This window comes from Jiella soli, assembly GCF_020615385.1.
Taxonomy (GTDB): Bacteria; Pseudomonadota; Alphaproteobacteria; order Rhizobiales; family Rhizobiaceae; genus VKMB-3413.
Genome location: NZ_JAJAVB010000015.1, coordinates 186,938 through 227,344 on the forward strand (window position 1 = coordinate 186,938; position 40,407 = coordinate 227,344).

The 40,407-nt window shown below is 65.5% G+C and carries 31 protein-coding genes, 2 tRNA genes and 3 pseudogenes (1 of these 36 running past the window's edge); 25 read left to right on the forward strand and 11 right to left on the reverse strand.

Annotated elements, in window-relative coordinates; translation table 11 throughout:
• From urtB to LH400_RS09340, 5 genes are all read right to left on the reverse strand, one after another.
• A protein-coding gene (gene urtB / locus LH400_RS09320; RefSeq protein WP_229152396.1) for an urea ABC transporter permease subunit UrtB crosses the window boundary here: on the reverse strand, positions 1–1,438 show its 5' portion. It extends 182 nt beyond the left edge of the window; the window shows 1,438 of its 1,620 coding nt (coding positions 1–1,438); it begins with the start codon at positions 1,436–1,438; the stop codon falls past the left edge of the window.
• Positions 1,439–1,523: 85 nt separating this feature from the next.
• Positions 1,524–2,813 (reverse strand): urea ABC transporter substrate-binding protein, encoded by a 1,290-nt coding sequence (urtA, locus tag LH400_RS09325; protein ID WP_229152397.1) that lies wholly within the window; start codon positions 2,811–2,813, stop codon positions 1,524–1,526.
• A gap of 287 nt (positions 2,814–3,100) precedes the next feature.
• Positions 3,101–4,141, reverse strand: coding sequence for a phosphotransferase family protein (locus LH400_RS09330; RefSeq protein WP_229152398.1), 1,041 nt, complete (start codon positions 4,139–4,141; stop codon positions 3,101–3,103).
• 79 nt (positions 4,142–4,220) lie between these two features.
• Entirely contained in the window at positions 4,221–4,730 is a 510-nt protein-coding gene (locus LH400_RS09335) for a MaoC family dehydratase (protein ID WP_229152436.1), read from the reverse strand.
• Entirely contained in the window at positions 4,730–5,554 is an 825-nt protein-coding gene (locus LH400_RS09340) for an SDR family oxidoreductase (protein ID WP_229152399.1), read from the reverse strand. Before LH400_RS09340 ends, LH400_RS09335 begins: the two co-directional genes overlap by 1 nt.
• A gap of 111 nt (positions 5,555–5,665) precedes the next feature.
• Here LH400_RS09340 and LH400_RS09345 point away from each other — a divergent pair, with 111 nt between their 5' ends.
• From LH400_RS09345 to LH400_RS09385, 9 genes are all read left to right on the forward strand, one after another.
• Positions 5,666–6,466, forward strand: coding sequence for a TetR/AcrR family transcriptional regulator (locus LH400_RS09345; protein WP_229152400.1), 801 nt, complete (start codon positions 5,666–5,668; stop codon positions 6,464–6,466).
• Positions 6,463–7,701, forward strand: a complete 1,239-nt coding sequence (locus LH400_RS09350; RefSeq protein ID WP_229152401.1) for an acyl-CoA dehydrogenase family protein — start codon at positions 6,463–6,465, stop codon at positions 7,699–7,701. Before LH400_RS09345 ends, LH400_RS09350 begins: the two co-directional genes overlap by 4 nt.
• 3 nt (positions 7,702–7,704) lie before the next feature.
• Positions 7,705–8,301, forward strand: coding sequence for a DUF1349 domain-containing protein (locus tag LH400_RS09355; RefSeq protein WP_229152402.1), 597 nt, complete (start codon positions 7,705–7,707; stop codon positions 8,299–8,301).
• A gap of 34 nt (positions 8,302–8,335) precedes the next feature.
• Entirely contained in the window at positions 8,336–9,304 is a 969-nt protein-coding gene (locus LH400_RS09360) for an NADPH:quinone oxidoreductase family protein (protein ID WP_229152403.1), read from the forward strand.
• Between the two features lie 123 nt (positions 9,305–9,427).
• Positions 9,428–9,847 carry an acyl-CoA thioesterase gene (locus LH400_RS09365; RefSeq protein ID WP_229152404.1) on the forward strand — a complete coding sequence of 140 codons (420 nt, stop codon included), beginning with the start codon at positions 9,428–9,430 and terminating at the stop codon, positions 9,845–9,847.
• A gap of 279 nt (positions 9,848–10,126) precedes the next feature.
• Positions 10,127–11,902 carry an N-acetylglutaminylglutamine amidotransferase gene (locus LH400_RS09370; protein ID WP_229152405.1) on the forward strand — a complete coding sequence of 592 codons (1,776 nt, stop codon included), beginning with the start codon at positions 10,127–10,129 and terminating at the stop codon, positions 11,900–11,902.
• Between the two features lie 6 nt (positions 11,903–11,908).
• On the forward strand, positions 11,909–13,717 hold the full coding sequence (gene ngg / locus LH400_RS09375; protein WP_229152406.1) for an N-acetylglutaminylglutamine synthetase: 1,809 nt from the start codon (positions 11,909–11,911) through the stop codon (positions 13,715–13,717).
• The gene (locus LH400_RS09380) at positions 13,717–14,871 is read left to right on the forward strand and encodes an osmoprotectant NAGGN system M42 family peptidase (RefSeq protein WP_229152407.1); all 1,155 of its coding nucleotides are present in this window, start codon (positions 13,717–13,719) and stop codon (positions 14,869–14,871) included. The genes ngg and LH400_RS09380 overlap by 1 nt, the downstream gene beginning before the upstream one ends.
• A gap of 126 nt (positions 14,872–14,997) precedes the next feature.
• Positions 14,998–15,468, forward strand: coding sequence for a hypothetical protein (locus LH400_RS09385; protein ID WP_229152408.1), 471 nt, complete (start codon positions 14,998–15,000; stop codon positions 15,466–15,468).
• A gap of 152 nt (positions 15,469–15,620) precedes the next feature.
• Here the strand turns inward: LH400_RS09385 and LH400_RS09390 are convergent, their stop codons facing one another.
• A complete protein-coding gene (locus LH400_RS09390; protein ID WP_229152409.1) occupies positions 15,621–16,943 on the reverse strand; it encodes an MFS transporter in 1,323 nt (440 codons plus the stop codon).
• 177 nt (positions 16,944–17,120) lie between these two features.
• On the opposite strand from LH400_RS09390, the gene cyoA reads away from it, so the two are divergent.
• The 8 genes and pseudogenes from cyoA to LH400_RS09430 all read left to right on the forward strand — a co-directional run bounded on the left by cyoA (position 17,121) and on the right by LH400_RS09430 (position 24,761).
• On the forward strand, positions 17,121–18,230 hold the full coding sequence (gene cyoA / locus LH400_RS09395; RefSeq protein WP_229152410.1) for a ubiquinol oxidase subunit II: 1,110 nt from the start codon (positions 17,121–17,123) through the stop codon (positions 18,228–18,230).
• Positions 18,231–18,306: 76 nt separating this feature from the next.
• Positions 18,307–20,316 (forward strand): cytochrome o ubiquinol oxidase subunit I, encoded by a 2,010-nt coding sequence (gene cyoB / locus LH400_RS09400; protein WP_229152411.1) that lies wholly within the window; start codon positions 18,307–18,309, stop codon positions 20,314–20,316.
• 4 nt (positions 20,317–20,320) lie between these two features.
• Entirely contained in the window at positions 20,321–20,953 is a 633-nt protein-coding gene (gene cyoC, locus LH400_RS09405) for a cytochrome o ubiquinol oxidase subunit III (RefSeq protein WP_229152412.1), read from the forward strand.
• A pseudogene (gene cyoD, locus LH400_RS09410) lies at positions 20,950–21,342 on the forward strand (cytochrome o ubiquinol oxidase subunit IV); the annotation flags it as partial. The gene cyoC and the pseudogene cyoD, both read left to right, overlap by 4 nt.
• A gap of 284 nt (positions 21,343–21,626) precedes the next feature.
• On the forward strand, positions 21,627–22,463 hold the full coding sequence (locus LH400_RS09415; RefSeq protein WP_255616971.1) for an SURF1 family protein: 837 nt from the start codon (positions 21,627–21,629) through the stop codon (positions 22,461–22,463).
• A gap of 145 nt (positions 22,464–22,608) precedes the next feature.
• Positions 22,609–23,916, forward strand: a complete 1,308-nt coding sequence (locus LH400_RS09420) for an ATP-binding protein (RefSeq protein ID WP_229152414.1) — start codon at positions 22,609–22,611, stop codon at positions 23,914–23,916.
• Positions 23,906–24,439, forward strand: a complete 534-nt coding sequence (locus LH400_RS09425) for a response regulator transcription factor (protein ID WP_229152415.1) — start codon at positions 23,906–23,908, stop codon at positions 24,437–24,439. The genes LH400_RS09420 and LH400_RS09425 overlap by 11 nt, the downstream gene beginning before the upstream one ends.
• Before the next feature lie 247 nt (positions 24,440–24,686).
• Positions 24,687–24,761 (forward strand) — tRNA-Thr (locus LH400_RS09430).
• Positions 24,762–25,700: 939 nt separating this feature from the next.
• Here LH400_RS09430 and LH400_RS09435 read toward each other — a convergent pair.
• Positions 25,701–26,093, reverse strand: coding sequence for a DoxX family protein (locus LH400_RS09435; protein ID WP_229152416.1), 393 nt, complete (start codon positions 26,091–26,093; stop codon positions 25,701–25,703).
• A 193-nt stretch (positions 26,094–26,286) separates the two neighbouring features.
• On the opposite strand from LH400_RS09435, the gene gpt reads away from it, so the two are divergent.
• On the forward strand, positions 26,287–26,784 hold the full coding sequence (gene gpt / locus LH400_RS09440) for a xanthine phosphoribosyltransferase (protein WP_229152417.1): 498 nt from the start codon (positions 26,287–26,289) through the stop codon (positions 26,782–26,784).
• A 55-nt stretch (positions 26,785–26,839) separates the two neighbouring features.
• Here the strand turns inward: gpt and LH400_RS09445 are convergent, their stop codons facing one another.
• Positions 26,840–27,964, reverse strand: a complete 1,125-nt coding sequence (locus tag LH400_RS09445; RefSeq protein WP_229152418.1) for a sensor histidine kinase — start codon at positions 27,962–27,964, stop codon at positions 26,840–26,842.
• A gap of 519 nt (positions 27,965–28,483) precedes the next feature.
• Between LH400_RS09445 and LH400_RS09450 the strand changes: the two genes are divergently transcribed.
• The 4 genes and pseudogenes from LH400_RS09450 (at position 28,484) to LH400_RS26340 (ending at position 34,840) form a co-directional block, all read left to right on the forward strand.
• The gene (locus tag LH400_RS09450; RefSeq protein WP_229152437.1) at positions 28,484–32,383 is read left to right on the forward strand and encodes a vitamin B12-dependent ribonucleotide reductase; all 3,900 of its coding nucleotides are present in this window, start codon (positions 28,484–28,486) and stop codon (positions 32,381–32,383) included.
• Positions 32,384–32,501: 118 nt separating this feature from the next.
• A pseudogene (locus tag LH400_RS09455) lies at positions 32,502–32,903 on the forward strand (IS5 family transposase); the annotation flags it as partial.
• Between the two features lie 153 nt (positions 32,904–33,056).
• Positions 33,057–33,596 (forward strand): annotated as a pseudogene (locus LH400_RS09460) (IS110 family RNA-guided transposase); the annotation flags it as partial.
• 422 nt (positions 33,597–34,018) lie between these two features.
• A complete protein-coding gene (locus tag LH400_RS26340) occupies positions 34,019–34,840 on the forward strand; it encodes a DNA cytosine methyltransferase (RefSeq protein ID WP_370638363.1) in 822 nt (273 codons plus the stop codon).
• Between the two features lie 344 nt (positions 34,841–35,184).
• Here the strand turns inward: LH400_RS26340 and LH400_RS09465 are convergent.
• Both LH400_RS09465 and LH400_RS09470 read right to left on the reverse strand, forming a co-directional pair.
• Positions 35,185–35,260, reverse strand: a tRNA-Lys gene (locus LH400_RS09465).
• Between the two features lie 266 nt (positions 35,261–35,526).
• Positions 35,527–35,673, reverse strand: coding sequence for an entericidin domain-containing protein (locus LH400_RS09470; RefSeq protein WP_229152419.1), 147 nt, complete (start codon positions 35,671–35,673; stop codon positions 35,527–35,529).
• 289 nt (positions 35,674–35,962) lie between these two features.
• On the opposite strand from LH400_RS09470, the gene LH400_RS09475 reads away from it, so the two are divergent.
• Both LH400_RS09475 and LH400_RS09480 read left to right on the forward strand, forming a co-directional pair.
• Positions 35,963–37,114: a patatin-like phospholipase family protein gene (locus LH400_RS09475; protein WP_229152420.1), complete on the forward strand. Its 1,152-nt coding sequence runs from the start codon at positions 35,963–35,965 to the stop codon at positions 37,112–37,114.
• 248 nt (positions 37,115–37,362) lie between these two features.
• Entirely contained in the window at positions 37,363–38,007 is a 645-nt protein-coding gene (locus LH400_RS09480) for an exopolysaccharide biosynthesis protein (protein ID WP_229152421.1), read from the forward strand.
• An 18-nt stretch (positions 38,008–38,025) separates the two neighbouring features.
• Here the strand turns inward: LH400_RS09480 and LH400_RS09485 are convergent, their stop codons facing one another.
• Positions 38,026–38,424, reverse strand: coding sequence for a hypothetical protein (locus LH400_RS09485; RefSeq protein ID WP_229152422.1), 399 nt, complete (start codon positions 38,422–38,424; stop codon positions 38,026–38,028).
• Positions 38,425–38,743: 319 nt separating this feature from the next.
• On the opposite strand from LH400_RS09485, the gene LH400_RS09490 reads away from it, so the two are divergent.
• Positions 38,744–40,207 carry a pilus assembly protein TadG-related protein gene (locus LH400_RS09490; RefSeq protein ID WP_255616947.1) on the forward strand — a complete coding sequence of 488 codons (1,464 nt, stop codon included), beginning with the start codon at positions 38,744–38,746 and terminating at the stop codon, positions 40,205–40,207.
• The last annotated feature ends 200 nt before the right edge of the window (positions 40,208–40,407 follow it).

The following is a 40,407-nucleotide window of genomic DNA, read 5'->3' on the forward strand; positions in this document are numbered from 1 at the left end:
CGCCGAAGACGACGACCATGAAGCTATCGATGATGTAGCCCTGGCCGAGATTGGGCGAGACATTGTCGATCTGGCTGAGCGCGACGCCGGCGATCCCGGCGATGCCGGAGCCCAGCGCGAAGGTCATCGCGTCGACCCAGGGCGTGCGGATGCCCATGGCCGAAGCCATCTTGCGGTTCTGCGTGACGGCGCGCATCTGCAGGCCGAGCGGCGTCTTGTTGAGGACGAGGAGGAGCGCCGCGAAGACGATCAGCGCGAAGACGATGATCCACATCCGGTTCCAGGTGACCGACATCAGCCCGATGTCGAAGGCGCCGGACATCCAGTCGGGATTGCCGACCTGGCGGTTGGATGGCCCGAAGATCGTGCGCACCGCCTGCTGCAGGATCAGCGACACGCCGAAGGTGGCGAGCAGGGTCTCCAGCGGCCGGCCGTAGAGGAAGCGGATGATGCCGCGCTCCATGATCAGCCCGACGAGGGCCGAGACGAGGAAGGCGAGCGGCAGGGCGATCGCCAGCGACCAGCCGAACAGGCCCGGCACATTGTTGCGGATCGTCTCCTGGACGAAGAAGGTCGTATAGGCGCCGAGCATCACCATTTCGCCATGCGCCATGTTGATGACGCCCATCACGCCGAAGGTGATGGCGAGGCCGATCGCGGCGAGAAGCAGGACAGAGCCGAGCGAGAGCCCGTACCAGACGTTCTGGAAGACGTCCCACATCGCGATCGTGTTCTCGATGGAGACCACGGCGGCTTGCGCCGCCTGGCGCGTCGCCGGATCCTCGGTCGCGGCGGCGAGCCCGCGTACCATCGACAGGGTTTCGCGATCGGCCTTGGCGGACAGTGTCTTCACCGCCTCGCTCTTCTCGGCGGCCGGCCGGCCGGACTTCAGGACCGCCGCGGCCCGCGCCTGTTCGAGCCGTGCCTTGATCGACGGGGCGGTCTCGTCGGCGACCGCCTGGTCGAGGATCTCGATCTGCTCGGAAGTCGCGTTCGAGAACATCGTGTTCGCGGCGGCCATGCGCTTGGCAGGGTCGGGAGACCTGAGGGTGAGCGTGCCGAGCGCGTCGGTGACCGCGCGGCGGATCGAGTTCTTGACGCGGACCTTGGCATAGTTGCCGGAGGCGCCTTCGGCGACCTTCTCGCCGGTGATCGGGTCGAAGAGCTCGATCGTGCCGCGGCCCTTGCCGATGAAGACCCGGTTGTTCGACTTGGCGTAGACGAGGTCGCCGTCGGAGAGCGCGTTCAGCGCCCGGGCTACCTTGGGATCGCCGGTCGCCGCGAGTTCCTTCACTGTGGCCTCGACGTCGTCGAACGAGGCCTTGCCACCGAATTTCTGGATGATCGCCGCGGGATCTTGATCCTGCGCAGCGGCCGCGAGCGGGATCACGAGAAGGATCAGGAAGCAGCAGACAAGCCTGCGCGCCAGTCGGATCATGCGAGGAACTTACCCGTTCGAGGAGCAGGGTCGCGGGGCGGCAGACGCCGCCCCGCTCGGGATCGTCTTGGGAGGAAGACGAGCCTTAGTTGGCGGCCGCGGCCGTTTCGCCCGCGCCACCGCATTTGCCGGTATCGGTGTTGAAATTGCCGCAGGACATGGGTGCCCGCCAGTCCGAGATGAGCGGCTTCGATTCCGGCAGATAGTCGGACCAGGCGTCGCCGGGGACGAGGCCGGGGGTCTGCCAGACGACCTGGAACTGGCCGTCGTCCTGGATTTCGCCGATGAACACCGGCTTGGTGATGTGGTGGTTCGGCATCATGGCGGAATAGCCGCCCGTGAGGTTCGGCACGGCGACGCCGACCATGGCGTCGATGACCTTGTCGGGGTCGGTGGTGCCGGCCTTCTCGACCGCCTTCACCCACATGTTGAAGCCGATATAGTGGGCTTCCATCGGGTCGTTGGTGACGCGCTTGTCGTCGCCGATGAACGTCTTCCACTTCGAGATGAAGTCGTTGTTCTCAGACGTGTCGATCGATTCGAAATAGTTCCAGGCGGCGAGATGGCCGACCAGCGGGCCGGTGTCGATGCCGGCGAGTTCCTCCTCGCCGACCGAGAAGGCGACGACCGGGATATCCTCGGCGGCGACGCCCTGATTGGCGAGTTCCTTGTAGAACGGCACGTTTGCGTCGCCGTTGACGGTCGAGACGACCGCCGTCTTCTTGCCGGCGGACCCGAAGTCCTTGATCGCCGAGACCTCGGTCTGCCAGTCAGAGAAGCCGAACGGGGTGTAGTTGATCTTGATGTCCTCGGCGGCGACGCCCTTCGCCTTCAGATATGCTTCCAGGATCTTGTTGGTCGTGCGCGGATAGACGTAGTCGGTGCCTTCCAGCACCCAGCGCTCGACGCCCTCGTTCATCAGATAGTCGACCGCCGGAATCGCCTGCTGGTTCGGCGCAGCACCGGTATAGAAGACGTTGCGCTCGGATTCCTCGCCCTCGTACTGGACCGGATAGAAGAGGATCGAGTCGAGTTCCTTGAAGACCGGCAGGACCGACTTGCGCGAGACCGAGGTCCAGCAGCCGAACACGGCGGCGACCTTGTCCTGGCTGATCAGTTCGCGGGCCTTTTCGGCGAAGAGCGGCCAGTCGGAGGCAGGATCGACCACGACCGGCTCGAGCTTGCGGCCGAGCAGGCCACCCTTTTTGTTCTGCTCGTCGATGAGCATCAGCATGGCGTCCTTGAGGGTCGTCTCGGAGATCGCCATGGTGCCGGACAACGAATGCAGGATGCCGACCTTGATCGGGTCGCCGCTGAACTGCTGCGCATCGGCGGCTCCGACGCCTGTCGCTGCGAGCACGGCCGCAGCCGTCATGCCTTGCAACCACTTCACGGGTGATCTCATGCGCTCTCTCCAGTCGTTGCGTCCCGCTCTCGGGGCGGGCCCGCAGCTACCGGAGCAAACCGTGTGCCAGAGCGGCTCCCGCTTCGCAATTCCGTTGCGTCAAGGAGAGAAGTGCCGAAACTGTGGGCGATTGCGGCAGTGCTGGAGCGAAAGTTCGGATGCACAAGCCGCAGGCAGCTGGGCCGGAATAGGACCGTACCTGCCTAAACATCATGCAGTCGCTCAATCGAAAGGCAGCACGCGCCCCCGATAAGGCGTCAATCCGCCTCGCGGATGACCTCCACCGCCATCTTGGCGAGGAGCGGCACGCTTCGAGCGTAGAGCTTGGCCTGGTCCGGGTTGGACGCGTTGCCCTCGACATAGCGCATGAAGACGCCCTGCAGGATCGCGGCGAGCCGGAAGAAGGAGAACGCAAGATAGAAGGGCCAGTCGTCGATGCCCTTCAGCCCGCGCCGGTCGCAGTAGCGCGCGACATATTGCGCCTCGGTCGGGATGCCGAGCGCCGTTCGGTCGAGCCCGCCGAGCCCCTTGAAGGCGCCGCGATGCGGCAGCCGCCACTGCATGCACTGATAGGCGAGATCTGCCAGGGGATGGCCGAGGGTCGACAGCTCCCAGTCGAGAACCGCGACAATCTCGGGCTGGTCGCGGCCGAAGATGAGGTTGTCCATCCGGAAGTCGCCATGGACGATGGCGGTCTCTCCGTCGCCGGAGGGCAGGTTGTGCTCCAGCCAGTCGGCCAGGAAGTCCATGTCCTCGAGCGGCTCCGGCCGCGACTGGCGGTACTGCTCGGCCCAGCGCAGGACCTGGCGGGCGAAATAGCTGCCCGGCCGGCCGAAGTCGCCGAGGCCGACCGCGCCGAAGTCGACCGAGTGGAGGTCCGCGAGGACCGTGTTCATCGCGTCGTAGATCGACGTGCGGACGGCGTTCTCGGCGGCATCCGGCAGCGCCGGGTCCCAGAAGATCCGGCCGTCCACATGCTCCATCACGAAGAACATCCGCCCGATCGGCGAATCCGTCTCGGGTGCGAGATGGAGAACCCGCGGCACGGGAACCGGCGTTCCGGCAAGGGCCCGCATGACGCGGAATTCGCGGTCGACCTGATGGGCGGACTTAAGAAGCTTGCCGGACGGCTTGGCCCGCAGGACATAGGTGCCGCTTTCGGCATCGAGGCGATAGGTCGGGTTCGACTGGCCGGCCTCGAACTTGACGATCTGCTTCAGCCCGTGGAAGCCCTGGATCGCGCCTTCGAGATAGGATCCGAGGGTCGCTGGGTCGATCGGATCGGCCGCCTCGCTCATGCCCGTGCCGCCCCATGCCTGTCGCCGGGCCGGAGCGCTCCGAAGGCGCCGATAAGCCGATAAGGCCCCGACGACCGGCTCATGCCGGCGGCTCCATGAGCGTGAGCGTGATCCACTCGGCGGTCAGAGCAGGCTTGGCGGCATCCTTGATCTCGACGGCGGCGTCCCAAGAGGTCTGGACGCTGACAGCCCGCTCGGTGAGCCCGATCATGCGGAAGCGTCCGCGAACCATCGCCCCCGAGCGGACCGGACTGAGGAAGCGGACCCGCTCGAAACCGTAATTGATGCCCATCCGCGCGCCCTCGATCCCCGGCAGGGCATCGTAGGCGAGCGTCGACAGGAGCGACAGCGTCAGGAAGCCGTGTGCGATCGTCCCGCCATAGGGCGTCTCGGCCCTCGCCCGCTCGGGATCGACATGGATGAACTGGTGGTCATGGGTGGCGACCGCGAACCGGTCGATCATCGTCTGGTCGACCGTCAGCCATTCGGAGAGGAAGGCCTCGCCGTCCCGGTGGGCGCGATATTCCTCGATCGGAATCAGCCGCTCGCGCAGCAGCGCCTCCGTCTCGGCCACCGATGTCAGCCCCATCATCCCTCTCCGAAGAGTTCAGGTCCCGTCTCCACAGAGATCCCGCCGTCGATCGGCAGGACCGCTCCGGTGATATATGCGCCGCCACGGCCGCAAAGAAACAGGGTGGCTCCCGCAATGTCGTCCGGTGCGCCGATCCGGCCGAGCGGGACGCGCCGGCCCACCGCCTCCGCCTGCGTTTCGCTGGCAGTGGCAAAGGCCGTCATCTTCGACTGGAAGGGACCCGGCGCGAAGGCGTTGACGGTGATGTGCCGGGGCGCGAGTTCCTTGGCGAGGGCGCGCGTCAGATGGTGTACGGCCGCCTTGGAAGCGGCGTAGGAATAGACCCGTTCGGCCATCGGGACCGCCCCCATGACGGATCCGAGATTGAGGATCCGCCCGGGATTGTCGGCGGTGGCGCTTGCCTCGATCAGCGGCAGGAGCTGCTGGGTCAGCGCGAAGAGGCCGGTGACGTTGACGGAGAGGACGCGGTCCCAAGCCTGATACGGGAACTCCTCCAGCGGCGCGCCCCAGGAGACGCCGGCATTGTTGACGAGGATGTCGAGCCGGTCGGTACGCTCGTCTACGGCCGAGCCGAGCGCCGCGATTCCCGCTTCGGATGCGACGTCGCCGGAAAAGCCCTCCACCCGGCCGGGAAGACCCTCGGCATTGATTTCCGCGGCAGCCGCCTCGCAGGCCTCGCCCTTGCGCGATGCGATCAGCACGCGGGCCCCCGCCCCGGCCAACGCAGCGGCGATCATCCGGCCGATGCCGGATGCGCCGCCGGTGACGAGCGCCGTCTTGCCGTTCAGGGCGAACAGGCGATCGATGATGGTATCGGTCATGCGAAACCTCCCGAGGCGACGAAGCGCCATAGTGCGGTGCCGCATGTGGCCCGTGGCGACGCAGCGGCAAAACGCGTTGACACTTTCCTGCCATGTATGGGCAACTGTGTCATGAGCACGCGGACCCGTGACGGCAGCAGGAAACCCCCGGCCGGTCGCCCTTCGAGGGAGCGGGCGGCCAATCAGGCGGGCGCGACTACGGCAGCCGGCCGCAAGCCGCGCAGCGAACGGGACTTCGCCGGGATCCGGGCGAGCCGCTCGGACGCAGACGCCTCGCGTCCGCGCATCCTTTCCGCAGCCGCTGCGCTGTTTGCCGAATGCGGCTTCGCCGCCGCCTCGATCGATCAGGTCGGCAGCCGGCTCGGAACCACCAAGGGCTTCGTCTACCATCACTACCGCTCCAAGGGCGAACTCTACCTCGACGTCTGCGGCGAGGCGCTGCGCGAGCTGGAGGCAGTCGTCCTGCCGGCGCTTCGCGCGCCGGAACGGGCGATCACGCGACTGCGCCGCATGGCCGTGAGCCATGCCGGGGACGTCTTCGCCCGCCTCTCCTTTCACAAGGTCCTGGCAGAGGCCGTCTCCGGCCGCATGGACGGGGTCGTCTCGGACGTCGAGCTCGGCGCAGGGGAGGAGCCGCTCGCCGCGATGGTCCTCCAACGGGAAGCCTACGACGCGCGGTTTGCCACGGTGATCGCGGAGGCGGCCGGCGAGCGCGACCTGCCGGCGGGCCGGGACACGACCATGCTCGGCAGAGCCTTCGTGTCGGTGCTGGACGGCCCCGTGCGATGGCCGCACAAGACGCGGTCGGAGATCGCCGGCCGGCACGCATTGATCGCGCGCCAGCTTGCCTATTTCGCGATGAGGGGCGCGGGGGCCTCCGACTACACGCTATCGGAGGAGTTCGCGCAGTGACCGGCATGGATCTCGGAATGACGGAGCGGCTGAAGCCGATCCACGCGGCCGTTCGCGACATGGTGCAGAGCGAGATCGCGCCGGCGAGCGAGGAATTCCTGGCCGAAGTGCCGAAGGAAGGCCGCTGGCGCTATACCGCACGGCAGACGGAGATCCTAGACGGCCTGAAGGCGAAGGCGCGCGAACGCGGGCTGTGGAACTTCTGGCTGACCGATTCGGCGCGCGGCTGCGGCCTTTCCACCGTCGAATACGCCTATCTGGCCGAGGAGATGGGCAAGGCGCATCTCGGCGCCGAGACCTTCAACTGCTCGGCGCCCGACACCGGCAACATGGAGGTGCTGGAACGCTTCTGCACGCCGGAGCAGCAGGCGCCCTGGCTGCCGCGCCTGCTGGCCGGCGAGATCCGCTCCGCCTATCTGATGACCGAGCCGGACGTCGCCTCCTCGGATGCCGGCAACATCGCGATGCGCTGTGTCGCCGATGGCGACGACTATGTCCTCGACGGCGAGAAGTGGTGGTCGTCCGGCGCCGGCGACCCGCGCTGCGAGATCTACATCGTCATGGCGAAGACCGCCGGCGACGACGCGCCCAAGCACCAGCGCCATTCGATGCTTCTCGTTCCGGCGGCAACGCCCGGCATCGAGGTTCTCCGGGCGATGACCGTCTTCGGGGACGACGACGCGCCGCACGGCCACATGCATATCCGCTTCACCGACGTGCGGGTGCCGAAATCGGCGATGATCCTCGGCGAGGGCCGCGGCTTCGAGATCGCGCAGGGACGGCTCGGCCCCGGCCGCATCCACCACTGCATGCGCGCCATAGGCCAGGCGGAGGCCGCGCTCGAACTGATGTGCCGCCGGGCGCTCGGCCGCGAGGCCTTCGGCAGGAAGCTCGCCGAACTCGGCGCCAATTACGACATCATCGCCGACTGCCGCGCCGAGATCGAGATGGCCCGGCTCCTGTGCCTGAAGGCGGCCTTCATGATGGACCAGGGCGACATGCGCGCCGCCGCGCCCTGGATCAGCCAGATCAAGGTGGTGGCCCCCAAGGTGGCGCTGAAGGTCTGCGACGAGGCGATCCAGATGCATGGCGCCGGCGGCATCAGCCAGGACCAGCCCCTCGCCCGGCTCTGGACGCATCTGAGAACACTGCGCCTCGTCGACGGGCCGGACGCGGTGCATCGTCGCCAGGTGGCCCGCTGGGAATTGCGCAAATACACCAATGAGCGGGTCTGACCGGTGGCAGAGGACGGCAGACGAGGGTTCGAGGCGGGCAAATGGCTGAACGAGCCCGCGGAATGGTCGCTGGCGGACGAGACGCTAAACGTCGTCACCGACCACGGCTCGGACTTCTGGCGCGAGACCCATTACGGCTTCGTACGCGACAGCGGCCATTTTTTCGGCGTTGACGTGCCGGGCGACTTCACCGCGCAGGTGCGGGTTCGCGGCGCGTTCGAGGCGCTCTACGACCAGGCCGGCCTGATGGTCCGGCTGGATCCGGAGCGCTGGCTGAAAGCGGGGATCGAATGGACCGACGGCGCCCCCAATATCGGCAGCGTCCTCACCCTCGGCCGGTCGGACTGGGCGGCGAGCCCGTTTTCCGGCGATTCCGGCGACTTCCGGCTCCGGCTGACCGTTTCGGCCGGCGTGTTGCGACTGCAGGTGTCGGAGGATGGCGCCCGCTGGCCGCTCCTGCGGCTCTGTCCGTTTCCGGCGGCAGCAAGCTATCGCGTCGGACCGATGTGCTGTACCCCCGAACGCGCCGGGCTCAAGCTGCGTTTTTCCGAATTTTCGGTCGGACCGCCGCTCGGCAAGGATCTGCACGATCTCGGCTGAGGCCGGCGGGCGCCAAGCAGGAGACCCGATATCCATGAAAGCCGTCCTCTGCGAGGCCTACGGCCCGATCGCCGATCTCGCCCTGCGCGAAATGCCGGACCCTGAAGCGACCGGCGATGCGGTGGTGATCCGAACGGAAGCGATCGGCGTCAACTATCCCGACGGCCTCCTCGTCCAGGGTCTTTACCAGGCGAAGCCCAACCTGCCCTTCGTCCCCGGCATGGAGGCGGCCGGCGAAGTGACCGCCGTCGGGCCTGAGGTCACGCGCTTTTCTCCGGGCGATCGGGTCGTCGCCCTTCTCGACCACGGCGGCTATGCCGAACGCGTCGCGGCGCCGGAGCGTGCCGTGATGGCGCTGCCGGAAGGGCTCGATGCCGGCGAGGCCTGCGCCCTCCTCTGCGCCTACGGCACGGCCCATTATGCGCTGAAGCAGCGCGCTGAGCTCAAGCCCGGAGAGACGGTGCTGGTGCTCGGCGCCGCCGGCTCGACCGGGCTTGCCGCCTGCCAGATCGCCAACGCGATGGGCGCAAGGGTTATCGGCGTCGCCTCGAGCGAGGAGAAGCAGGGGCTTGCCGTCGCCCAAGGCGCTGACGTTGCGATCGGCTACGAGGACCTGCGCGAGGACATCAGGCGCCTCACCGACGGCAAGGGCATCGATGTCGCATTCGACCCGGTCGGCGGCGAGGCCTTCGATGCGGTGTCGCGAGGCATGGCCTGGGGCGGGCGCCTGCTCGTGATCGGCTTTGCGTCCGGCACGATCCCCAAGCTCGCGGCAAACCTTGCCCTGGTGAAGGGATACAGCCTCGTCGGCGTCTTCTGGGGCGCCTTCACGCGGCGCGAACCCGAAGTCTTCGCCGCGAACATGGAGGAGTTGTTCGCTTGGGCAGGCGAAGGTGTCGTCACGCCCGAGATCAGCGAGCGCGTGCCTCTGGCCGAGGCGGCGGACGTCCTCGCCCGCATCCACGCTCGCACAACCACGGGCAAGATCGTGCTCGTGCCGTAAGGGAGCCGGTTCCGGCTTCGCCCGTCGGCCAGAGGCTTGCCCGGCAATCGTCGCAGCCTCTAACTGTTCGGCATGCCCACGACGCCGGCATATGCGACGAATCGAGCGAAACGGAGCTGAGACATGTCCGACGAACCGGCGCTCGCGGATTTCCCGAAGCGATCGACCGACAAGCTGCGCTTTTCGGACACGGACCGGCAGGGACATGTCAACAATGCCGTCTTCGCGACCTTTCTGGAGACCGGGCGGGTCGAGATCCTCTACGATTCTGGCAGTCCGATCGCCGCGGAAGCCGGCGAGTTCGTAATCGCGCGGCTCGGGCTCGAATTTCGCGCCGAGATCCGCTGGCCGGGCAGCGTGACGATCGGAACGCGGGTCGCCGCCGTCGGGCGCTCCTCGGTGACGCTCAGCCAGGCGATCTTCCAGGACGGCCGCTGCGCAGCTCTTGCCGAAACCGTCATCGTCCAGATCGACCGGCAGAGCCGCCGCGCACTCGCGCTGTCGCCGCAGGCCGCCGAACGGCTGCGGGGCCTGATGGGCTGAGCGTGGATCGGACCAGCGGCGATGAGCCCGATCTCCCCCAGGCTGAAGGACTTTCTCCGTCGCAACAAGGAGCGCCGCCGCCGCGAGAGCGAGCTCTAAAGAGTGCCCGGCGAAGGGTGATCCGACATCCCTCAGTGAGGCCAAAGGAGAGCGCCGCCGCTCTCGCAGCGCAAAAACTGCGCCTCCGGCGGTTTCTGTTTCGGACCGGCTTCTATATCCAAGGACAGGATTTTCCGACGGGAAACGAATTTCAATCCTTTATTCGAACGAGGAGGACATATGTGCGGAATATGCGGTGAAATCCGTTTCGACGGGCGCGGGGCCTCGCCAGAGCGGCTTCAACGCATGGGCGACTGCCTCGCCCGCCGCGGACCGGACGGGGCTGGCCAGATCGTGCGCGGGCGGGTCGGCCTCGGCCACCGCCGGCTGAAGATCATCGACCTCTCGGAGAAGGCTGCGCAGCCCATGGAGGACCCGGAACTAGGTCTCACCATCGCCTTCAACGGCTGCATCTACAATTACCCGGAGCTGCGCAAGGAGCTGGAGGGCAAGGGCTACCGCTTCTTCTCGACCGGCGACACCGAGGTCATCCTCAAGGCCTATCACGCCTTCGGCCGCGACTGCGTCAAGCGCTTCCACGGCATGTTCGCCTTCGCGATCCACGAGCGCGATTCCGGCCGCGTTATGCTGGCGCGCGACCGGTTCGGCATCAAGCCGCTCTATCTCTCGCTAAATACCGAGCGCCTCTATGTCGCGTCGTCGCTGCCGGCGATCCTGTCGACCGGCGATGTCGACCGCACGATCGATCGCGAAGCGCTGCACCACTACATGACCTTCCACGCGGTCGTCCCGCCGCCGCTGACGATCATCAAGGGCGTGCGGAAGCTGCCGCCCGCGACCACGAGGATGATCGAGCCGGACGGCTCCTTCGACGATCAGGTCTATTGGGCGCCGGACTTCTCGCCGCGTCCCGGCGACGAAAAACTCTCGCCCGACGACTGGCGCGACAAGGTGCTGGAGGCGCTGAAGCTCGCCGTCGACCGGCGCATGGTCGCCGACGTCCCGGTCGGAGTGCTCCTTTCCGGCGGTGTCGATTCCTCGCTGATCGTCGGCCTTCTCGCCGAGGCCGGACAGAAGGACCTCAACACCTTCTCGATCGGCTTCGAGGACGCCAATGGCGAGGTCGGCAACGAGTTCGAGTTCTCCGATCTCATCGCCAAGCACTACGGCACCGAGCACCACAAGATCTTCGTCCCCGGCTCGGAACTTATGGAGCATCTGCCGGGCACGATCGCGGCGATGTCGGAGCCGATGGTCTCCTATGACAATGTCGGCTTCTACCTGTTGTCGCGCGAGGTCTCCAAGCACATCAAGGTGGTGCAGTCAGGCCAGGGTGCCGACGAGATCTTCGGCGGCTATCACTGGTATCCGAAGATGGCCGGCGCCAACGATCCCCTCGCCGCCTACAGCCGGGCCTTCTTCGACCGTAGCCACGAGACGCTGAAGGGCCAGATCTCGCCGGAATGGATGAGCGAGGAGGATGTCAGCCGGAACTTCGTCGCGAACCACTTCGCCATGGCGGGCGCGACCGATCCTGTCGACAAGGCGCTGCGCGTCGATGCGCATGTCATGCTGGTCGACGATCCGGTGAAGCGCGTCGACAACATGACGATGGCCTGGGGCCTCGAAGCCCGGGTGCCCTTCCTCGACCACGAGCTGGTCGAGCTCGCGGCCCGCGTACCGGCGGCGGAGAAGCTGAAGCAGGAGGGCAAGGGCGTCCTCAAGGAGGTCGCCCGGCAGGTGGTTCCCTCGGAGGTGATCGACCGCAAGAAGGGTTACTTCCCCGTCCCGCAGCTGAAATACATCTCCGGTCCCTATCTCGACATGGTGAAGGACACGCTCGGCTCGCAGGCCGCGAGGGAAAGGCAGCTGTTCCAGCAGTCCTATCTGGACGAGCTCTTCGCCAATCCCGCCGAGCACATCACGCCCCTGCGCGGCTCCGAGCTCTGGCAGGTCGCGCTTCTGGAGATGTGGCTGCAGGAACAGGGAGTCTGAGCCGATATGGCCGACAACCGGAACCAGAAGCAGGGCGGGGCGGGCTACCGCCTCGAGCGGATGCGCACGAACGGGCTCAAGGGCGGGACGAATCGCGAGCGCACGGACATCGAGGGGCCGAAGAAGAACGCCATCCTCGACTGCGGCTGGGGACGGCTGGTCTTCGCGCAGACCTTCTCCGACCAGCGGGAACTCGCCAACTCCCTGCGCGAGGAGGGTCCGGACCGGCGTGACATCGCCTTCTACGTCTCCGATCCGCACGTCCTCCTCAGCCACGCGCCGCAGGAGCTGTTCCTCGACCCCTCGCACACCTACAGGCTGGACCTTTCGACCTACCGGCCCGGCACGCGCCGGCCGCGCGGTTATTTCATCCGCCGCCTCTCCTCCGAACAGGACGCGACCGAGGTCAACCGGATCTACCAGACGCGCCACATGGTGCAGGTCCATCCGGCCTTCTTCTGGTCGAACCGTGACAACCGGGCGCTGACCTATTTCGTCGCCGAGGACGAAACGACGGGCGCGATCCTCGGCACGGTGACCGGCGTCCATTCCCGCCGCGCCTTCAACGATCCCGACAACGGCTCCTCGCTCTGGTGCCTTGCGGTCGATCCGCAGGCGACCCATCCGGGCATTGGCGAAAGCCTGGTCCGCCGCCTCTCCGAACATTTCCAGGCGCGAGGCTGCGCCTTCATGGATCTGTCGGTCATGCACGACAACGACAAGGCCATCGCGCTCTACGAGAAGCTCGGCTTCGTGCGGGTGCCGTTCTTCACGGTAAAGCGCAAGAACGAGATCAACGAGAAGCTGTTCACCGGCTCCGATCTCGGTTTCGAGGGGCTGAACCCCTATGCCAGGATCATCGTCGACGAGGCGAGGCGCCGCGGCATCCACTGCGAGGTGGTGGACGCCCCCGGTGGCTTCTTCCGCCTGACGCAGGGCGGACGCACCGTGCTCTGCCGCGAAAGCCTGTCGGAACTCACCTCGGCGGTCGCGATGTCGATCTGCGACGACAAGTCGGTGACGCGCCGCATTGTCCAGGCCGCCGGCGTCGCCGTCCCCGAGCAGATCGACGCCAGCGCCGACGACGAGGCCATCGCCGCCTTCATCGAGACGCACGGCCAGATCGTGGTGAAGCCGGCGAGAGGCGAGCAGGGCCGCGGTATCTCGGTCGGGATCGACAATCTGGAAGACGCGACGATCGCGATCAACCTGGCGCGGGAACAGTCCGAACGCGTGCTCCTGGAAGCGATGTTCGAGGGCGAGGATCTCCGGCTGATCGTCATAGATTACCGCCTTGTCGCCGCGGCGGTCCGCCGTCCGGCGGCGATCATCGGCGACGGCCGCTCGACCGTCCGCGAACTGATCGAACATCTGTCACGCCGCCGCGCCGCCGCGACCGGCGGCGAAAGCAAGGTTCCGCTTGATGCCGAGACCGAACGCTGCGTGCGAAACGCCGGCTTCGCGATGGACGACGTTCCCCCGGAAGGTGAACAGGTCGCGGTCCGCAAGACCGCCAATCTGCACACCGGCGGCACCATCCATGACGTGACGGGCGAGATCCACCCGAAGCTCGTCGAGGCGGCGGTCGCCGCCGCACGCGCGATCGAGATTCCGGTGACCGGAATCGACCTGATGATCAAGGCGCCGCACAGTCCGGACTATGTCTTCATCGAAGCCAATGAACGGCCAGGTCTCGCCAATCACGAGCCGCAGCCCACTGCCGAACGGTTCATCGATCTCTTGTTTCCGCTGTCGATCCCGTTTTCAGTACGGGCTGCACGGAATCAGCAACGAAAGACGAAGAAGGACGAGTAGTGCCGCGGCTTCCCATCGACTCCCACTATCTCACGGACCAGCTGAGGGCGCTTCTCAACATCCCGAGCCCCACCGGCTACACCGACACGGTGGTGCGTCATGTCGCGAAGGAACTCGAGCGGCTCGGCCTGACCGTCGAACTCACCCGCCGCGGGGCGATCTCGGCGATGCGACAAGGTTCGCGCCGCGCCTCGGCCCGTGCGATCGTCAGCCATCTCGACACGCTCGGCGCGCAGGTGAAACGGCTGAAGGACAACGGCCGCCTCGAACTCGTGCCGATCGGCCACTGGTCGGCGCGCTTCGCCGAGGGCGCACGCTGCATGATCTTTTCCGAGGCGGGCACCTATCGCGGCACCATCCTGCCGCTGAAGGCTTCCGGCCACACCTATAACGAGGAGATCGACACCCTGCCGGTCGGCTGGGAGTATGTCGAACTACGCGTCGACGCGCTGGCCCGCGACCGGACCGAGGTGACCAAGCTCGGCATCGAGGTCGGCGACACCGTCGCGATCGACCCGCAGCCGGAATTCCTCGACAATGGCTACATCGTCTCGCGCCATCTCGACAACAAGGCCGGCGTCGCCGTCATGCTGGCATCGATCGAGGCGATGGAGCGGGCGAGCGCCTCGACACCGGTCGACATCCACTGGCTGTTCACGATCGCCGAAGAGGTAGGCGTCGGCGCCGCCTCGATCCTGACGCCGGACATCGCCTCGATGATCGCGGTCGACAACGGCACCTCGGCGCCCGGCCAGAACTCGTCCGAGTTCGGCGTGACCATCGCGATGGCCGACCAGACCGGGCCGTTCGACTACCATCTGACCAAGAAGCTGGTGCGGCTCTGTCAGGAGGAGGACATCCGCTACCAGAAGGACGTCTTCCGCTACTACCGCTCCGATTCGGCGTCCGCCATCGAGGCCGGTCATGACGTCCGCACCGCGCTGATCACCTTCGGCGTCGATGCCTCGCACGGCTATGAGCGCATCCATGTCCACGCGCTGCGGTCGTTGTCGGAGCTGATCACCGCCTACGCCACCTCCCCCGTCGAGATCGAGCGCGACCGCAACCTTCACGCCGGGCTGAAGGGCTTTACCCGCCAACCGGACGTCGAGGCCGAGCAGGAGCTTGCCGAATATTCCAATCCCGCCGAGTGATCGCCGCCTGACGGTGTGACCGGAAGCCCGCGAGAAGAAGCATCTGGCGCAGACGCATCGATTGCGGTCATATCTGCCGGGCGCCGTTCGGTCGGCGTCTTCGCTCTTTTCAGAGGGGACGGTGGAATGGACATCGATGCGCTCCAGCTCAAGGCAGGCGAGTGGTTTATGGCGGTGGGGCCCGTCGCGGCCGCCTGGCTTCACGATCTCGACCTTGCCGCGAACGCCCATCAGGTCCTGGCGGTCACGGCGATCATTGTCGCGCTCGTTTCCCTCGCCCTCACCCGGAGCGTCTTCGTCTTCCTCATGGCTTGCTTTCTCGGCGTCGCCGCGATCTTCGGGGCGGAGCCGGTGGAGGATCAGCTGAAACGGCAGGCCTTCTCGATCGGCTGTTTCATCGCCGTAGGCCTCGCCTCGCTGGCGGTCCTGGCAGTCCGCGCCCGTCTCAGGCGCTCCAGGCGCGAGATCGACAGGCTGACGGAGAAGAACGAGGAACTTCAGAACCTCTACGACGAGGAGCTGCGTTGGCGAAGGGCGAGCTCCGCCTCGCCCCTGGCGACGCGAGAGCAGGACCGGGCGACGCTGGAGACCGCCTGAGACCGAGGAAAACGCCCGGCGGCCTGGGTCGCGGGGCGCGGGACGACCCCGGCTTCCCCACACGGACATCAGCGAGTGGAAGACGGTGAGCGGCCGGACGGCCGCCCATCTTCGCCGGGAATGGCCCGCCCGCGCGGGGCCCCTGCCCTTGCTCAGTCGGTGGCGATTTCCATCCGCCTGTTGATGGTCAGCGCGACAAGGGTGCAGATCGCGCCGGACAGGAGGTAGAAGCCGGCCGCGATCAGACCGAAATAGTCGGCGAGGAAGAGGGCGACGAAGGGCGCGAAGCCCGCGCCGAAGAGCCAGGCGAGATCGGAGACGAGCGCCGAGCCCGTATAGCGGAAGGCGCGCGGGAAGTTCGAGGCGACGGCGCCCGAACACTGGCCGAAGGAGAGGCCGAGGAGCCCGAAGCCGATCACCATGTAGATCAGCTCGCCCATCTCACCGCCGTCGAGGAGCTGCGGCGCGAAGCCCGAATAGATCGCGATCAGCGCGGCGAGCGCGGTCAGGAGGTTGCGCCGGCCGAACCGGTCGGCGAGGACGCCGGACAGGACGATCGCGAGGACGCCGACGACGGAGCCGAAGGCCTCGATCAGGAGGAAGCGCGTCGTCGACTGCTCGGTGAAGAGATAGACCCAGGAGAGCGGGAACACCGTCACCATGTGGAACAGCGCGAAGCTCGCGAGCGGCGCGAAGGCGCCGATGACGATCGTGCGGCCATGCTCGCGGACCGTGCGACGCACCCGGCTCGCCTGAAGCTCGCGATTCTCGAACTGGCGGACATAGTCCGGCGTGACAACGATGCGAAGCCGCGCGAACAGCGCCACGACATTGATCGCGAAGGCGACGAAGAACGGAAACTGCCAGCCCCATTCCAGGAAGTCCGCGGAGCTGAGCAGCCCGACGAAAAAGGCGAACAATCCGCTCGCGACCATCAGGCCGAGCGGCGCGCCGAGCTGCGGGATCATCGCGTACCAGCCGCGATTGCGCTTCGGCGCGTTCATCGCGAGGAGCGAGGCGAGCCCGTCCCAGGTGCCGCCGAGCGCCATGCCCTGCCCGATCCGGAACAGCGCCAGGAGCCAGGCGGCCCCCGACCCGATCTGGTCGTAGCTCGGCAGGAAGGCGACGATCACGGTCGAGGTGCCGAGCAGGAAGAGCGCGATGGTCAGCTTCACGCTTTTACCGAAATGCCGGTCGATCGTCATGAACGTCCAGGTGCCGAACGGCCGGGCGATGAAGGCGAGCGCGAAGATCGCGAAGGAATAGAGCGTTCCCGTCAGCGGGTCGACATAGGGAAAGACGCGCTGCGGGAAGACCAGCACGGACGCGATCGCGAAGACGAAGAAGTCGAAGAACTCGGAAGTCCGCCCGATGATCACGCCGATGGCGATCTCGCCGGGATTGACCCCATGATGGCGCGTATCGACTATTCTCGCGTCGCGCTCGACCGTGTTGGCTGCCGAAACCTGGCTCATTTCCTATCCCTGTACGGACGGCGCAGACGAAAAAGTGCCGCGCCATCGTGGCATTTCCCTCCCCCAATGCCGTTTGCTGCAGCGCAGCGGCATTGGGCAAATTGTCCAATACCCCCTTCGCTGCGACGCAACTAAACCGGCCGCGACTCCTCTCCCCTCCAATCTGGGAAAGATCGCTTGCAACGTCTTCGCCTGCTTGCGCTGCTGCCTCTGGCCGTCATCCTGAGCTCCTGCAACGCCGTCGTCCTCGACCCCTCCGGCGATGTCGCCGCACAACAGCGCGACCTCCTCCTGGTGTCGACCGGACTGATGCTCATCATCATCATCCCGGTGATGGCGCTTACCGTCTTTTTCGCCTGGAAGTACCGCCAGAGCAATCTGTACGCGCAGTACGACCCGGAATGGGATCACTCGACCAAGCTCGAGCTGATCATCTGGGCAGCGCCCCTGCTCATCATCATCTGCCTCGGGGCGGTGACCTGGCTCGGAACGCATCTCCTCGATCCGTACCGGAAGATCGATCGAATCTCCGCGGCCCGGCCGATCGCCGAGGGCACCGAACCCTTGAAGGTCGACGTGGTCGCGCTCGACTGGAAATGGCTGTTCTTCTACCCGCAATACGGCATCGCCACGGTGAACGAACTCGCCGCGCCGGTCGACCGGCCGATCGAATTCTCGATCACCGCCTCCTCGGTGATGAACTCGTTCTTCGTTCCCGCCCTCGCCGGCCAGATCTACGCCATGCCGGCCATGGAGACGAAGCTCCACGCGGTCATCAACGAGGCCGGCGTCTATGACGGCTTTTCCGCCAACTACAGCGGTCCCGGCTTTTCGGACATGAACTTCAAGTTCCACGGCGTCGACGAGGCCGGCTTCGAGAACTGGGTCGAAAAGGCGAAGCGAGACGGGCAGGCGCTCGATCTTCAGGCCTACGGCAACCTCGCCAAGCCGAGTGAGGACGTGCCGGTGATGTACTTCGCCTCCTATGCCGACGGCCTGTTCGACAAGATCGTCAACATGTGCACGAACCCCGACAAGATGTGCATGAACAAGATGATGCATATCGACATGCAGGGCGGCGCCGGCGTCGAGAGCCACGAGAACCGCGAGAAGCTGATCTACCACGGCGCGGCCATCGACCAGTTCTCGCCCGAGGACGCCGGGCTCGGCGCAACGGCTCCGGCCTCCGGCAACCGGCCTCATTCGGACCAGCCGAAGACGGATCAGCGCGACGACGGCAAGGGCCAGGGCACGGTCGCGCCCGACCAGCTGAACAACAAAGACTGAAATCACTGAAGGCGTCCGCCGGGCTCCCGATCGCGGGTCTGGCGACCTGCCCGACAGGATGGAACGAGTTCCACACATGCTTGGCAATTTCGATCTGCAGAGACTGATCTTCGGGCGGCTCTCGCTCGAGTCGATCCCCTATCACGAGCCGATCCTCATCGGGACCTTCCTCGTCGTGGCGCTCGGCGGCGCCGCGGTTCTCGGCGCCATCACCTATTACAAATGGTGGGGCATCCTCTGGAAGGAGTGGTTCACCAGCGTCGACCACAAGAAGATCGGCATCATGTACATGGTGCTCGGCATCATCATGCTGCTGCGCGGCTTCGCCGATGCGTTGATGATGCGCGCCCAGCAGGCGATGGCCTTCAACGGTTCGGAGGGCTTCCTGCCCGCCCATCACTACGATCAGGTCTTCACCGCCCATGGCGTGATCATGATCTTCTTCGTGGCGATGCCGCTGGTCACCGGCATCATGAACTATGTCGTGCCTCTGCAGATCGGCGCGCGCGACGTCTCCTTCCCGTTCCTCAACAATTTCTCGTTCTGGATGACCACGGCGGGCGCGCTGCTGATCATGATGTCGCTGTTCATCGGCGAGTTCGCGCGCACCGGCTGGCTCGCCTATCCGCCGCTGTCCGACGCGACCTACTCGCCCGGCGTCGGCGTCGACTACTACATCTGGGGCCTGCAGATCGCGGGCGTCGGCACGCTTCTGTCCGGCGTCAACCTGCTCGTGACCATCGTCAAGATGCGCGCGCCGGGCATGACCATGATGAAGATGCCGGTCTTCTGCTGGACCTCGCTCTGCACCAACGTGCTGATCGTCGCCGCCTTCCCGGTCCTGACCGCCGTCCTCGCCCTCCTCTCGCTCGACCGGTACGTTGGCACGAACTTCTTCACCAACGACCTCGGCGGCAATCCGATGATGTACATCAACCTCATCTGGATCTGGGGCCATCCGGAGGTCTACATCCTGATCCTGCCGGCCTTCGGCATCTTCTCGGAGGTGACGTCCACCTTCTCCGGCAAGCGGCTGTTCGGCTACACCTCGATGGTCTACGCGACGGTGGTCATCACCATCCTGTCCTACCTCGTCTGGCTGCACCATTTCTTCACCATGGGATCGGGCGCGAGCGTCAACTCGTTCTTCGGCATCACCACGATGATCATCTCGATCCCGACGGGCGCGAAGATCTTCAACTGGCTGTTCACCATGTATCGCGGCCGCATCCGCTTCGAGCCGCCGATGATGTGGGTGGTCGCATTCATGCTGACCTTCGTGATCGGCGGCATGACTGGCGTGCTCCTCGCCGTCCCGCCGGTCGACTTCGTCACCCACAACTCGCTCTTCCTGATCGCCCACTTCCACAACGTGATCATCGGCGGCGTGCTGTTCGGCCTGTTCGCCGGCATCAACTACTGGTTCCCCAAGGCCTTCGGCTTCAAGCTCGATCCGTTCTGGGGCAAGGTGAGCTTCTGGTTCTGGGTGGTCGGCTTCTACTTTGCCTTCATGCCGCTCTACGTGCTCGGCCTGATGGGCGTGACCCGGCGCCTGCGCGAGTTCGACGACCCGTCGCTGCAGATCTGGTTCGTCGTCGCCGCCTTCGGCGCGGTGCTGATCGCCATCGGCATCGGCGCCTTCCTGATGCAGATCTACGTCTCGATCCGCGACCGCAATTCGGAACGGCTGCGCGATTTCACCGGCGATCCCTGGGAGGGCCGCACGCTGGAATGGTCGACCTCCTCGCCGCCGCCGGAGTACAATTTCGCCTTCACGCCGGTCATCCACGACAATGATGCCTGGTGGGACATGAAGAAGCGCGGCCATTCGCGCCCGCTCGAGGGCTTCCGGCCGATCCACATGCCGAAGAACACCGGCGCTGGCGTCGTCCTGGCGGGCTTCAGCCTCGTCCTCGGCTTCGCGCTGATCTGGTACATCTGGTGGCTCGCGGCGGTCGCCTTCGTCGGCCTGCTCGTCACCGCGATCGGCCACACCTTCAACTACAATCGCGACTTCCACATCCCCGCGGAAAAGGTCGTCGCGACCGAGAACGCCCGTACCAAGCTTCTCGCGGCAAATGGCTGATCCGATGTCGAATACGATGACCGCCGAGACCGGCCACGAGGCGCCGGTCTTCTACCAGATCGAGGAACACGATCACCCTGAGGGCTCGAGCACCATGCTCGGCTTCTGGGTCTATCTGATGAGCGACTGCCTGATCTTCGCGGTCCTCTTCGCCTGCTACGGCGTCCTCGGCGGCAGCTACGCCGCCGGGCCCTCGCCGAAGGACCTGTTCGAGCTGCCGCTCGTCGCGCTCAACACCTCGCTGCTGCTGTTCTCCTCGATCACCTACGGCTTCGCCGTCCTGCAGATGCAGGAGAACAAGGTGAAGGGGACGCTCCTCTGGCTCGCGGTCACCGGCCTGTTCGGTCTCGGCTTCCTGTCGATCGAGATCTACGAATTCGCGGGCCTCATCGCCGAGGGCGCGGGCCCGCAGCGCAGCGCCTTCCTGTCCGCCTTCTTCACCCTCGTCGGCACCCACGGCCTGCATGTCACCTTCGGCGTGATCTGGCTGGTGACGCTGATGGTGCAGGTCTCGCGGCGCGGGCTGGTCGCCGCCAACCGGCGCCGGCTGATGTGCCTGTCGATGTTCTGGCACTTCCTCGACGTCGTCTGGATCGGCGTCTTCACCTTCGTATACCTTCTCGGAGTGCTGCGATGAGCACGAACGCCCGCGCCGCCACCCATCCCGCGGCCGCAGACCACGGCTCGCACGGCCACGACGAGCACGGCGGCCAGCATCAGTCGACCATGCGCGGCTACATGACCGGCTTCGTCCTGTCGGTCGTCCTGACGGCGATCCCGTTCTGGCTGGTCATGTCCGGGGTCCTCGGCAGCAATGTCGCGACGGCCTTGACGGTGATGGCCTTCGCCGCGGTGCAGATCGTCGTCCACATGGTCTATTTCCTGCACATGGACGGCCGCTCGGAGGGCGGCTGGACGCTGATGGCGCTGATCTTCACCCTCGTTCTCGTGGTGATCACCCTGACCGGCTCGCTCTGGGTCATGTACCACCTCAACACCAACATGATGCCGGTCATGCGGGACATGGAGAACATGGAGGTCAACGGACCGACCACGGCTGCGCCTGCCGGCGGCAAGCATCCGCTTCCCGGGGTTGCCGGCGGCGAGGTGCACATGGACCATGTCGGCAGCCGCCCGGTCGACGAGCATGGCGCCGTGGCGCAGCCCGGTGGCGGTGAGGGTATCCTCGACAGCCTCGACCCGTCCCAGAACGGCACCGCGGCATCCGGAGCGGGCGCAGGCACGATGCAGATGGATCACGACGGCCAGGTGAAGTGACAGGACGACGGGAAGGCGGCGCCGATCCCTCCATGCCGCCGCCGGCCCGACCGGGAGCGGCTCCGCCCCAGGCGAGCGATCCGGCGGCCGGAAGGGCCGCTTCCCCGGTCCGCTCCCTGCGAAGCCTTCTCCTGCTCGGCCTTGCAGGCGCGATCCTCTTCGCCGGCTTCGTCGGTCTCGGGATCTGGCAGATCGAGCGCCGGGCCTGGAAGCTCGACCTCATCGCCAAGGTCGATGCCCGGGTTCACGCCGCCCCGGTTCCCGCCCCCGGCCCGGCGGAATGGCCGGAGATCTCGGCCAAAGCCGATCAGTACCGCCACGTGTCGGTCGACGGCCATTTCCTCGACGACCACGAGACGCTCGTAAAGGCGGTGACGGATCTCGGCAGTGGCTACTGGCTGCTCGTCCCCTTCATGACCGACCGGGGCTTCACCGTCCTCGTCAATCGCGGCTTCGTTCCCTCGGACTGGCGCGATGCGGCGAGCCGCGCCCCCCGCGGGGCTGCCGACGGCGCGACCAGCGTGGCAGGTCTTCTGCGCGTCAGCGAGCCAGGTGGCGCCTTTCTCCGCGAGAACGCCCCGGCTGGCGAGCGCTGGTATTCGCGGGACGTTGCCGCGATTGCGCAGGCGCGCGGGCTGGCTGGGCCCGTCGCTCCCTACTTTATCGACGCGGAAGCGAACGGCCCGCGCACCGCCTATCCCGTGGGCGGGCTGACCGTGATCGCCTTCCGCAACGAGCATCTGGTCTACGCCCTGACCTGGTTCGGCCTGGCATTGCTGGTCGTCGTCGCCGCGTTCGTGGTGGTTTGGGACCAGCGCCGGCGCCGAGGCGATACGCCAGGCGGCGAGGATGGTCGCGCGGCCGGCTGAAATCGCTCCGGCGTGGGGACGCTCGTGAGCGGATGTCGCAGCGGGTGCGGATGGACGATCGATTGCATATATCAACCGCATGAACCTTGGAGCATCGGGCGCGGAGATGTCGAGGCCGCAGGGACCGCAGACGGAGACGCGCACAGTGTCGGGAGCGGTCCTGTCCACCCCGGTCGTCGACGCCGCCAACCGCAAGAACGTCCTCATCCTGGTGCAGCTGCGATGGATCGCCGTCGTAGGCCAGATCCTGACCATCTGCGTCGTGCATTTCGGGCTCGGGATCGGCCTGCCGCTCCTGCCGCTTTCCCTGGTCGTCGTCGCGCTCGTCGCGCTCAATCTGGGCACGCTTGCCTGGCTGCGCCGGCGCCGCGAGGTCGCGAGTCCCGTGCTCGAAGCGGCGATGATCTTCGACGTCCTGGCGCTGACGCTTCAGTTCGCGCTCACCGGCGGCATCACCAATCCGTTCATCCCGCTCTATCTGCTGCAGGTGGTGCTCGGCGCCGTCCTCTTGCGCCCGCGCGGCACCTGGACGCTGGCCGCTGTCTCCTTCGCCGGCCTGATCGCGATCTCCTTCGTCTACCGCCCGCTCCTCCTCCCGCACACGGCGACCGGCGAATATGCGCTGTTCCTGCGCACGCTCGCCCTCCTCCTGTGCCTTGCGCTCGACGGCGTGCTTCTCGTCGTCTTCGTCACCCAGATCACCCGGAACCTCAGGGAGCGAGACGCCCATCTCGCCGTCATGCGCCAGCAGGCCGCGGAGGAGGACCACATCATCCGTATGGGCCTTCTCGCCTCGAGCGCGGCGCACGAGCTCGGCACCCCCCTCGCCTCGCTGTCTGTCATCCTCGGCGACTGGCAGCGCGTCCCGGCGATCGCGAAGGACGAGGACCTTTCCCAGGAGCTTGGCGAAATGCAGGCGGCGGTCGGGCGCTGCAAGTCGATCGTCACCCGCGTTCTGATGAGCGCCGGTGAGGCGCGCGGGGAAGCCGCGGGCCTGACGACGCTCACCCGGTTCCTCGACACCCTCGTCGCCGAATGGCGGGCGATCCGGCCGGACGCCAACCTGTCCTACGAGGATTTCCTCGGCTCGGACATCGCCATCGTCTCCGATACCACGCTGAAGCAGGTCATCTTCAACCTGCTCGACAATGCCTACGAATCGCCCTCGCGCTGGATCGGGCTGTCGGCGGAGCGCAGGGGGGAGATGCTGCGCGTCACCGTGACCGACCAGGGCCCGGGCTTCCAGCAGAAGGTGCTGGACCATTTCGGCAAGCCCTATCAGTCGACCAAGGGCCGGCAGGGTGGTGGCATCGGCCTGTTCATCGTCGTCAACGTCGTGCGCAAGCTCGGCGGCAACGTCACCGCCAGGAACCGCCCGGGCCGCGGCGCGCTGGTCGCCCTCGAACTCCCCCTCTCGGCCCTTGCAATTGGAGATCTGGACCATGCCGGATGAGCGCAGTCTCGTCATCGTCGAGGACGATCTCGGATTCGCGCGGACGCTGAAGCGCTCCTTCGAAAGGCGGGGCTATACGGTGTTCCACGCGCCCGGCCGCGACGAACTGAACGCGCTGCTTCAAGAGCGCAGCTTCGGCTATGCCGTCGTCGACCTGAAGCTCGACGGCGCGTCCGGTCTGCAATGCGTGGAGACCCTGCACGCCCACGATCCGGACATGCTGATCGTCGTCCTCACCGGCTTTGCCTCGATCGCGACGGCCGTCGAGGCGATCAAGCTCGGCGCCTGCCACTATCTCGCCAAGCCGTCGAACACCGACGACATCGAGGAGGCCTTCTCCAAGGCCGAGGGCAATGCCGATGTCGCGCTGACGGAGCGCCCGACCTCGATCAAGACACTCGAATGGGAGCGCATCCACGAGACGCTGGTCGAGACCGATTTCAACATCTCCGAGACCGCGAGGCGCCTGGGGATGCACCGGCGCACGCTCGCCCGCAAGCTGGAGAAGCGGCAGGTCAAGTGACGAGCGATTCGGCAAGCCCTGCCGCGCCGGCGTTAGCGGTGAATGAGTCGCGGCATCGGACGGCCTTCCACGGGGTGGCCGGGGTATGCCTCGGCCCCCAGACGCCGGAGAATCCCCGCTGCGACGGACCAAAAGCCCCCTCGCCGGAGGGCTCCGGGCTGCACTTGCGAAAAACTGTCCCCACGCTTGCGCGCCGTCGTCGCCAAGTGTTGACGCGGAAGCCGAAATCGGAGACATAGCGCCCGACGCTGCCGTAGCTCAGTGGTAGAGCACTCCCTTGGTAAGGGAGAGGTCGACAGTTCAATCCTGTCCGGCAGCACCAGCCCAAGCCATTGTTATGATTTGGGTCCCTTGCATCCCAAGGATTTTTGGACCGTAGTGCCGTTACAAACGGGTTGCGGCGGCATGGCGGCCAAGCTTCAAGGGCCGATGGAGCGCGATGGGCGCTTCCACGTGCGGCCTGTCATTTCGACTGACTTACGTCCCGTTTAACGAAATAAGTTCGAATTTCGCGAGCCGCTCGGCGCCGATCCACGCGAAGCGCTGCGAAACACGAAGCTTCTGCTAAGCGAACTCGTCAGAGGATGCTGATCGCCTAACGATCCACAAATGGGCACGATGTCGAGCGGCCGGTCTTTACATGTTTTTGCTGTTGCGACGCGTCAAAGTCGATGCTAGAGAAATCTTACCTAATCCCTTAAAGGGGATTCTGAATGGCGACCACAACTGTTATCGGAGGCGCGACCAACGCCGGCGCCGACGTATCAGTAGGTTTCCGTTAATGAAAGCGGGGCCCGAAGGCCCCGCTCAGACGTTGGATCAATCTCGTTCTAACTCCCCAGTTTGATCACGAGATAGATCATTAGAAGCGTCGCGAGGAGGAGCGCCATCCAGGCGTTCTTCCCTCGTGCCCTGACTTCTATCCACGGACTCTTGAAGTTGACCTCATCGTGGTCATCAGGTGGGTCTTTCATGAGTTTTCCTTTCGTGTCATACGCGGCTGTTGCTGATTTGCGACTGCCGCGATGATCGTCTTAGACGAGTAACCGCTCCTGCGCTAGATGCAGTAGTTGCCCCGGATCGCGGGCATATCTCTGTCCACGACTTTCGTTTGTTAACACGCCCCGGCAAATTCGCGCGGATCGCGCCGCGCATGACGCAGATAGCATCGCGGCATTCTCGGCAGATTTTCAGAGTGAGTGCTTGGGCGCCGAGGACCGGAAGGTCGGCCCTCCGGCGTCGGCGCCCCGCACCGCGTGCGTCAGCTTCGGTCGCGCGACCGGGCGCCGTCGATGCTCAGCGCGCCGGCGCCGGCAAAGACGAAGAACAGGAACACGAAGCAGTAGAGAATCGCCGCGTCGCCGCCATTGTTGACCGGGAACGGGCTCTGCGGCGCGTGGAACAGGAAATAGGCGAAAGCCATCTCGCCCGACGCGATGAAGGCCGCGAGCCGCGTGAACAGACCGGCGATGATCAGCACCCCCGCGACGAGTTCGATGACCCCGCCGATGCCGAAGAGCGAGAACAGCGCCGGTCCGGCGTGGTCCGAGGGCGGGAAGCCCGCGAGCTTCTGCAGACCGTGTTGGAGGAACAAGAGGCCCGCGACCATCCGCAGGAGCCCGTGCGCATAAGGTGAGTAGCGTGTCAGATCCATCGGCGTCACTCCGTGCCGGTTACAACGATCGGCCCGTAGCCGGCCACGATCCCGTTGTCACCAGCAAAGCCCGAGACACAGCGTCGCCGAATCGGGGCCCGAGGCGTCGCCCGAACCGCCCGGACTTGCCTTTGGCAGTCGTTTCGCTCTATCGCAGCCGCTTAAATCAACACCTGCCTTGGATCTGATCGGGATGTCGAGCGCCGAAAAATCCTTTCCCGTCTCCTGGGACCAGTTCCACCGCGACGCCCGGGCACTCGCCTGGCGGCTCGCCGGGTTCCGCTCGGACTGGAAGGCGATCGTCTGCATCACCCGCGGCGGTCTCGTGCCGGCGGCGATCATCGCCCGCGAACTCGGCACCAGGCTGATCGAGACCGTGTGCGTCGCCTCCTATCACGACTATACGGAACAGGGCGAGTTGAGGGTCCTGAAGGACGTCGCGCCGGCGCTCCTTGAGGACGAGGGCGAAGGCATCCTCATCGTCGACGACCTCACCGATACCGGCAAGACCGCCGGCATCGTCCGCGCGATGCTGCCGAAGGCGCATTTCGCCACCGTCTATGCCAAGCCGAAGGGGCGCCCGCTGGTCGACACCTTCATCACCGAGGTGAGCCAGGACACCTGGATCTACTTTCCCTGGGATCTCGGCCTGACCTTCCAGGCGCCGATCGGCAAGGGTACGGCCGGCTGACCTCGGCGGCCGAAAGCCCGGCAGCCGGTCTTGAACGAGGCAGAACGGCGTCGTCTCAGCGCGCGGGGCCGGGCGCTGGAGCAAGCTCCATCACCGCCTCGAACAACAGGCCCCGCTCGGTCCAGTCGCGCTTCATGGTGCCGTGCAGCTGGCGCACGATCAGCGTGTCCAGAAGCTCGCTGCCGAACCCCTGCGCGGCTTCCTCGATCGGCAGAGATCGTGCATCCGGCCCGATGGTCTCCCGCCAGCTGACCGCCAGCCGGCGCCGCGGGGCATCCGAGAGCCTCCAGTCGATCGCCACCAGGCCTTCCATTCCAGGTGCCAGCGCTCCGTATTTGGTGGCGTTGGTCGCCAGCTCGTGGACGACCATGCCGACGATCACCGCCTCGCTGGAGTTCAGGAGGACGTCCGGGCCGAAGACATGGATGCGCGTCCCGAGCCCGTAATGCTTCAGTTCCGAGCGGACGATGTCGCCGAAATACGCCCCGGAGTCTTCGCTCTCCACGAGCAAGGAATGGGTGGAAGACAGCGAGGCGACGCGCTCCAGGAGGTCGGAGCGGATCTCCTCCGGCGACTGGCTGGCGCGAACCGACAGCGCGATCACCGCCTGGACGGTCGACAGCGAGTTCTTGACCCGGTGCTCCATCTCCCGCGACATCAGCCGCGCCTGTTCCTCGGCCCGCTGGCGAAAGCGGATCTCTTCGCGAAGCGCGAGTTCCGAATCGAGAATCGCGACGAGGTCTTCCACCGTCCGCCGATCTGACGGCGACCAATGGCGCGGCTTGTGATCGATGACCGACAGCGAGCCGACGACGCTGCCATTGGGCGTTCTCAGCGGCAGGCCGAGATAGGCTACAACCCCGAGTTCCTCGATCGCGGGATTGTCCTTCACCAGCGGGTGCGTGCGGGCGTCCTCGATGATCAGCGGCTGTTCGCCCTCGATGACATAGCGGCAGAAGGAGCGGGAGATGGGCGTCGAACGGGTTGTCGCGTAAGGCTCCGGGAGACCATGCGCTCCCTTGAACACCTGAAAGCCGGCATCCAGGATCGTCGCGAGCGAGACCGGGGCGCCGACGCTCTGCGCCGCCAGCCGGGCCACCCGGTCGAAAGCATCGTCGGACCCGGAATCGATGAGGTCGGAAGCGCTCAGTCTCCAACTCGCTTCACTGAGCCAAGGCAATATCCTGTCCTTTCCACGGACGGCGTCACCCCTCACTTCCTTTCCCGGCCGCTTTCCGGGGTCGGGCCCATCCGGCACCCCCGGAATCGGCATCCTTTTCAAGAAGTCGGGTCTTGTAGAGCCCGATTTTCGGGGCTTGCAAGTGGCATCTTGGTAAGTTGCCGCGTTTTCCCGGGATTTCGATCGATTTTGAAACAAATGCGTATAGCGTCCCGGCTGCAATTGACCGGCTTCCGAGACTCGCCCTACCGTCTCGCTACTCCGACGGGCGGCGTTGGTTCCCCCCGGCGGCCAGTTGTCCACAGCGAAGGCCGACGCCGGGCGAAAGTCGTGCAAAACTCCGACCCTGCCATTCGCGCCGCCGGATTCAGACTCGCTTAACCTCAGGCAAGCTACTATATGTAGTGTCCGAAATTGCTGATCATACTAGATCAGCCGGATCGACAAGAATCGCGTGCAGGCGGCACGGATTCGGGTCGAGGCCGGAGAGGGTTTAAACGAGGGACGAGCATCATGGGCATGAAGATCGAGCGCCGCTACACCAAGGCCGGCGAGAGCCCCTATCATTCGATCGCCTTCCGCAAGGCGACGAGCGAGATCCGCAATCCCGACGGCTCGACCGTGTTCAAGCTCGAGGGAATCGACGTTCCCGAACAGTTCAGCCAGGTCGCGAGCGACATCCTCGCCCAGAAGTATTTCCGCAAGGCCGGCGTGCCGGCGCGGCTGAGACATGTCGAAGAGAACGACGTTCCCTCCTTCCTCTGGCGCTCCGTCGCCGACGAGGCGGCGCTCGCCGCCCTGCCCGAGGACGAGCGCACCGGCTCGGAAATGGATGCCCGGCAGGTGTTCGACCGGCTCGCCGGCACCTGGACCTATTGGGGCTGGAAGGGCGGCTATTTCGAGAGCGAGGAAGATGCCCATGCCTTCCGCGATGAGCTCGCCTTCATGCTGGCCACCCAGAAGGTGGCGCCGAACTCGCCGCAATGGTTCAACACCGGCCTCTTCTGGGCCTATGGCATCGACGGCCCGAGCCAGGGCCACTTCTATGTCGACTACCGCACCGGCCAGCTGACCCGCTCGGCCTCGTCCTACGAGCATCCGCAGCCGCATGCCTGCTTCATCCAGTCGGTCGCCGACGACCTCGTCAACGAGGGCGGGATCATGGACCTGTGGGTGCGCGAGGCGCGGCTGTTCAAATACGGTTCGGGCACCGGCTCGAACTTCTCGCATCTGCGCGGCGAGGGCGAGAAGCTCGCCGGCGGCGGCAAATCCTCCGGTCTGATGAGCTTCCTGAAGATCGGCGACCGCGCGGCCGGCGCGATCAAGTCCGGCGGCACCACCCGCCGCGCGGCCAAGATGGTCGTTGTCGACATCGACCATCCGGACATCGAGAACTACATCAACTGGAAGGTCCGCGAGGAGGAGAAGGTTGCCGCGCTCGTCACCGGCTCCAAGACCGTCTCGAAGCACCTCAAGACGATCCTGTCGGCCTGCGTGAACTGCGAGGGGCCGGACGGCGACTGCTTCGACCCGATGAAGAACCCGGCGCTGAAGCGCGCCGTCAAGGACGCCAAGCGCGCCCAGGTTCCGGAGAACTACGTCAAGCGCGTCATCCAGTTCGCGCGCCAGGGCTATACCGACCTCACCTTCCCGGTCTTCGACACTGACTGGGATTCGGAGGCCTATCTGACCGTCTCCGGCCAGAACTCCAACAATTCCGTCTCGCTGAAGGACGACTTCCTGCGCGCCGTCGAGGAGGACGGCAACTGGGATCTCATCCGGCGCACCGACGGCAAGGTCCACAAGACCCTGAAGGCGCGCGATCTGTGGGAGCAGATCGGCTATGCCGCCTGGGCGTCCGCCGATCCGGGCCTGCACTTCAACACCACGATGAACGACTGGCACACCTGCCCGGCGGCCGGCCCGATCCGCGCCTCCAATCCGTGCTCGGAATACATGTTCCTCGACGACACGGCCTGCAATCTCGCCTCGCTGAACCTCATGCAGTTCCAGGAGACTGTGAAGGATTCTGCCGGCAAGGAGAGCAAGCGCTTCGATACGGGCGCCTTCGAGCATGCGGTGCGGTTGTGGACGGTCGTGCTCGAGATCTCCGTCCTGATGGCGCAGTTTCCCTCCAAGGAAATTGCTCGGCTTTCCTACGACTACCGCACGCTCGGCCTCGGCTTCGCCAATATCGGCGGGCTGCTGATGTCCTCCGGCATTCCCTATGATTCCAAGGAAGGCCGCGCGATCTGCGGCGCGATCTCGGCAGTCATGACCGGCGTCGCCTACAAGACCTCGGCCGAGATGGCGGGGATTCTCAGCCCCTTCCCGGACTATGAGCGCAATGCGGAGGCGATGCTGCGCGTCATGCGCAACCACGCCCGCGCCGCCCACGGCATCGCCAACGGCTATGAGAGCCTCGCCGTCGATCCCGTGCCGCTCGACCATGCGAGCCTGAAGGACAAGCGCCTGTCCGGCCGTGCCAAGGCGGCCTGGACCGAAGCGGTCGAGCTCGGCTCGCGCAACGGCTTCCGCAACGCCCAGGTTTCGGTGATCGCCCCGACCGGGACGATCGGCCTCGTCATGGACTGCGACACGACCGGCATCGAGCCCGACTTCGCGCTGGTGAAGTTCAAGAAGCTTGCCGGTGGCGGCTATTTCAAGATCATCAACCGCGCCGTGCCCGACGCGCTGCGCACGCTCGGCTACACCGAGGCCGAGATTGCCGAGATCGAGGCCTATGCGGTCGGCCACGGCAATCTGAACCAGGCTCCGGCGGTAAATCCGGGCTCGCTGAAGGCCAAGGGCTTCGGCGACGACCAGATCGCCGCGCTCAACGGCGCGCTCGGCCAAGCCTTCGACATCAAGTTCGTCTTCAACAAGTTCACGCTCGGCGAGGCCTTCTGCAAGGAGACGCTGGGGCTGACCGACGAGCAGCTGAACGACTTTACCTTCGAGATGCTGCCGGCTCTCGGCTTTTCGAAGAAGGACATCGACGCGGCCAACGTCCATGTCTGCGGGGCGATGACGCTGGAAGGCGCGCCGCATCTGAAGACGGAGCATCTGCCGGTCTTCGACTGCGCCAATCCGTGCGGCCGGCTCGGCAAGCGCTTCCTGTCGGTGGAAAGCCACATCCGGATGATGGCGGCGGCCCAGCCCTTCATCTCCGGCGCGATCTCCAAGACCATCAACATGCCGAACGAGGCGACGGTCGAGGACTGCCAGAACGCCTACATGCTGTCCTGGAAGCTCGCGCTGAAGGCGAACGCGCTCTATCGCGACGGTTCCAAGCTCAGCCAACCGCTGAACGCCTCGCTGATCGCCGACGAGGCGGAGGACGAGGAGGCCGTCGACGAGGCGGTGGCGGCGCTCGTCGCGGCCCCCGCGCCGGCCCAGGCCGTGCACGTGGCAGAGCGCATCGTCGAGCGGATCGTCGAGCGCACGGTGGAGAAGGTCGTGCGCGACCAGGAGAAGCTGCCGCACCGGCGCAAGGGCTACACCCAGAAGGCCAAGATCGGCGGCCACACCATCTTCCTGAGAACCGGCGAATATGACGACGGCCGGCTCGGCGAGATCTTCCTCGACATGAACAAGGAAGGCTCGGCGCTCCGGGCGCTGATCAACAATTTCGCCATCTCGGTCTCGCTCGGCCTGCAATACGGCGTGCCCCTCGAGGAATATGTCGAGACCTTCACCTTTACGAAGTTCGAGCCGGCCGGCCTCGTCGAGGGCAACGAGGCGATCAAGAACGCCTCCTCGATCCTCGACTACGTCTTCCGCGAACTCGCCGTCTCCTATCTCGGCCGCCACGACCTCGCCCATGTCCAGCCGGGCGATTTCGGCGGCTCTGGCCGCAGCACAGGAAGCGACAAGCCGGCGCCCTCGCCGATCTCGTCCGGCATGGTGCGCGGCCAGACGGCGAAGTTCCGCCTCGTCTCCTCGCAGGAGCCGCAGGGCTCGCTCAGTGGATCGGCAGGCGGCGCAAGGCCGGCAAGCCCGGCCATGACGAGCGCAGCGCAGCCGGCGGCGACTGCGGCCAATGCCGCTCCGGCGGCCGGCGCCCGCGGTCCGGGTACGGCCTTCGGCGGCGTCCGCTCGCCCGCGGCGAATAGCGGCACGCAGCCGGTGGTGACAGCGCATGGCGCCAATACCGCGACCGCCTTCCGTCGCGATTACGAGCAGGTGGCGGAGGCCTCGCCCACCGAGGCGCTGTTCGACCAGCCAGAGGCGGACGAGGCGGCGAATGCCGAACCGTCAGTTGCCGAGCAGAAGGCGACCAGCGCCGAGCGCCGGCAGGTGGCGATGATGAAGGGCTACACGGGCGAGAGCTGCTCGGAATGCGGCAACTTCACCATGGTGCGGAATGGCACCTGCCTGAAGTGCGACACGTGTGGGTCGACGAGCGGGTGCAGCTGAGACGAAATCTAGCGGCCCCGAGTTATCAGCGGCACGCTGGTTTGCCCCAGGGCAATGAAATGACCCCACCGTGGCACGCTAGGTGTGCCGCGGTTTGGTACGATCCGTCGCCCTCTGCATGGGGCGTTTGCTGGGCGGACTGACGACGAAGATCCATGCCCTCATCGATGCCGAGGGGCTGCCCGTAAAACTGGCTCTCACCGCCGGGCAAGCTCATGACGGCCGCTCTGCCGCCGGCATGCTCGACACCATCGGTCCGGGGCAGGCCTTGCTTGCCGATGCGGCCTACGACAGCGACGCCTTGCGTCGGCAGATGAAGGCACACGGCGGCTGGGCCTGTGTAAAGCCGATGCCCAACCGCCGCGAAAAGCCGCCCTTCAGCCGCTATCTCTATCGCTTCCGGAACGTTGTCGAGCGGTTCTTCAACCGCATCAAACACTACCGCGCCATCGCAACCCGCTACGAAAAGCACGACGCAAACTATCTCGCACTCGTCAAACTCGCCGCCATCCGCCTATGAATCGCGGGTAATGAGTCGGTGGCCTCGAGCATCGGGCGAGAAGTCGGAATCGAGAGATTCCGCTCGGCCGGAAATCTGATTGTGGGATGACCCGCCCCTCTCCGAAGCGTTCAGCTAGGATCGCTTTGTTAAAATCGAGAGAGGAACGGAACAATGTCCATCTTTGTGCTTGGAACTGATCTTGGCAAGAACGTGTGCAGCCTTATCGGGTTCGACGAGGATGGCGCTGTTGTTGTTCGCCGTCGTCTACGCCGCGATGACGTTGCAGCCTTTGTCGAGTAGCTTTCGCCGTGCATCGTTGCGATGGAAGCGTGCTGCGGTGCTCATCACCTTGGCCGGGTCTTCGCCGCGATGGGACACACGATCCGGCTGATGCCGCCAGAATACACGCGGCCCTACGTGAAGGCGAACAAGAACGACGACCACGATGCCGAGGCGATCGCGGAAGCCGCGGCGCGGCCGACGATGCGCTTCGTGCCGATCAAGAGCGAGGCGCAGTCGGACATTCAGGCCTTGCACCGGGCCCGTTCGCGGCTGGTGAGCGAACGCACGGCGCTGATCAATCATCTCCGCGCCCTGCTTCTCGAGCGTGGCATCGTCGCGGCTCAGGGCCGCCGCAAGCTGGCTGATGCGCTTGTCGTCTTTGCCGATGAGGAGGATGAGCGGCTGACGCCGCGCATGCGCGGTCTGGTCGGTTCTGAAATGCCATGACTGCCTCCTGCGCTCGTGTGGGCCGCAATCTGGCGCCGCAGGGAATCGACGTCAACGCGGACCGGACAGCATCACTGGCGGCGAGTTCAGGAGGCGCACCGGATTTTAGCGATCTCCGCCTCCGCGTCGGCCGGCGGCGTTCTGAAAAGGCGGCCGGCGGGCACCACGAAGACGACCAAGATCGCGCGATATTCGCCTCCAGGATGCGTGAGAGGGCTGCAGAGGTGTCAGCGACAATGGTTGACCGCCTCAAGTAGATCAAGGGGTTTGCACTGAGGCCCGAGGATTACGTTTGGCTTTCCTTTGAAATTCGAATTAATTGATGAAATCATTCGCTTGCTGTCCGTCGGTCGACATTTCACCATTCTCCTGCGTCCCACGTCAGGGCGCTTCGGAGAGGTGGGATGCGAGAGAGATTGAGGGCGCTTTCGACGTGCAGCGAGATCTCCGCCGCGTCGGCGGCCTGGGGCGAGGACGCGTTCGAGTTCGTGGCCTTCGCGGACATCGACCCGTTCGCGGCTGAGTGGCCGAGCCAGCGAAGAGGTTGCGGCCGGCCGCGACACATATCGGCGGCGGACGAGCCGCTGCTGTCAACCAAGGAGGCGAAGGCGCGCAAGGCGGCGATCAAGGCCGTCTCGAGGATCCCGGCCGCCGGGCGGCCGCAGAATTGCGGCGACTTCACGCGGATCAGCGACGATGAGCTGCGCGCCCTCGGACCCGTCGACGTTCTGGAGGGCGGTACGCCCTGCCAGGACTTCAGCGTCGCTGGGCTGCGCGCCGGCCTCGCGGGTGACCGCGGCAATCTCACCTTGGAGTTCATCAAGCTTGCGAAGCGAATGGAGGTCATCAATGGACTGCGTTATGTCGTATGGGAGAACGTCCCCGGGTGCTCTCCGATCCCACAGCCTTCGGCTCCCTCCTGGCAGATTTCGCCGGGGGCTCCAGCGTGCCGCTCCAGCCGGCAGGGAGATCGTGGACCGTGCAGGTCTGGTCGATGGACCCGAAGCGTCAATCGCTTGGAGGGTCCTCGACGCCCCATATTTCGGCTTGGCCAACGCCGCGAGCGTGTGTTGGGCCGTACACCGAGGAGTCGCGCTCGAGGCGGGACTCCTCAGGTCTGGCGGCGTATCGCGCGTATCGAGAGGGCCGTGATCATGCCGGACAGATGCGGCGTCGGGAGGGGCGGCGTCAAGGCGGGTGCTGCTCGCGGGCGCCCCGACGGTTAGCGAAGTCCTGGCGGCGGCCGTCGTGAGGGCGGTGTCGAATGTTGCAGGCGGGGTCGTCACGATGCGGCCACTCGCTGGGTGGCGACATTATGATGGAGCGAGTGCGCGGCAGGCACCGCGGTTCCCGGAGAGTCTACGCAGAGGCGCGTGACCTGAGGGGTGACCTGCCAGATCACGCATCCGACGATTCGCCGCGAGGCCAGCAGGAGGGACTTCGAACGGAATCAGCCCGATGCGGGCTGGTAAACTATCTGGCGCGTGACCTGTACGTGACCTGCGAGAGCCAGGCGCTGACGGCGATGTCACTTCAGCGGTCCGCAAACACCTGATATATCAAAGGAATTTGGTGGGTGATGTAGGGATCGAACCTACGACCCGCTGATTAAGAGTCAGCTGCTCTACCAACTGAGCTAATCACCCGGCCGCGCCTTGGCGGTGAACGGCTATATAAAGGCGGCCGTTCCGGCTGTCTACCCTCTTCGGCCGTTTCCTGTTCGATGTTCGGGATAACGGCGAACTTGGCCCACTTCGCCCGGTCTTCCGGCGCGTTTTCGACGCTTTGGGGGAGAGTCGAACCGGGACACCCGACGAGTCGAAGCCTGGAAGGAGCAGCGGTCTCCCGAATCGCCGACAGGCGGGGGATGCTGGTGCAAGCCAGTCTCCCCCGCCCGATCAGGCCGGTGTCTTTAGCGGGCGACGTCGTCCACTGCCGCGCCGGTCGCGTCGACGGTGTTGCCGACATCGCGGCCGACGCCGCGGACGGTGTTCGCACAGGCCGAAATTGCAAGGGCGCCGGCAAGGACGGTGACGAGGAGGACTGAACGCTGAGACATGAACCCTATTCCCACTTGATGAACGCAATCGATAACGCCGGTCAGGTCGCCAAGTTCCCTTACGGATCTGCGGCGCCCTCTCGTGAGGGTGTCAAGGCTCGGGGCGCGATCCGCGGCGGCTACGCCTCGTTTCCCGCCAGCGCCGGAATCGGCCGCGATAGGACGAGCTAACCGACCATGTGGGGTGGTCGGCATGCTGCACTGCAATATCTGAGGCTGCGAACCCATCTGTGGGGCGGCGCCGCAACGCTATTCGCGGGCGTCGATCTTCGCGAATATCGAGGCCACCATGATTGACAATCCGTTCCTGCAGACGCCGGCGCAGACATCGGCACCGATCAACCATTTCGGCGAACGTCTGGTTCTCGTGTTCCAGGGCGGCGGCGCGCTCGGCTCCTACCAGGCCGGCGTCTACGAAGCCCTCGCTGCAGCCGACGCGCGGCCCGACTGGATCGCCGGGATCTCGATCGGGGCGATCAACGCCGCGCTCATCGCCGGCAACGCGCCGGGCCGGCGGGTCGCGGCCCTGCACGAGTTCTGGCACGATGTCTCCTCGTCGTTTGCAGTCAGGCTGCCACTGCCCGGCGACTTCCTGAAGACCGTCTTTTCCGAGGCGAGTGCTGCGTCCGCCCTGCTTGGCATCCCCGGCTTCTTCCATCCGAGGGTCCCACCGACCTACGTTCTGCCGGCCTCCGATCCCGGCGCGCTTGGCTTCTACGACACCAGCCCGCTGTCGCGCACGCTGGAGAGGCTGGTCGACTTCGACCGCCTCAACGATGGCAGCATCCGCGTCAGCCTGGGTGCGGTCAACGTCGCCACGGGCAACTTCAAATATTTCGACACCACTGAACAGCGTCTCGGGCCGGAGCACATCATGGCGAGCGGCGCCCTGCCGCCAGGCTTTCCCCCCGTCCGGATCGGGGACGACTGGTACTGGGATGGCGGCCTCGTTTCGAACACGCCGCTGAGCTATGTCCTCGACCAAGACCGCGAGGACGATCTGTGCGTCTTCCAGGTCGATCTATTCCCCGCGGCGGGCCCCATGCCGGATTCGATCTTCGATCTTCCGGAACGCGAAAAGGACATCCGCTTCTCCAGCCGGACGCGGCTGAATACGGATATGGTCAAGGACAAGCAAAGAGAGCGCCGCGCCATGCACAGGCTGCTCGCCAAGCTGCCGCCGGAATTCGCGGACGACCCGGACGCCTCGCTGCTGCGCGAGCGGTCCAACGATTCAGCGGTGACGCTCGTCCACCTGATCAATCGCCGCAAACCGTGGACCCGAGACTCCAAGGACTACGAATTTTCCCGGCGCACGGTGACGGAACGCTGGAGCGACGGCCGCCACGACGCGCAGACGACCCTTGGCCACGAGACCTTTCTCAATCGGCGGCGCCCCGCCTTCGGCATCGAGGTTCTCGACCTGTGCGATGCCGGCTGAGCCGGGCGGCCGATGGAACGAAGCAGCCCCGGCGCCTCTCTCAGACATGTGACTTCCGTCACAGGCTTGCGTCACAGGAGCGCGTTACAAAAACCAGATCGGCACCTCGACTTAACGACTGAAAGGGCATAGTGAGCCCCCGGACCGGTCTAGAGCATCGGGTTCCGGCAAGAGCGAAACAGGTTGTCGGTCCTCCGATCCAATGTGTCATGAGCCAGTCTGAAGCGACCCCACATCGAGTTTCGTCCGTGTCTCCTGCCGGTCTCTCCAACCTGCGACGATCGCTGCGGCGAAAAAGTGGCAAGCGACAGGCGAGGATTTCGGCGATCCTGCGCGGTTTCTCCCACGAGAACCGCGCGGAACCGACGATCGGCGACCTTTCCCTCGCGTTCGATACACGCGCCTTCGGCGCCTTCTTCATTCTCTTCGGGGGCCTCAACCTGGTGCCGCTGCCGCCGGGAGCATCGCTCCTGTTCGGTATTCCGCTGATCCTGTTCACCTTCCAGTTGGCGATCGGGCGCCACCGGCTGTGGCTGCCGGAGCGCATCCGCCACACGCGGCTTTCGCCGGACAAGATCGCGCTCCTGATGGCGAAGATCGGCCCCTGGCTGCGCCGGATCGAGCGGCTGGCACGGCATCGCTACTGGCCAAATCCGGAGCGTCTGCTCCTGTCCGTCGTCGGCTGGTACTGCTTCGTCATGGCCGTCCTGGTGACGATCCCGTTTCCCTTCACCAACATGATGCCGGGCGTGTCGATCGCGATCGCCGGCGTAGCGATCACCGCCCGCGACGGCCTCTGGCTCCTTGGAGCGCTGATCGTCGGCATCATCGCAGTCGCCGTGCTGATCGGCGTCTATGGCGCCGCGGCATTCGCCATCCTGCAGTTCGTGTAGTCCCACCCTCGTCCGCGCCTAGCATGCATCTGTCGCATGCGCGGCCCAGGCGTCACCCTTCGCCGTTCCCTCGAGATCGCTAGCCGACGATAAATCGCTCAGCCATGCGAACGATCGCGCCGGCCGCGCGTTGATTGTGCAGTGCAACAGGATACCATTGATGTTCCTCCGCCCTTCCTTCCCCTCGACGGCCGCGTTCGAAATTCCAAAGGTGGCGGCGGAAGTCGTGACGCTCGCCATGATGTCGCCCTTCATCATCAGCACCCGGATGATGCAGCTCTGGATGGCCGCCGGCTCCGCCCCGAGCGCGGCCAGTAACCGCGAGACCATGCGGATGATCAGCGAGAAGTTCGAGGCGGCTGGCGAATCCGTCATGGCGATGAACGAGGCGATGGCGAAGGCGGTGGGCGATTCCATGCTTGCCGCCATGACAGGGCGGACAGCGCAAATGAACGAGGCCGACACGATCCTGACGGCCGGCCTCAAGCCCTTTTCAAAGCGGGTGAAGGCGAATCATCGGCGTCTCTCGCGATAGTCTTTTCCCTCGTTCCGCCCCTGCCGGCGAACTCCCTGTAAGGGCAGGGTCTGATGCCGGCTGGCAGAGGCCGCTCCTTCAGGTGCCCGGGCCGAAGCGCCCGCTGACAGGAAAGTCGGCGTTCGCATAACTCGGAAAAGTTAATCTTAAGCTTTCGATGGAACTCTGCGCCGCTAATGGAAGTCGACAGGAGATCATCGGATGGCAGTGCGACAACGATGTACCACCGCGGTTTTCCACAGGCTGCGGCGTGCGGCTCTGGGATTTGGACGGGATCGTTCCGGTAACTTCGGTGTTGTCGCGGCCCTGACCGCCGTTCCCTTGATCCTGGCGATGGGTGGCGGGGTCGACTATTCGAATGCCTTTCGCATCCGGACCGATCTCCAATCCGCGGCCGACGCAGCGGTGCTTGCCGCCGCGCGCTACTCCGGAACCGACGAGACCGAGCGTCAGCGCCAGGCCGACTTGCTGTTCAACGCCAATGTCAAGGACGGCGTCCAGGTCACCGCGACCAGGCTCAGCCACGACGAAAAGAAATACACTTACGATGTGCAGTTCACCGTCCCGACGGCATTCCTCAGCCTGATGCACGTCAACTCCCTGTCGATGAGCGTCGAAGCCGTCTCGGCGCATTCCGATCTTCCGCTCGACATCGCGCTCGTGCTGGATTCCACCGGGTCGATGGGCAGTTCCGGCAAGATGACGCAGATGAAGGCTGCGGTGAAGCTGTTCGTCTCGAACTTTGCGGACATGAACGAGGAGGCGCGGGTCCAGATGGCGATGGTCCCGTTCGACACGCAGGTCCAGGTCGAGGACGTCGAGATGACGATCAACGGCCTGCCCAATGTAGTCACCTGCAGCGCGCTCGCTTCAAGCACCGACCGCAACTACTGCAACACCGACAGCACCGGCTTCACCGCGGGCACGTCCAAGACCTACGGCAACGGCTCGAACTCGGTCCTCTACGAGACTAAGAAGACGTCGACCCAGCTCGTTGCCACGAAGACGGCGCGCAGCTGCTTCTGGATCTTCTGCTCCAACGATCCTCCGACGACGATCTACTCTGCGACCAAGGGAAAGATCACGGGGCCCTTCTCCGGCTGCATCACCGACCGCGACCAGCCCTACGACGTGCGACCGGACGAAGAGACGGTCGCGAATCCGGCGACGCTCTACATTCCCGGCGAAACCTGCCAGTCGACCCTTGCCCCCGTCACGGCCCTGACCGGCGATCTCGACGCGATCGCCATCGCCGTCGACGATCTCGAGCCGACAGGCAACACCAACATCACGATCGGGGTGCAGTGGGGCATGGAGGCCCTCACCGCCAGTGCCCCGCTCAAGGGCGCCAATACCGACAAGCGGACCCGGCGGATCATGATCCTGCTGACCGATGGCGAGAACACTCAGAATCGCTTGACCTCGAATACGACCATGATCGACGGCCGTACCGAACTGGCATGCACGAACGCCAAGGCCATGGGCAATGCCGACGGCACGCCGCTCGAACTCTACACGATCCGCGTCATCGACGGGAACGAGACCTTGCTGAAGAAGTGCGCCACCGACAGCGGGCACTACTACTCCGTGAAGCAGGCGAGCGACCTGACCAAGGTCTTCCAGGACATCGCCGAGCGAGTGAAGCGTATCAGGATCGTCAGCTGAGCCGGGTCCGGCCCCGCTCTTGAACGGCAAGGCGTCGCCCGGGATCGGGGCGGCGTGCTGCCACAATTCGGGGACAAGCCGCCCGGTCCCCCGGGCGCCGGCCGATCCGCCCGCCGTCGGTCCGCAAACGGGATCACAGGCGATGGTAATTACCCACGCCCTGGGTTCACCGTCCTTTGCGGTCAGGGGCTGACGGTTTT

What these genes read in the sequence shown, in the direction of transcription:
- urtA (WP_229152397.1), bottom strand. Translation starts at nt 2,813, where the DNA reads ATGACGGCTGCGGCCGTGCTCGCAGCGACAGGCGTCGGAGCCGCCGAT.
- LH400_RS09330 (WP_229152398.1), bottom strand. Translation starts at nt 4,141, where the DNA reads ATGAGCGAGGCGGCCGATCCGATCGACCCAGCGACCCTCGGATCCTAT.
- LH400_RS09335 (WP_229152436.1), bottom strand. Translation starts at nt 4,730, where the DNA reads ATGGGGCTGACATCGGTGGCCGAGACGGAGGCGCTGCTGCGCGAGCGG.
- LH400_RS09340 (WP_229152399.1), bottom strand. Translation starts at nt 5,554, where the DNA reads ATGACCGATACCATCATCGATCGCCTGTTCGCCCTGAACGGCAAGACG.
- LH400_RS09345 (WP_229152400.1), top strand. Translation starts at nt 5,666, where the DNA reads ATGAGCACGCGGACCCGTGACGGCAGCAGGAAACCCCCGGCCGGTCGC.
- LH400_RS09360 (WP_229152403.1), top strand. Translation starts at nt 8,336, where the DNA reads ATGAAAGCCGTCCTCTGCGAGGCCTACGGCCCGATCGCCGATCTCGCC.
- LH400_RS09365 (WP_229152404.1), top strand. Translation starts at nt 9,428, where the DNA reads ATGTCCGACGAACCGGCGCTCGCGGATTTCCCGAAGCGATCGACCGAC.
- LH400_RS09370 (WP_229152405.1), top strand. Translation starts at nt 10,127, where the DNA reads ATGTGCGGAATATGCGGTGAAATCCGTTTCGACGGGCGCGGGGCCTCG.
- ngg (WP_229152406.1), top strand. Translation starts at nt 11,909, where the DNA reads ATGGCCGACAACCGGAACCAGAAGCAGGGCGGGGCGGGCTACCGCCTC.
- LH400_RS09385 (WP_229152408.1), top strand. Translation starts at nt 14,998, where the DNA reads ATGGACATCGATGCGCTCCAGCTCAAGGCAGGCGAGTGGTTTATGGCG.
- LH400_RS09390 (WP_229152409.1), bottom strand. Translation starts at nt 16,943, where the DNA reads ATGAGCCAGGTTTCGGCAGCCAACACGGTCGAGCGCGACGCGAGAATA.
- cyoB (WP_229152411.1), top strand. Translation starts at nt 18,307, where the DNA reads ATGCTTGGCAATTTCGATCTGCAGAGACTGATCTTCGGGCGGCTCTCG.
- cyoC (WP_229152412.1), top strand. Translation starts at nt 20,321, where the DNA reads ATGTCGAATACGATGACCGCCGAGACCGGCCACGAGGCGCCGGTCTTC.
- LH400_RS09415 (WP_255616971.1), top strand. Translation starts at nt 21,627, where the DNA reads ATGCCGCCGCCGGCCCGACCGGGAGCGGCTCCGCCCCAGGCGAGCGAT.
- LH400_RS09425 (WP_229152415.1), top strand. Translation starts at nt 23,906, where the DNA reads ATGCCGGATGAGCGCAGTCTCGTCATCGTCGAGGACGATCTCGGATTC.
- LH400_RS09435 (WP_229152416.1), bottom strand. Translation starts at nt 26,093, where the DNA reads ATGGATCTGACACGCTACTCACCTTATGCGCACGGGCTCCTGCGGATG.
- gpt (WP_229152417.1), top strand. Translation starts at nt 26,287, where the DNA reads ATGTCGAGCGCCGAAAAATCCTTTCCCGTCTCCTGGGACCAGTTCCAC.
- LH400_RS09450 (WP_229152437.1), top strand. Translation starts at nt 28,484, where the DNA reads ATGAAGATCGAGCGCCGCTACACCAAGGCCGGCGAGAGCCCCTATCAT.
- LH400_RS26340 (WP_370638363.1), top strand. Translation starts at nt 34,019, where the DNA reads ATGCGAGAGAGATTGAGGGCGCTTTCGACGTGCAGCGAGATCTCCGCC.
- LH400_RS09470 (WP_229152419.1), bottom strand. Translation starts at nt 35,673, where the DNA reads ATGTCTCAGCGTTCAGTCCTCCTCGTCACCGTCCTTGCCGGCGCCCTT.
- LH400_RS09475 (WP_229152420.1), top strand. Translation starts at nt 35,963, where the DNA reads ATGATTGACAATCCGTTCCTGCAGACGCCGGCGCAGACATCGGCACCG.
- LH400_RS09485 (WP_229152422.1), bottom strand. Translation starts at nt 38,424, where the DNA reads ATGGAATCGCCCACCGCCTTCGCCATCGCCTCGTTCATCGCCATGACG.
- LH400_RS09490 (WP_255616947.1), top strand. Translation starts at nt 38,744, where the DNA reads ATGGCAGTGCGACAACGATGTACCACCGCGGTTTTCCACAGGCTGCGG.